This is a genomic window from Antribacter sp. NEAU-D49 (assembly GCF_057158775.1).
On record NZ_JBXTSN010000027.1, the window covers coordinates 1 to 55,551 of the forward strand.

Consider the following 55,551-nt stretch of genomic DNA (forward strand, 5'->3'; position numbering starts at 1 on the left):
TGTGGCGGCTGCGGGCCGGGACGCCGTGGCGGGACGTGCCTGCGAAGTACGGGCCGTGGAAGACGCTGCACGAGCGGCTGCGTCGGTGGACCGCGGACGGGACCTGGGAACGGATCCTGGACCACGTGCAGGTCAAGGACGACGCGGTCGGGAAGGTCGAGTGGACCTTCTCGATCGACTCGACCAACGTCCGGGCCCACCAGCACGCTGCCGGTGCCCGGAAAAAGGGGGCTGCAAGGCCGGCTGGGTCGAAGACCTCGCGGTCGCTGATGAGGCGCTCGGCCGGTCGAGGGGCGGACTGACGTCCAAGATCCACCTGGCGACCGACGCCCGCGGCCTGCCGATGAGCGTGATCCTGACGCCGGGGCAGGCTGGGGACAACCCGCAGCTGTTGCCCCTGCTGGACCAGGTCAGCGTGAAACGCGACGGACCCGGACGGCCCCGCAAGAGGCCCGACCGGGTCCTGGCCGACAAGGCGTACTCCAGCCCCGCGACCCGCCGCGCGCTGCGCCGGCGCGGGATCGCGTTCACCAGCCCCGAGAAGAAGGACCACGCCGCCCACCGGCTCCGCCGCGGCAGAGCCGGCGGGCGACCGCCCGCGTTCGACCCGCAGACCTACAAGGGCCGCAACGTCGTCGAGCGGTGCTTCAACCGCCTCAAGCAGTTCCGCGCCCTGGCCACCCGATACACCAAACGAGCCGCCTACTACCGGTCCGAACTCACGATCGCAGCCATCATCCTCTGGCTCCGCGATTCACAGGACAGGCCCTAGTCGAACAGCGTCGCGGACTCCCACGCGGGCGCGGGCGCCGAGGCCGGGGCAGCGCCCGTGGAGGCCGTCCGCTCGGGGTGCGCGGCGCCGTCGGGCACCGTGGCCGCGCTCGGGGCGGCGATCAGGTCGCCCACGAGCAGGCCGTCCACCTCGCCGCGGCCCGCCGCCCACTCGCGGGCGGCGAGGCCGGCGAGCTGGTCCGCACGCTCGTTGAACGGGTTGCCCACGTGGCCCCGGACCCAGTGGAACCTGACCGGCCCCTCCCGGTCCGCGATGGCGCGGTCGATGGACTGGACCAGCTCGAGGTTCTTCACCGGCTCGCCGGAGGCCGTGCGCCAGCCCTTGCGCTTCCAGCCCGCCACCCACTCGGAGGCGCAGCGGATCGCGTACTGGGAGTCGGACTCCACGAGCAGGGGCTCCGTGCCGGGATGGGCCTCGATGGCGCGCAGGAGAGCCGTGAGCTCGGCGACCTGGTTGGTGCCGCTCGCGGCCCCGCCCGAGTCGAAGCGCCCGCCGTCGTGGTCGATCCACGCCCAACCGATCGCGCCGCCCGGGTTGCGAAGGCACGATCCGTCGGTGCTGACAATGATCACGGCGACCATTGTGCATCCCGCGACCGACTGTTCGGACGCACGAAACCCCCGCCAGGGCTTTCGTTGCGATCATGACGGCATGGCAACGCACCCTCCCAGCCCGGCCGAGCGGTCGGCGGGACAGCACCCCGCACGGCCTCGTACGCCTGCTGACCTGCGCCGTTGGCGGCAGTATCTCGCCGACGAGCGGGCCGAGGCCGCGGCCTACCGGGACCTCGCCAGCCGCCGGACGGGAGAGGAGCGCGACATCCTCCTCGCGCTCGCCGAGGCGGAGAAGCGCCACGAGCAGCACTGGCTCGACCTCCTGGGGGACGACGTCGGCAAGCCGCTCCGCGGCGACTGGCGCTCCCGGTCCCTCGGGCTGCTGGCCCGGCGGCTGGGTGGCGTGTTCGTGCTCGCCCTCGCCCAGCGCGCCGAGGCCCGCTCGGCGTACGAGGCGGAGGCCGACGCGACGGCGACCATGGCCGCTGACGAGCGGATCCACGAGGAGGTGGTCCGTGGGCTGGCCACGCGAGGGCGCAACCGGATGTCGGGCACGTTCCGTGCCGCCGTGTTCGGGGCGAACGACGGGCTGGTGTCCAACCTCGCGCTGGTGCTCGGTATCGGGGCGTCGGGTGCCGCGCACTCGACGGTCCTGCTGACGGGACTCGCCGGGCTCCTCGCGGGGGCGCTCTCCATGGGTGCCGGGGAGTTCGTGTCCGTCCGGTCGCAGCGTGAGCTGCTCGAGGCGTCGTCGCCGTCCCCGCACGCCAACGCGGCCCTGCCGCACCTCGACGTGGACGCGAACGAGCTGGCCCTCGTCTACCGGGCCCGTGGCCTCGCACCCGCCGAGGCGAAGGCGCACGCTGACGAGGTGCTGGCGAGCCTGGGCGGCGGGACACCTCGCGGCCTCGCGGGCGACCCGGGGGCCGACGACGACCACGAGACGCACGGCACCGCGTGGGGGGCTGCCCTGTCGAGCTTCTGCTTCTTCGCGTCCGGTGCGCTGATCCCGGTCCTGCCGTACCTCTTCGGCCTCTCGGGCGGGGTGGCGGTCGCGATCTCCAGCGCGCTGGTCGGGGTCGCGCTCCTCGCGACGGGGGCCGTCGTGGGCCTGCTCTCGGGGACCTCGCCGGTCACGCGGGCGCTCCGTCAGCTCGCCATCGGGCTCGGTGCGGCGGCAGCCACCTACGTGCTCGGCCTGGCGTTCGGCGCGACGGTCGCGTAGCGGGCCGACGTCGTCCCTGCGTACCTCCGTGCGTCGACGCCCGGTCTCATCCGGCGCGCCGCGGCGACCAGGGGTTGCGGCAGGCGTGTTTCACCCGCAGATACCCCGGCTCATCTGTTGCGTGGTGGGCTTGACGAGCGCAGATTGAGTCCTGACAACATTGTGGCCGCCGTCACAGCGCAGGGGGACCCATGGCGAGCAGCACGAACCGCGGGGCGGGGCGTTCGCGCCTCCGTCGCTGGTTCCTGCGTGCGGCCGGTGCCTCGCTCCTGTCGGTCGGCGGGCTGGGTGCGGGGATCGGGCTCGCCGCTGCGGCTCATGCGCTGCCCGGCCTCGACGACGTCATCGGTGGCACCACGGGCGCGGTGACCTCGACGGTCGACGCGGTGACCACCGCTGTGGTCCAGCCGGTGGCGCATGCCGTGAGCGACGTGACCAAGCCTGCGCAGGCCGCTCAGCCCGCTCAGCCCGCGGCTCCGGCGCCCCAGCCGGCCGCTCCGGCTCCTGCGGCCCCCGCGCCGGCCGCGCCTCAGCCGGCCCAGCCCGCGCCCGCGCCCGCGCCCGCGCCCGCGCCTGCGCCGGCGCCGGCGGCGGCGGCGCCGACCGTCCTCGCGCCGGTTGTCGAGGCGGTGCGGCCCGTTGCGCAGACCGTCGAGAAGGCGGCCGCACCCGTCCAGCCGGTCACGGAAGCCGTGGGCCGGGCCGCGCAGGCGGCCGCACCGGTCACCGAGGCTGTCCGTCCGGTGCTCGAGCAGGTCACCGAGCCGCTCGCGCCGGTCGTCGAGGGCGTGGCCACCCCCGTCGCGGAGCTCACCGAGCCGGTGGCCCGAGCGGGGGCCCACATCGTCAACCCGGTGGCCCACGCGGTCCGCCCGGTCACCGACTCCGTGGTCGGAGTGGTGCGCCCGGTGGTGGAGCCCGTCGTCGACCGCGGCCTCGCCCCGGTGCTGGAGCCGGTCCTCCGGCCGGTCGGAAACGTCACGCGCCCGGTCACCACCCCGCTCGCCCCCGTTCTCCGGCCCGCCCTCGGACTGGTGGACGGCACCGGCGCACCAGGGCTGATCGCCCCGGCGGTGCCCGGCACGGGCGGCGGTGCACCCGGTCCCGGCGCAGGTGTGCCGGGTGGCACGCGCCCCGGGTCGGGGACGCCCTCGGTGCCCGGGCTCGGGGTCGTCGACCGCGTCGCGGCGGACGCCGTCGACCTGCTGCTTCCGGGCGCTGCCGGGGCGCAGGCCGCTCCTGCGCCCACTGACGCGTCCACCGGTGCGCCCACTGTCGGTGCGCTGTCGAGCGAGGTCACCATCGGTGGCGCCGCGGTGGCCGCTGGTGTCAGCGCCGCCGTCGAGCGCAGGAATGCCGCCCTGGAGGCCGCCGCCGTGGTGACGGCGGGCCCGGCCGGGGCAGGGCTCCTCGGGGGCGGTGGCCACCCGGGCCTGCCGTCGTCGCCCACCGACTCGGGCGAGGCGCCGGCCACCGGTGCGTCGAGCGGATCCCCGCTCCGTGCCGCCGGAGCCGACGCTGCCGCCGTTCTTGCGGACCTCGCCGAGGCCGCCTCACGCTCCTGGCTGGTCGCCTCGGCCGAGTCACGCGCCGAGCACCCCTGCACGTTCTACGAGGTTCCTGTCTCTCCTGCCTGACCGGGCCGGGCCGTGTCCATGAGACGCGGCACGCGACCGGCGGCGTCGTGTCGTCGGCCAAGCCTTCGTCAGACCAAGGTGGGAGAACATCATGTACACATTCGTTCGACGCGCGCTGCAGACAGCGCTCGTCGCGGGCGGCCTCGTCGTCGCCGGGGCCGCTGCGGCCCACGCCTCCGAAGCGGACCTGCTCGACCAGGTCTCCGGAGGGTTGACCGACACGGTCGAGGCCGTCGTCGCAGAGGAGGGCGTCGTCGATTCGGTCGCCCCTGACAGCTCCGCTCTGGGGCAGGCCGTCGACGCCGTCGCCGGCGAGGACGGCCTCGTCGACCAGGTCGTCGGAGCGGACGCTCCGTCGGCGGGAGTGACGGACACCGTCGTCGAGGCGGTCGAGGACGACGTCACCGAGCCCGGCGGTGTGATCGACGACCTCGACGGCGGGACACCCGTCGACGACACGATCGAGAACGTCGTCGGCGAGAGCGGGGTGGTGGACGACGTGCTGGAGGACGGCACGGCCGTCTCCGGCACCGTCGAGGCGATCACCGCCGAGGACGGCCTCGTGGACGACGTCGTGGGCGCCGACGCGCCGACGGAGGGCGTGTCGGACAGCGTCGGGGAGGCCGTCACCGACGACCTCACGGGCGTTGCCGACGACCTGCTCGCCGGGGACGTCACGGCGGTCGTCGAGGGAGTCGTCGCGGAGGAAGGCCTCGTGGACGACGTGCTCGAGGACGGGAGCGCCGTGGGTGACCTCGTCGACGAGGTCGCCGGCGAGGAAGGCCTGGTCGACGACATCGTCGGGGCCGACGAGCCGCAGGACGGCGTGACGGACGAGGTCGTTGACCACCTGGTCGACGACGTGGTCCAGACCGTCACCGACGTGGTCGAGCTCGACGTCCCAGCCGTCGTGGCCGACGTGATCGCCGAGGACGGGATCCTGGACGACCTGCTCGAGGACCCGATCGGCACGGTGGACCCGGTGGACCCGACCGATCCCACGGACCCGGTTGACCCCGTTGACCCGACGGATCCCACGGACCCGGTGGACCCGGTGGATCCCACGGACCCCGTGGACCCGGACCCGACGGATCCCACGGACCCGACGGGCCCGACCGGCCCGACCGGCCCGGCCGGTCCTGCGGGCCCCGGCGGCCCCGGGGCTGCCGGTGACGGCGGGAACGCCTCGCTCGTCTCGAACCGTCTCGCCCGCGCGAGCGGCGGCGGGCTCGCCGCCGCGACCGCCACCCTCGACAGGCCGGTCGTCACCGGGCTGCCGACGGTGATGGCCGAGACCGGCGCCCATGACTCGGGGCTGCCCGCCCTGGCCCTCGCCCTCCTGGGGCTGGGCCTGGTGGCGCTCCGGCTACGCCACCGGTGGCTGCGCGCGTGACCGCGCAGGTACCGGTCGGCGTCTGACGCAGGCCCCCGGCCATCGGCCACGGGACATCACTGGGGGATGGCCCGCGGAGCGGCCGGAGGCCTGCGTCAGAGGGACCTGATCGTCAGGACATCGCTGGGGGGTGGCCTGGCACGACGGTCCCACCGGGAGAGCTGGCAGAGCCCGTCCTCGCAGGAGGAGAGCGACGCCCCCGCTCCCGGACCGCACCGAGTGTGATCCCGGTCCGTAGGGGCGGACCGGGGTCACACCGCCGCGACGCGCTCCAGGATCTGCGTGACGATCTCGTCGGGGGTGAGCGCCAGGTCGACGACGAACCCGTCCTCGTCCGGCCCGAGCGGCTCCAGGGCCGCCAGCTGGCTCGTCAGCATCTGGGGCTTCATGAAGTGCCCGGTGCGTCCGGTGATGCGCTGCTCGAGGATCTCGCGCGCACCGTCGAGGTGGACGAACACCACGCGCCCCCGTGCCGTCCGGAGGAGGTCGCGGTACGGGCGGCGCAGGGCCGAGCACGTCATCACCGCTGACGCGCCCGCGTCGCTCTGCCCGTCGAGCCAGTCGCGCAGCGCCTCGAGCCACGGCCAGCGGTCGTCGTCGGTGAGTGGCGTGCCCGCTGCCATGAGGGCCACGTTCTTCGGGGGATGGAAGTCGTCCGCCTCGGCGTAGGGACGGCCGGTGCGCTCCGCCAGGAGCAGCGCGACGGTGGTCTTCCCCGAGCCCGCGACGCCCATGACGACGATGTGGACGGTCTCGCCGGTCGTCCCGGTCGCCTCGGTCGTCCCGGTCATGCGGTGCTGCTCTGGTGATCGGTCACAGGGCAAGCGTGTCAGAGTCCGGTCCGCCCGGACGAACCACGGGAGAGGCGGACGTCACAACCGTGGGCGGGCGGACGGCGTCGGGCACGCACGTAGGCTCGGGACTCATGGCCCGACTGCTCGCCGACACCACGCCGCTGCGTGTGTCGCCGGAGTACCGGCGCCTGTGGTGGGGGCTCGGGGTCTCGAACCTGGGCGCGCAGCTCACCGTCGTCGCGGTGGGACTGCAGGTCTACGCGCTCACCGGGTCCACGCTCGCGGTGGGCGTGCTGGGGCTGTGCTCGCTCGTGCCGCTGGTGGCTCTCGGGCTCTACGGCGGCGCGCTCGTGGACGCCTACGACCGGCGGCGGGTCTCGCTCGTCGCGTCCACGGTGCTGTGGCTCGTCACGGGGGCCATCGCCGCGCAGGCGTGGGCCGGGATGAGCTCCGTCAACCTGCTCTACGGGCTTGTGGCGCTGCAGAGCGCGGCGTTCGCGATCAACAACCCGGCGCGGTCGGCGATCATCCCGCGGCTCCTGCCGGCGTCGCTCATGCCCGCGGCGAACGCGCTGCAGACGCTCGCCATGAACGTGGCGCTGACGGGTGGGCCGCTCCTCGGTGCCCTGCTCGTGGCGCAGTGGGGCTACGCCTGGGCGTACACGATCGACGTGGTCCTGTTCGCCGCCGCGCTCTGGGCAGTGTGGCGCCTCCCCGCGATGCCGCCGCTCGCCCCCGAGTCCTCCTCCGCAGAGTCGTCCTCCGCAGAGGTGGTCACCTCGTCCGGCGGGGTGACGACCTCGCCCCGGAAGGTCGTCGGCCTGCGCTCGGTGCTCGTCGGCCTGCGCTACCTGGCGACCCAGCCGAACCTCCGCACCACGTTCCTCGTGGACCTGGCGGCGATGATCCTCGCTTTCCCGCGCGTGCTGTGGCCCGCCGCCGGTGTGATGTATCTCGGCGGCGGGGAGGCCACGACCGGCATCCTGGCCGCGGCCTTCGCGGCGGGCGGGATCCTCGCGACCCTGTTCTCCGGCGGCATGACCCGCGTGCGCCACCAGGGCCGGGTGATCGCGTGGTCGATCACCGCCTGGGGGCTCTCGGTCGCCGCGTTCGGGGCCGTGCTGGTCCTGCTCGGCCGGACGGAGCCCGACGGGATGCTGCTCGGCGGGGTGATCGCCGCGGGCGTGGCGCTCGCGTTCGCGGGCGGTACCGACGCCGTGGCGTCGGTCTTTCGGCAGAGCATCCTGCAGACCGCCACCCCGGACCACCTGCGTGGCCGCCTGCAGGGCGTGTTCATCGTGGTGGTCGCGGGTGGTCCGCGTCTCGGGGAGCTCGTGCTGGGCGCTGAGGCCGCGTGGTTCGGCGAGGGCTGGGCAGCGGTGATCGGCGGCCTGAGCTGCGTCGTCGCCCTGTGGCTCATCGTCCGTGCGACGCCGCGGTTCTGGGCCTACGACTCGCGCCACCCGGAGCCCTGACCCCCACCTGCTGTGGGTATGGCTGTGGCGGCAATCCTTACGAGAATTGCCGCCACAGCCATACCCACAGCGCTCCGGCTCAGGCCTTCGGGGCCGGCGTCCCGTTCGTCGCGGCGGTGCCGCCCGCGAGGTTCGAGATCAGCTGGTGGATGTCCACGCCGGTGAGCTGCTTGATCACGCCCTGCCCCTCGCCCAGCACCGAGGCGACGTTCTTGGTGACCGCGGACGCGCCGTCGGTCGAGATCACCGTCATGCCCTGGATCGAGGCGATCGGCTCGGCGGCTGCGCGCACGATGTCGGGCAGGCGCTCGATGAGCTCCTGCACCAGCGCGGCCTCGCCGTACTTCTTGAGCGCCTCGGCCTTGGCGTCGGTCGCGGCGGCCTCGGCCAGACCTGCGGCCTCGATCGCGATGGCTCGCGCCCGGCCCTCGGCCTCGACACCCGCGGCCAGCGCGACCGCGCGGTCACGCTCGGCCTCGCCGGAGCGCCGCACGGCCTCCGCGGAGGCCTCGGCGTCCTGGAGGGCGGCGCGCTTGTTGGCCTCGGCGATGGTGGTGCGCTTGAACGCCTCAGCCTCGGTCGCGGCGTTGGAGGCGTCACGGCGGGCGTTGGCGTCCTGCACCTGCGCGTAGGCCTGGGCCTCGGCGGGCTTGCGCACCTCGATGTCGAGGCGCTCCTGCTCCACGCGCGCCTTCTCCGCGAGGGCCTCGCGCTCCTGCTGGGCCACGAGCCGGTCCTGCTGGGCGCGGGCGAGCTGGCCTGCGGCCTCGGCCTCGGCGTTCGCCTTGTCGGTCTCGGCCTTGATGATGGCCTTCTTGAGGTCCAGGGCCTTCTGCCGCTCGGCGATCTGCTCGGCCGCCTCGATCACGGCGAACTCGGACGCCCGGCGGGCCTCCGCCTCGGAGACCTCGGCGAGCTGCTTCGCGTTGGCGGCCTCGGCGCGGCCGAGGTTCGCCAGGTAGTCGGAGCCCGGCGTCGAGATGTCGGAGATGTTGAGCAGGTCGACCTGCAGGCCCTGCTCGGAGAGGTCCGTCTTGGTGGACTGCACCACGCGGTCGGAAAGGCCCTTGCGGTCCGAGATGATCTGCTCGATCGTCATGTCGCCCACGATGGAGCGCAGCGAGCCCTCGAGGGACTCCTTGATGATCTCGGTGAGCAGGTGCTGCTGCGACAGGAAGCGCTGGGCAGCGCGACGCACACCCTCCTCGTCGCCGCGGACCTTGAAGTTGATCGACGCCTTGATGGCGATCTTGATGCGGTTCTTGTCGACGCCCTCGACCGTGATGCCGATCTGGCGCTGCTCGAGCGAGATCGCGAAGCCCTGCTGCAGCACGGGCCACACCCAGGCGCGCCCGCCCACGACGACGCGCTGGCCCGAGGTGTCGGCCTCGGTCTTGCCGGCGCCGCGGCCGACGATGATCAGGGCCTCGTTCGGCGGCACCCGACGGATCCGGCTCGCCACGAAGGCGAGGATGATGACGATCGCGAGGATGGCCGCCACGACGGCGATCACACCCACCAGCTCTGCGGGGAACACAGGTCCTCCATCGGTTGCATCGATGCCCGACGACGGAGCTCGCCCCGGGCGGTGCTCTCACCTCTCCCGGGGTTCACCCGGAGAGGTGCCGGGCGCGGTCAGCGCACCGGCTCGACCTTCACGCGGCTCCCGTGGTGCTCGACCACGACGATGCGGACGCCCTGCTCGATGGGCTCCTCGGAGAACGCGAGGCGGTTCTCCAGCTCGGTGGCGGCGTCGAGGCGCACCTCGCCGTGGCTCGGGGCCACGTCCGACGTGACGATCCCGCGCACGCCCACGAGCGAGACGGGCGTGCCGTCGTCGGACGCACCGAGGCGGCGCAGCAGCAGCTGGACGCCGAGGACGACGAGGACGCCCACGACGATCGCGATCGGGTACGAGGCGGCGACCGGCAGGCCGTTGGCCGTCACGACGGCGCCCGTGGCGCCGAAGAGCATCAGTCCGGCCCCCAGGGCGGTGCCGGACAGGGCGCCGTCCCCCAGGTCGAGGAAGTCACCGACAGTGAGAGTCAGCAGCGCGAGAGCGAGGCCGACGATCCCGATGATGACAAAGACGAGCATGCGAGCCCCGATCGTGAAGATCCTGCGAAGGTGAGCCGCAATCTACCAGCCGGCACCCACACGACGTCCCGCCGCTGGTCAGGATCCGGTGGGGAGATCTGCCCGGTCGGCGGCAGGCCTGCCCAGGGTGCGGACGGCCGCCAGGGTCACCACCGTCGCGACCCAGCCCGCGACCATGGCGACGAAGAAGCCCGCGTGCGATCCGGCGTCGTCGACCCGGGTGCCCGCGAGGGACGCGCCCAGCGAGGTGCCGACGCCGATGGCTGTGCCCACCCACGCGAGACCCTCGGTGAGCTGCTGCGGAGCCATGAGGTTCTGCACCAGCTGGTTGCCCGTGATGATCGTGGGCGCGATGGCCATCCCCGCCACGAACATGACGGCCGCGAGCATCCACAGGGAGTCGACGAACCAGAAGAGGGCGACACCCGCGGCGAGCGCGCACATGCCGATCGCGAACCGACGGGGTGCGGGGGAGAGCCAGTGCCGGGCCCCGTACGCGAGACCGGAGATGAGGGAGCCCGCCGCGAACACGGCGAGGACCACGCCCGACATCGCCTTGGAGCCCTGCTCCTCGGCGAACGCGACGGTCGAGACCTCGGTGGCCCCGAAGATGACGCCCGTCGCGGCGAAGGCGACCATCAGGACCGGGACCCCGGGGACGAAGACCGCCGACCGGTGCCGGCCCTCGTGCGTCACGGTCGACACGGGCGGCTCGGTGGCGCGCTGCGCGCAGAACCACAGCCCGCCGACCACCGTCGCGACCGCCGCCACCACGAGCCCGGAGGCGGGGGCCACCGCGGTGGCGAGCGTCGTGGCGAGGATCGGGCCCGCGATGAACACCAGCTCGTCCACCGCCGACTCCAGCGAGTATGCGGTGTGCAGGCGCCGCGGCTGGGGGACGGCGTGCGACCACCGTGTCCGCACCATCGAGCCGTACGAGCCCTGGCTGGCTCCGGCCACCGCCGCGAACAGCCACAGGACCGGCTCGGGTGCGTGCAGCACCGCCGCGGCCACGAGGCCGACGAGGCCCACCGACGTGACCGCCAGCGCCGGGAGCAGCACGCCCCGCTGGCCGCGACGGTCCACGATCCGCGCCAGCTGTGGTGAGACGAAGGCCTGTGCCAGGCCCAGCACGGCCGCGACACGGCCCGCCATGCCGTACGAGCCGTACAGCGTCTGCACCATGAGCACCGTGCCGATGCCGATCATCGACATCGGCAGGCGGGCGATCGCCGCAGCCGTGGAGAACGCGGCCGCACCGGGGGTGCTCAGGACGTCGAGGTAGGGATTCTTGCGCGCTCGTGCGATGTCCTGGGCCACGCGTTCGAGTGTCGCACCAGAGGGTTGCCTCGGACGACGGATAAACGGTGATGCTGACCACCAGACGCCTACGCTGGACCGATGACTGCCGACTACACAGTGGCCGACAACGCCGACGAGTCCCGCTACGAGGCCCGCTCACCCGAGGGCGAGGTGATGGGCGTGCTCGAGTACCGGCGTGACGACCCGGGCACCTGGGTACTGCCCTCGACCAGGACGGACCCTGCGTTCCGGGGCCGTGGGGTCGCCGCCGCGCTCACGCGCCGGGCCCTCGACGACGCCCGGGCGGCCGGCGTCGCGGTGGTGCCGGCCTGCTGGTACGTGGCCGAGTGGATCGAGTCGCACCCCGAGTACGCCGACCTGGTCCGCGACTGACGGCACCGCGTCGCTCCCGGCGCCACCTGCCGGCTCCCGCCGACAGGTGGCGCCACCCAGGCCCGGCGGCGACGATGAGCCCATGAGCGACGAGACGCAGGTGACAGTGGTGGACAACCCCGGCGAGAGCCGGTTCGACGTGCGGCTGGCCGACGGCGCGGTCGTGGGCAGCGCCTACTACGAGCGGGAGCCTGGCGTCGTCATCTTCACGCACACCGAGGTGGACCCGTCCATGGAGGGCAAGGGCGTGGGTTCCCGGCTCGCCGCGGGCGCCCTGGACCTGGCCCGTGAGGCGGGCGACCGCATCGTGCCCCTGTGCCCGTTCATCCGCGCCTACGTGAAGCGCCACCCGGAGTACGAGGACCTGGTGCTGCACCCGCACGCCGGGGCCTGACCGGGCTCAGGCCTCCACGGGCAGGCCCGCGCGCGCCCAGGCGACGATGCCGCCGTCGATGTTCACGGTGTCGAACCCCGCGGTCTCGGCCAGCCACTGGGTGGCGCGCGCCGACCTGGCGCCCGAGTGGCAGATCACGAGCACCTGGAGGTCCGGGTCGAGTTCCCCGTAGCGGGCCGGCAGGTCGCCGAGAGGGATGTGCACCGACCCCGGCACGTGGGCGGAGTCCCACTCGTCCTGCTCCCGCACGTCGAGCAGCAGGGTGCCCGCGGGCACCGGCGCTGCCGGGTCGAGCTCGGTCGGGTCGATCGCCGGGACGCCGGGAAACATGGGCTGGAACATACGTCCAGGGTAGGCGACCGGGCCGCGTCCCTGGCCCCGGGCCGCCGTCGGGCCGCGCTGCCGGGCCCCGTCGGCGACGACCTCCCGGACCTGGCACTATCGGTGCTATGCACCCTCGTGCCGGCAGCCTTGCCCTCGAAGAAGACCTGATCGACGTCGACCGGGTGGTCGGCGCCTACTACGACCTGACCCCCGATCCCGAGGACCCGGCCCAGCAGGTCGTCTTCGGCACCTCCGGGCACCGCGGCTCGTCCCTCGACCACGCCTTCAACGAGGCGCACATCGTCGCGATCACCGCGGCGATCGTCGAGTACCGGCGCTCGCAGGGCACGGACGGCCCCCTGTACATCGGCCGTGACACGCACGCACTGTCGCTCCCGGCGTGGCAGACGGCCCTCGAGGTCCTCGCCGCCGCCGGTGTCACCGTCATGATCGACGCCCGTGACTCGTACACGCCCACCCCCGCGGTGTCGCAGTCGATCCTGCTGCACAACGGTGCGGTCGCCGAGGGCGGCGCCCGGGTGTCGGGCCCCGGCCTGGCTGACGGGATCGTCGTGACGCCGTCGCACAACCCCCCGCGGGACGGCGGCTTCAAGTACAACCCGCCCCACGGCGGACCTGCCGACTCGGACGCGACCGGCTGGATCGCCGACCGCGCCAACGAGCTGCTGCGCGCCGGAGTGGGCACGGTGGGCCGCCTGTCGCTCGACGAGGCGCTCGCGGCGGAGACCACGCACCGGCACGACTTCCTGACCACCTACGTGGACGACCTGCCCAACGTCGTGGACCTCGAGGCGATCCGTGCCTCTGGTGTGCGGATCGGTGCCGACCCCCTGGGCGGGGCGTCGGTCGAGTACTGGGGCGCCATCGGCGAGCGGTACGACCTGGATCTCACCGTGGTGAACCCGCAGGTGGACCCGAGGTGGGCGTTCATGACGCTCGACTGGGACGGCAAGATCCGCATGGACTGCTCATCGCCCTACGCGATGGCGTCGCTGGTGGAGCGCATGTCCGGCGGTTCGGCGCCGTTCGACGTGGCCACGGGGAACGACGCGGACTCCGACCGGCACGGGATCGTCACGTCCGACGGGCTGATGAACCCGAACCACTACCTGGCCGTCGCGATCCAGTACCTGTACGGCGGGGCGCGGCCGTCCTGGCCGGCCGGTGCGGCCATCGGCAAGACGCTCGTGTCGTCTGCGCTGATCGACCGGGTCGCCGCGGGGCTGGGCCGCCGGCTGATCGAGGTGCCGGTGGGCTTCAAGTGGTTCGTGCCCGGCCTGCTGTCCGGGGAGGTGGGCTTCGGGGGCGAGGAGTCGGCCGGAGCCTCGTTCCTGCGCCGCGACGGGCGGGTCTGGTCCACGGACAAGGACGGGCTGCTGCTGGCCCTGCTGGCGTCCGAGATCCTCGCGACCACGGGCACGTCGCCGTCCGAGCACCACCGGGCGCTCGTCGAGAAGCACGGCGAGAGCTGGTACGCCCGCGTGGACGCGGCAGCGTCGCGCGAGGAGAAGGCCAAGCTGGGGAAGCTGTCGCCGGAGGCGGTGACGTCGACGACGCTCGCGGGTCAGGAGATCACCGCGACGCTGACGAAGGCGCCCGGGAACGACGCGAAGATCGGCGGTCTCAAGGTCACGACGGCGGACGCGTGGTTCGCCGCGCGCCCGTCGGGGACCGAGGACGTCTACAAGATCTACGCCGAGTCGTTCGTGTCGGCCGACCACCTGGCTGACGTGCAGGCCGCGGCCAAGGACCTGGTGGGCGAGGCGCTCGGCGGCTGAGCCGCGCCGGTCCGACGTCGGGCGCCGGTCCGGCGCCGGCCCGCCGGGCCGACGACGTACGAGAGCCGGGACCGTGGCCACCACACCTCGGTCCCGGCTCTGTGCCCGGGCGGCGCGGGGGGCGCCTGTCGTGCGCCCGGGGGCACTGGGGTGTCCGCTGCCGCTGAGGACGGCGGGACGGTACTGACGTCAGCGGGCGGTGCCCGCCGTCACGTCGAGCGGCAGTGCGAACGCGGCTGCCGGGTCCATGAAGGCGATCGTGAGGCTGATCGTCACCGCTGCCAGGCCGAGCGCCACCAGGAGGACGATCTCTCGCCGCGAGTGGCGGGGGGAGATCGCGCGGATGCGCTCGGCGAGCAGGCGGTGCTGCGGGTGCGCGGTGGTCGCTGCGGTGCGGTGCGTCACGTCGGTCCTCCGGGTGCTGGGTGGCTCGGGGGTGGTGCGTGGTGCCGGGTCGATCGGGTGGCTGTTGGCCGGCGCCGCGCGCGGGGGATCGATGGTGCAGAATGCCGCCGCGCGGCGCCGTGGGGAAACTCTTCCACACTTTGCGTGACTTGTGAAGCGTTTGCCAACTGGCTCAGATCCTGGCACTTATTTTCACAAGCGCAACCGGAAGGCCCTGGCGACCTGCCCGGGAGGGCCCCGGACGTGCCTGAGAGCCGCACCATCCGGCCCCTAAACGTTTCGTGCGCCTTGCCGCGGGTGAAGGGGCTTCCTAGCGTGATCGCGGACATTCCCCCACGAAGAAGGAGCCAGTCATGCCCCAGGTACGACGACGTGCCCGCTGGGCGGCACTCGCCGCGATTGCGAGCCTGTTCACCGCCGGCGCCGTCGGCGTGAGCGTCACCGCCGCGAGCAGTGCCACCGCCGCCGAGGGCTGCACGGTGAGCTACCGCGTCTCGAGCCAGTGGAGCGGGGGCTTCCAAGGGGACGTGACGGTCACCAACCTCGGTGCGCCCATGTCGTCCTGGCAGCTGCGGTGGACCGCCGCGCCGGGTCAGACGGTGAACCAGGCCTGGAACGCCACGGTCTCCCAGTCGGGCACCACGGTCACGGCATCGAGCCTCTCCTGGAACGGGGCGCTCGGGACCGGCGCCTCCGCGTCCTTCGGCTTCATCGCGTCCTGGAGCGGGACCAACCCGGTGCCCGGGACGTTCACCCTGAACGGCGTGACCTGCACGGGCGGCGTGGTGAACCCGACCCCGACGCCGACCCCGACCCCGACCCCGACGCCGACGCCGACGCCGACCCCCACGCCGTCGCCGACGCCCAGCCCCACCCCGTCGCCCACGCCGCCGGTCACCGCGTCCAGCTTCTACGTGGACACGACGACCCAGGCGTACGCCGCCTGGACCGCCGCCAGCGGCACCAACAAGTCCTTGCTCGCCAAGATCGCGCTGAACCCGGCCTCGTACTGGGTCGGCAACTGGGCCGACGCCTCGCACGCGCGCCAGGAGGTCCTGGACTACACGTCGCGCGCCGTCGCCGCAGGCAAGACCGGCATCCTCACCGTCTACGCGATCCCCGGCCGTGACTGCGGCTCGCACTCGGGCGGTGGCGTGGCCGAGAGCGAGTACGCCCGCTGGATCGACACCGTCGCGTCCGGCATCCAGGGGAACCCGTACATCATCCTCGAGCCGGACGCCCTCGCCATGCTGGGCGACTGCTCCGGCCAGGGCGACCGCGTCGGGTTCCTGAGGTACGCGGCGCAGAAGCTCACCGAGGCCGGCGGGCGCGTCTACATCGACGCCGGCCACGCGTCGTGGCTGACGCCGTCCGAGGCGGCGCGCCGGCTCAACCTGATCGGCTTCAACCACGCGGTCGGGTTCGCGATCAACACGTCGAACTACCAGACGACCGCCGCGTCCAAGACGTGGGGTGAGCAGGTGTCGGCGCTGACCGGCGGGTCCAGCTATGTGATCGACACGTCGCGCAACGGCAACGGCTCGAACGGCGAGTGGTGCAACCCCCGCGGTCGCGCCCTCGGCGAGCGGTCCACCGCCGTGAACGACTCCAGCCACCTGGACGCCCTGCTCTGGGTCAAGCTGCCCGGTGAGTCGGACGGTGCCTGCAACGGCGGCCCGGCGGCCGGCCAGTGGTGGCAGGAGATCGCGCTGGAGCTGGCGCGCAACGCCACCTGGTCGTAGCCGAACCACGGGTGCGCGCCAGACTGCTTCCAGATCGCCCAAGCAGGGGTTGAAGCGCCCGGGAAGCAGTCTGGCGCGCCCCCCGGCGTCCGAGATCAGGACGCGCGCCGCAGCCGGCCGCCCGTGTCGGGCCAGCCCACCACATAGCGGTCCGTGAGGATCAGGGCCTTGCTCGCGAACGCGTTCCGCAGCACGATCCCCGACGGCGACAGCTCGATGATGGTGAGCGGCTCGTCGGACCCGTCGAGCAGCCAGGGCTCGGCCAGCTCGCGCAGGCCGCGCTCCAGGACCAGCTCCTCCGCCTCGTGGAAGCCGAGCGCCCCGCCGACCACGTGCCCGAGGCGGTTACGCGGGACCACCTCGCCGTAGTCGTCGGTGACCGGTTCGAGATAGCCCACCGTCTCGCCGTCCTCGCGCGTGACGGCGAGCCAGCGGTCGGTCGGCACGGCGGGCGGCGTCTCAGCAGGCGTCATGCCGCCACGGTAGCCGGGGCAGCCGGACCTGCCACCCGCATTTCTGCTGGGTACGACGACGCCGCGGCCCCTCCCGGGAGAGGCGGCCGCGGCGTCGTCGCACAGCCGATCAGGCCAGGTGGTCCCGGACGAGCTGCTCGGCCAGGCCCGTGTAGGTGGCGGGGGTGAGGCCGCTCAGGCGCTCGGTGACGTCGGCGGGCAGGCCCAGGCCGGCGACGAACTCGCGCATGCGGCCGGCGTCCACGCGCTGCCCGCGCGTGAGGTCCTTGAGCCGCTCGTACGGGTTCTCCATGCCCGGCACGCCCGCGACGGACGCCGCACGCATCGCGGACTGCACGGGCTCGCCCAGCACCTCCCAGTTCTGGTCGAGGTCCTCGCGCAGCAGCGTCTCGTTCACCGCGAGGGCGCGGAGCCCGCGGGCCACGTTGTCGATGGCGAGGAGCCCGTGCCCGAAGGCCGGGCCGATGTTCCGCTGCGTGGTCGAGTCGGTGAGGTCGCGCTGCAGGCGGCTGGTCACGAGCGTGGCCGAGAGGGTGTCGAGGAGCGCGCACGCGATCTCGAGGTTGGCCTCGGCGTTCTCGAAGCGGATCGGGTTGATCTTGTGCGGCATCGTCGACGAGCCGGTAGCGCCCGCGACCGGGATCTGCGTGAAGAAGCCCAGGGAGATGTACGTCCACACGTCGGTCGCCAGGTTGTGGAGGATCCGGTTGAACCGGGCCATGTCCGCGTAGATCTCCGCCTGCCAGTCGTGCGACTCGATCTGCGTGGTCAGCGGGTTCCACGTGAGGCCAAGACCCTCGACGAACGCCTTCGACACGGCCTGCCAGTCGGCCCCGGGGACGGCGACCACGTGCGCGCCGTACGTGCCGGTGGCGCCGTTGAGCTTGCCCAGGTACTCGCCACCCTCGATCCGGCGCAGCTGGCGCCGCAGGCGGTGCGCCAGGACGGCGAGCTCCTTGCCCAGCGTGGACGGCGTGGCGGGCTGCCCGTGAGTGCGGCTGAGCAGCGGGACCGCCGCGTGCTCACGGGCCAGGTCGGCGAGCTGGTCGGCGAGCGCGGTGGCCGCGGGCAGCCAGACCTCGCGCACCGCGCCCTGGACCATGAGCGCGTACGACAGGTTGTTGATGTCCTCGCTGGTGCAGGCGAAGTGCACGAGCTCGCTGACCGCCGGGAGGTTGCTGCCGCCGAGCGACTCGGGAGCGGCGGCGATGCGGCGCTTGATGAAGTACTCGACGGCCTTGACGTCGTGCACCGTCTCGCGCTCGATCGCGGCCAGCTCGGCGATCTCCTCGGCCCCGAACGTGGCCGGGATGCGGCGCAGGTACTCCTGCTCGTCGGCCGTGAGGGTGCTGGCGCCCGGGACCACGGGCGCCGCGACGCCCGGCGCCCCGTTGCACAGCGTGATCAGCCACTCGACCTCGACGTGGATCCGCGCGCGGTTCAGGGCGGCCTCGCTCAGGTGGTCCACCAGCGGTGCGACGGCGGCGCGGTAGCGGCCGTCCAGCGGCCCGAGGGCGATGGGGGGCGTCACCTCCGCGAGGGAGATCCTGGCGGCGGTGGGGGCGGCGGTGGCGGGGGCGCTGGTCTCGGGCACGTCCTGCATTCTCCCACGGTGGGTCGCGGCACCGCCTGGAAAGACCGGCCTGCGGCCGTTCCGCGGGTGCGACACCGACCACAGGCAGGGATTTCGCCGATCCGTCCACAGCCCGCTCCCGTTGCCCGACGGCGGCGCCCCCCGCCGCTCTAGCGTCACCCGTGCAGGGGCCAGAAGGCCGGGGCGGGCGACGAGAGGTGGTTCGGGATGGGTGCTCCGAGGATCGGCACCGGGACGACGGGACGGGTGCCATGACGGGCGATGAGTGCCTGCCCGCGCTCACCGGCGTGGGCGACCCGTCGGGCGCGCTCGCTGCCGCTCGAGCCATGGCGCTGTCGGCGGACGACGCAGGACGGACAGCAGCGGACGTGGCGTGGGAGTCGCAGGCCGCCTGGCTGTTCCGGGAGGCGATCACCGCGGCGCGGGCGGCACTCTCGCGGGACCTGGACGCGCTGGACGAGGCGCTGCGGCTCGCCGGCGCGTACCTGGTCGCTGTGGACGATGCCCGCCGTGCAGCGATTGCGCGGGTCGCCGGAGGTGTCGGGTGAGCGAAGCGGCAGACACGCTCATCGTGACCGGCGGCACCGGCGCGACCGCGGTGGTGGCCGAGGAGGTGCGGCTGGCCGCAGCACGGGCCGCCGCGGCCGCGGAGCAGCTCCGCGCGGCCGCAGCGCAGTGCTGGCAGGCGCGCGCGGTCCTCGACCAGGACGTGCTGCTCTGGGCCGGCCCGCAGGCGGCCGTGGAGCGGGCGCGGGCATCGGTCATCGAGGTGGTCGACGACGCGGCGCGGCGGCTGCACGGGGCCGCCGAGCTCCACGACCTCCTCGGCTGGAGGCTCCTGCGAGCGGCTGGGCTGTACGAGGAGGCGGAGTCCGTCGCGACCCGGGTCGTCGGCGCCCTCGTCACGGCAGAGGGGTTCGTCCAGGGTGCCTTCTGGAGCGGCGGCTACCGCTGGGCCGGTGGCGTGGTGGCCGGTACGGCACTGGGGGCCGCGGCCCTCGCGGGGCTCGCCACGCTCGACCGTCTGACGCGTGGGACCGTCACCCCGGCGGCCGCCCTCGGGGTTGTCGCGCCGTGGGCCACGCGCGCCGCGGGACCGTGGTCGGACGAGCTCGTGGCGGGCATCGGCGCGGGCGTGGCGTGGTCCCACCCTCGCTCCGCGGGCGGTGACCTGAGCGTCGGCGGCGGCGCTCGCGTGCTCGCCGACGCAGTGCGCCGGGCTCCCTTCGTGGACGTGCCGCCCGGGCTGGTCGTGACCCCGCTCGAGGCAGGCGACTTCGGACGCGGCCGGCCACCGGACTGGGCCGGGTCGGGCGGGTCCGTGGCCGAGTCGCTGCGCCGGGTGGCCGACCTCTACCCCTGGGCCGGAGACGTGCCCCATGCCACCGTCGCCGTCCAGCGCGTGGTCTCCCCCGAGGGCGGCGTCTCGTGGACCGTCCTGATCCCGGGAACGGAGTCGGTCCTGCCCGCGGACCACCCGTGGGACGCGGTGACCGATCTCGACCTCATGGCGAGGCAGGCCGACGGCGCGTCAGCCACCGTCCAGGCCGCCCTCGCCGCGGCAGGGGCAGGACCCGACGAGCCGGTCACGCTCGTGGGCCACAGCCTGGGCGGGATCGCCGCGATGGCTCTCGTCTCGTCGGCGGCCTTCACGGACCGGTACCGGGTGGGCGGAGTGGTGACCGCAGGCTCGCCCGTGGCACCGTTCGCGGCGCCGCCGGGTGTCCCCGTGCTGCACCTCGAGACGCCTCAGGAGCTGGTGTCGAACACCGACGGCCGCAGCAGCGGCGAGAACCCGCACACGGGCGACCGCGTCACCGTCGCCCGGGACCTCGCGGCGTCCGCCGACCCCGGCGACCGGGCGGCCTCGGGGAGCCTGTCCGCGGCGCACGGCGTGCCGACGCACGTGCGCACGCTCGAGCTCGCCGTGGCGTCCGGCGACGCACGGGTCGCGGACGTCGTCGGACGGATCGCGCCCCTGCTCGACGGGAAGGAGGTGACGACGACCTTCTACCGCGCCGAGCGAGCGCCTGCGGGGATCAGTCCTTGAGCTTCTTCGGCAGCACGGCCGTCAGGATCATCTGGATGATCGAGATCACCAGGGCGCCGAGCACGAACCACCAGAAGCCGCCGTTCACATCAAGGCCGATCTGGTTCCCGAAGAACCAGTCGGCGTTCGAGATGAGCGTGGTGATCCACAGCATCAGGGCGTTCACCAGGAGGGTGAAGAGTCCCAGCGTGAGGATGTAGAGAGGGAGGGACAGCAGCTGCACGATCGGCTTGACGATCATGTTCACCAGCCCGTAGACCACGGCGACCACGAGCGTCGAGAGCACCACGCCTCCGGTGGTGCCGTCGCTCACCACATTGAGGTGGTCGGCGAGGAGCCAGGCGGACAGCCCGATCGCTGCGGCTGTGATGACGATACGGACCAGGATCTTCATGAGGGCATCGTGGCATGCTGAGGCCCGTGGAAACACCCTTCTCGTCGGCCGGTCGCGAGACTGTCGCCGCCACCGTGCCGCTCCGTCCCGCAGTCTCGGCCCTGCCGGCTTACGTCCCGGGCGCCCGGGTCGCGCCCGGCGGCCGGGCGTGGAAGCTCTCGTCGAACGAGAACCCGTACGCGCCGCTCCCGTCGGTCGTCGCCGCCATCACGGCCGCCGCCGGGGAGACCAACCGGTACCCCGACATGTACGCGTCCGAGCTCGTCGAGGTGCTCGCGGGCCACGTGGGCGTGACGCCGGAGCAGGTGGTCGTCGGCAACGGCTCGGTCGCCGTGCTCTCCCACGTGCTGCAGGCGGTCGTCAACGAGGGTGACGAGGTGGTCTACCCGTGGCGCTCCTTCGAGGCCTACCCGATCGCGGTGGCCGTGGCCGGTGGCACGAGCGTCACCGTCCCGCTCGAGGCGGGCACGGGTCGGCTCGACCTGCCGGCCATGGCGGCGGCCGTGACTCCGCGCACCCGCGTGGTGCTGGTCTGCACGCCCAACAACCCCACCGGCCCGGCGGTGCGCGCAGACGAGCTGTCGGCGTTCCTCGCCGCCGTGCCGCCGGACGTGCTCGTCGTGGTCGACGAGGCGTACCTGGAGTTCGTGCGGGACCCGGCGGCGCCGTCGGGCACGGAGGTGCTCGCCGCGCACGCCAACGTGGTGCTCCTGCGCACCCTGTCCAAGGCCTACGGCCTCGCCGGGCTGCGCGTCGGGTACGCGGTGGCGGAGCCGCGCCTCGCCGCGGGCATCCGTGCGGTGTCCACCCCGTTCGGCGTCTCCCACGTGGCCCAGGCGGCAGCGCTCGCCTCGCTCGCGCAGCCCGCGCAGGCCGAGCTCATGGAACGGGTCGGCCTGCTGGTGGCGGAGCGCACCCGGGTGCAGGGCGCCCTGCGCGAGCAGGGCTGGGAGCTGCCCGAGTCGCAGGCCAACTTCGTGTGGTTCGGGCTGGGGCAGGCCACCCTGGAGTGTGCCGCGCAGGCCACCGCCGCCGGTGTGCTGGTGCGGCCGTTCGCAGGCGACGGGCTGCGGGTGAGCATCGGCGAGCCGGCTGCCAACGATGCCTTCCTGGCGGTGGCGAAGTCCTGGGTCTAGCGGCGGCCGGAGGACCGGGCGCGGACCCCGAGCGTGACTCCTGCCACGACCACGGCGACCCCTAGCCAGACCGCAGGCCCCGGCACGGGCTCGCCCAGGAGGATTCCGCCCACCGCCGCGACCACCGGGACCACGCCGGTGAACAGGCCGGCGCGTCCCGGGCCGATCCGCCCGACTGCGGTGTACCAGAGCAGGAAGGCGACCACCGTGACGCCGAGGGCGAGGTGGAGCGTGGCGAGCAGGTGCTCGGGGCGCAGCGTCGCGACCGCCGTCGGCCCTTCGGTCACCAGGCTGAGGACCCACAGGCCTGCGGCCGCGATCCACGCGGCGTGCAGCGAGACGCCGTGCGGACCGAGCCTGCCCAGCACCGGCACGGCGAGCAGCGTGAACCCCGCCTCGCAGGCGAGCGTGAGCAGCGCGTAGCCGACCCCCGCCGCGTCCGTGCGCCCGCCGCCGGTCACGAGCACGGCCCCCACGGTCACCACGACCGCGGCGACGACGACCACCGGCGCCGGCCGCGTGCCACCCAGCAGCGGCCCCACGAGGGCGAGGAGCACCGGGACCGTCGCGACGGCGACGCCGATCACGGCGGGTTCGGCGTGCGCCACGCCGCGCACCACTCCGATGTTGAACAGCACGAGCCCGGTCAGTGCGACGCCCGCCACCCACGCCCACTCCCGGCCGCGCGGCACGGGGACCTGCCGTCCGGTGAGCCGGACGACCAGGACGAGCACGAGGGCCGCCACCGTGTACCGCAGGGCCTGGACGGCGAACAGGGGTGCGTCCGCGAGCATCCCCGACACGGCGACCTGGCTGCCCACCAGCGACATCCCGAGCGCTGCGAACAGCGGCCCGCTCCCGGGGCGTGCGCGTCCGGCGGGTTGTTTCCGGTGGTCGGGCAGGGCGGTGATCGTCGTCGGCATGCTTCCCAGCCTGGCCGGGCTTTGGTATATCTGACAGCACCAAACCGGCGTCAATGAAAAGGACCAAGATGCGAGGGTCCGACTTTCTCCAGCTCGACCGCGAGCAGGCGCCGCCCGGGGGTCTTGCCTCCTGGCTCGCCGACGCGCTGCGGGCGGCCGTGGCCGACGGCAGGCTCGCCCCGGGAGAGCGTCTTCCCGCCACCCGGTCGTTCGCGGAGGAGCTCGGCTGCTCGCGGGGCGTGGTGGTCGACGCGTACCAGCGGCTCACCGACGAGGGCCTCCTGGCGGGCCGCCGCGGGGGCGGGACCGTCGTCCGGGCCGGGTGGGCCCTGCCGTCCGTCCCGGTCGACGGCGCTCCCGCGCAGGCACCAACGCCGGCGCGGGCACCGGCGTCTCCGCAGGCACCCGCCCGCGCAGCGGTTGCGCCGAGCGCCAGGATCGATCTCGCTCCTGGCCTCCCCGACCTGTCCGCGTTCCCGCGCTCGGCGTGGGCGCGCGCGGAACGGACCGCTCTGGACGACCTCGCGGCCGGCGACCTCGGCTACGGCGACCCCCGAGGGCTCCCGGCCCTGCGCGAGGCGCTGGTGGGATGGCTCGCCCGGACGCGCGGCCTGCAGGCCCACCCCGACGACATCGTCGTGGTCAACGGCGTCTCGCAGGGCCTGATGCTCCTCGCGCGTCTCCTTCGAGCCCGGGCGGTGACCCGGATCGGCTTCGAGGACCCCGGTTCGCGGGGTGCTCGCGAGCACCTGCGCCGCTGGGACCTGGAGCCCGTCCCGGTCCCGGTGGACGAGAGCGGGCTCGACGTGGGCACGCTGGCCGGGTCAGGGCTCGATGCCGTCCTGGTCACGCCCGCGCACCAGTTCCCCACGGGGGTGGTGCTCGCGCCCGCCCGTCGTCAGGAGCTCGTCGCCTGGGCCCGCGCGGGGGACCGCCTGGTCCTGGAGGACGACTACGACGCCGAGCACCGCTACGACCGGCCCCCGGTCCCCGCCCTGCGCGCCCTCGCCCCCGACCACGTGGTGCACCTCGGCAGCGTCTCGAAGTCGCTCGCCCCGGCGGTGCGGCTCGGCTGGGTGCTGGCGCCCGCAGCCCTGCGGGCCGAGCTGGCCGAGGCGCGGTACTGGACGGACCTGGGGTCGCCTGCGCTGCCCCAGCTCGCGCTGGCGCGCTTCATCACCTCGGGCGGGTTCGAGCGCCACCTGCGCCAGGTCCGACGCCGGCACAGGGCCCGCCGGGACGCCCTCCTCGAGGCGCTCGCGTCTCACCTGCCGGACACGACGGTGCATGGCGTGGCGGCGGGCCTCCACCTGCTGGTGACGCTGCCCGACGGGATCGACGACGTCGCCGTGTCGCGTCGCGCAGAGTCGGAGGCCGGGGTGCGCGTGCAGCCCCTGTCGTCGCACCGCCTGGGTGACGGGCCGCCCGGGCTCGTCATCGGCTATGCGGCGAACACCCCTGATCGGCTCCAGGACGCCGTTCGGGGGATCGCGCAGGCGGTTCGGCGCGAGGTGCGGGGCCCTGCCGCCGCGTCGCGTCGCCGGGATGCGGTTCCCGTGCGAGAGTCGCACGATTGAGGTTTCCTCCAAAGAGGACACCGACACCTTGGGTGACCCGGCGACTGCTTAACCTACGGAGCCGTAGCCTACGCTTGCGTAGGCTACGAGGACGTAGGTTGCGGCGTTCCAGCAGCGGGGGCCGGCGTCCGGATGTTGCAGTGAAGGAGACCGCGTGAAGCACGACACCGACGGGGGCGACGTACCCCTCCTGCAGCTCCTGACCCCTGAGGGCGCGCGTGTGACGTCCCGGGGAACGAAGCACTACCGCGACCTCGCGGCAGGGCTCACCACGGAGCGGCTGCGCGAGATGTACCGCGACATGGTCCTGACGCGCCGCTTCGACGACGAGGCGACGTCCCTGCAGCGGCAGGGGGAGCTCGCGCTCTACGCGCCTGCCCGCGGCCAGGAGGCGGCGCAGGTGGGCAGCGCCCACGCCCTGCGGCCCCAGGACTACGTCTTCCCCTCGTACCGCGAGCACGGCGTGCTGCAGGTGCGCGGCGTGGACCCCGTGGACCGGCTGCGCTTCTACCGCGCCTCCGACCACGGCGGCTGGGACCCGAACGAGCACAACGTCCACCTGTACACCGTGGTCATCGGCTCGCAGGCGCTGCACGCGGCCGGGTACGCCATGGGCGTGCAGCGCGACGGCGCGGTCGGCACCGGGGACGACGCGACGGACACCGCCGTCGTCGCGTACTTCGGCGACGGAGCCACCTCCCAGGGTGACGTCAACGAGGCTCTCGTCTTCGCCGCGGTGAACGACGCGCCGGTGGTGTTCTTCTGCCAGAACAACCAGTGGGCCATCTCGGTGCCGACGTCGAAGCAGTCGAAAGTGCCGATCTACAAGCGGGGCGAGGGCTTCGGGATCCCCAGCCTTCGCGTCGACGGCAACGACGTGCTGGCCGTCTACGCCGCCACCACCGAGGCGCTCGAGCGCGCCCGCAGCGGCGGCGGTCCCACCTTCATCGAGGCGTTCACGTACCGGATGGGTGCGCACACCACCTCGGACGACCCCACCCGTTATCGCACCACCGAGCAGGAGGAGCTGTGGCGCGGTCGTGACCCGATCGCCCGCCTCGAGACCCTGCTGCGCTCCGAGGGCGGCCTCGACGACGCGTTCCTGACGGAGCTCGCCGCCGACGCCGAGGCTCTCGCCGAGCGCGTCCGCACCGAGACGCGCGAGCTCCACCCGGGCTCCGCGACCACCATCTTCGACGACGTCTACGGAACCCCGCACAGCATCGTCGCCGAGGATCGCGCCTGGTTCGAGGCCTTCGAGGCGGGCGAACCGCCCGCGGGTCCTGCCGCCGGCGCGCCGACCCCTGCCGCACACCCCCAGGGAGGGACCCGATGACCACCACCGCCGAGCACCGGGAGACGACGACGATGTCGAGCACCCGGACCCTCACCCTCGCCAAGGCGATCAACGAGGGCCTGCGCCAGGCCCTCACGGACGACCCGAAGGTCCTGCTCATGGGCGAGGACATCGGCCCTCTGGGCGGCGTCTTCCGCGTGACCGACGGCCTGCAGAAGGAGTTCGGCGAGGATCGTGTCGTGGACACGCCGCTCGCCGAGTCCGGCATCCTCGGGACGGCGATCGGCCTCGCGCTGCGCGGCTACCGGCCGGTCTGCGAGATCCAGTTCGACGGCTTCGTGTTCCCGGCCTACAACCAGATCACGACCCAGCTGGCCAAGCTGCGCTACCGCTCCCGCGGCGCCGTGAGCGTGCCCGTCGTGGTCCGCATCCCCTACGGCGGCGGCATCGGCGCCGTGGAGCACCACAGCGAGAGCCCTGAGGCGCTGTTCGCCCACACCCCGGGCCTGCGGATCGTCTCGCCTTCCACACCCCAGGACGCGTACACGATGATCCAGGAGGCCATCGCCTCCCCGGACCCCGTGCTGTTCTTCGAGCCCAAGGGCCGCTACTGGTCCAAGGGTGACGTCGACCTCGACGCTCCGGTCGGGTCGGCGACGCTCAACGCTGCCCAGGTGGTCCGCGCCGGCACCGACGTCACGCTCGTGGCCTACGGGCCCACCGTCGCCACGGCCCTGAAGAGCGCGGACGCGCTCGCGGCCGAGGGCCGCTCGGCCGAGGTGATCGACCTGCGTGCCATCTCGCCGATCGACACGAGCACCATCGCGGCGAGCGTCCGCCGGACGGGCCGCTGCATCGTGATCCACGAGGCGCCCGTGTTCTTCGGCGCCGGCGCGGAGATCGCGGCGCGGGTCACCGAGGAGTGCTTCTACGCGCTCGAGGCGCCCGTGCTGCGGGTGGGCGGGTTCCACACGCCGTACCCGGTGGCCAAGCTCGAGCACGACTACCTGCCGAGCGTCGACCGCGTGCTCGACGCCGTCGACCGCGCCTTCGCGCACTGAGAGGCTGTAGATGTCGAACCAGCGCTTCCTCCTGCCCGACGTGGGGGAGGGCCTGACCGAGGCCGAGATCGTCGAGTGGAAGGTCGCCGTCGGTGACCGGGTCGAGGTCAACCAGACGATCGTCGAGATCGAGACCGCGAAGTCCCTGGTCGAGCTGCCGTCGCCGTGGGCCGGCACGGTCACGGGGATCCTCGTGGGGCAGGGCCTCACCGTCGACGTGGGCACCCCGATCATCGAGATCGCCACGGGGGCGTCGGCAGCAGCCGCAGCTCCCGTGGCCGACGCCGGCGGGTCGGCCACGGCGAACGGCTCGGCTCTCCCCGCCGCGGGTGGGCAGGTCCCGGCGGCCGCCCCGGCCGCCGCGCCTGAGACGTCCGGCTCGGTGCTCGTGGGCTACGGCACGGCCGAAGCGGCGGCCTCGGGCCGTCGTCGCCGGTACGCGGCGGGTTCGGGGGGCCCTGCGCCCGCCCCCGCCCCCGCCCCCGCGGCCGCGGCGGCGGTGCAGGCGCCACCTGCTCCCGCTCCCGCGCCCGCCCCGGCCCCGGCGGCCCCCGCCGCCCCCGCCCGAGCCGCCCACCCGGCCCCCGCCCACCCGGCCCCCGCCCTGGCGAGCGTGCCCGCCCAGGCCGACCGTTCGCCGTCGGGCACCGACACCGCCGCACGCGCCCGCGTCCTGGCCAAGCCCCCCGTGCGCAAGCTGGCGAAGGACCTGGGGGTTGACCTGGCGAGCGTGCCGGCGAGCGGACCGGGCGGGATCGTCACCCGCGAGGACGTCCTCGCCAAGTCGAAGGCCGCCGAGCCCCAGCAGCTGGCGAGCTGGTCGGACGAGCCGTGGCTCGCGTCGGGCACGGTCTCGGCTGACGGACGCCAGACGCGCGTGCCGGTGAAGTCCGTCCGCAAGCGCACGGCCGAGGCGATGGTCCACAGCGCCTTCACCGCGCCGCACGTGACCGTCTTCCACACGGTCGACGTCACGCGGACCATGCGCCTCGTCGAGGACCTCAAGAAGGACCGCGACTTCGCCGACGTGCGCGTCACGCCGCTGCTCATCGCCGCCAAGGCGGTGCTGCTCGCGATCCGGCGCCACCCGCAGATCAACGCGACCTGGGACGAGACGGCGCAGGAGATCGTCTACAAGCACTACATCAACCTGGGGATCGCCGCGGCGACCCCGCGGGGGCTCGTGGTGCCCAACATCAAGGACGCGCACGCCCTCGACCTGCTCGGGCTGGCCCAGGCGATCTCGGGCCTCACGGGCACGGCCCGCGCGGGGCGCACCAGCCCCACCGACATGTCCGACGGCACCTTCACGATCACCAACGTGGGCGTGTTCGGCATCGACTCGGGGACGCCCATCCTCAACCCGGGCGAGGCGGGCATCCTGGCGTTCGGCGCCATCCGGCAGCAGCCCTGGGTGCACAAGGGCAAGATCAAGCCGCGCTGGGTGACGCAGCTGGCGCTGAGCTTCGACCACCGTCTCGTCGACGGCGAGCTCGGGGCGCGGTTCCTGTCCGACGTGGCCCGGGTGCTCCAGGACCCGGCGGTCGGCCTGGTCTGGCGCTGACCCCCCGCTGAGGGAGTGCCTTCGTCGGACGAAGGCACTCCCTCCGTGCTCGTGCTCACCAGGCGCGCTGTGGCGCCTCACCAGTTCCTGGTGCCGCCCCCGCCGGGCTCCTCGCCGCCGTCGGTGCCCCAGGTGTCGCGGTTCTCCTGCTGCTCCTGGTCGGCGGTCTCGGCCGCCTCCTCGTTGGACTCCTGCAGCCGCTGCTGCCGCTCGGCCTCGGCCTGCTCCTCGGCGGTCTGGCCCTCGGCCGGAGACGGCGTGGGCGAGGGCGACGGCTCCTCGTGGTCGGGCTGGCTCCGCTCCGCCTGAGCCGCCTTCTCCTGCAGCCGTTGCTGCGCCCCCGCGTTCTGCTCCTGCTGCTCCTGCGTCTGCTCGGCGGACGCGCAGTCCGGCCAGGTCCGCACGCTCTCCGCGTACGCGTACGACTCCTCGGCCCACTCGAACCACGACTGGACGTCGTCTCGCACCTCGACGGGGTCGAGCTCGTCGCCGTCGCCGTAGGGGTCGATCGCCTCCTCGTCGTAGGGCTGGCCGGCCTCGCGGGCGGCGAGGGCCTCCTCGAGCGCCACGAGCTCGGCCGCGTACTCCTCGGCGGTGCGGGTCTCGTCGTCGCCCATCGCCTCGTACGCGAGCGACAGGTTGGTCTGGATCATGCACCGCACCTCGGGCGGCTCCTCCTCCGCGAGGTCGTACGCCTCGTGCAGCGAGTCGGTGGCGCTGTAGGGGGACGACCAGCCCTCGGCGAGGACGTCGGCGGTGCGGGCGGTGCCGGCGTTGAAGTGTGCCTTCCAGGGTTCGACGAGGTTGAGCGTGCGCTGGCTCTCGTACGCCTCGGCGGCGTCCACGAACCGGTCCGCGTCGAAGTCGTCCCGGGCGGCGGCCGCGACCGGCGCCGTCGCGGCGAGCCGCACGCCCACCACGAGCCCCAGCACCGCGAGCGGGACGGCGAGCGCGAGCATCCACTGCCGCCGCCGGAGGCGCGCCCGCCGCAGCCTCGTGGCCTCCGCGGCCTGTTCGCCCCGGGGGACGAAGTACGGGTTGCTCATCGCCGCACCCCCGCCAGCCGACGGCGCTCCAGCGCCACGGACCCCGCGAACGCGAACGCCTCCCACGCGAGCAGCCCCGCGAGCACCAGCCCGAGCGGCCACACGACGGGCCGGTACGACGTGACGGTGCGCCGGCCGTCGTCGGCCACCTGCTCGGGGTTCAGCCCGGCGACGAGATGCTCCACCGGGGTGGGCGCGGTGCGGTGCTCGTAGGCGACGCTGAGCTGGTCGGCGAGCCCCCGGAGCACGTCCTCGTCGATGCGCGACAGCGCGTCCGGGACGGTGCCGTCGGCTGCCGTCTCGGTGGAGTCCGTGAGGTACTCGGCCTCCTCGGGCGGCACGTCCGGGTCGTACTCCTTCATGCGGCCGCCCTCCTCGGTGCCGTAGCCGAGCACGGCTCCGCCGTCGACCAGCGGCGCCAGGTCGGCGAACGAGCGGGGCTCGCCCTCGGCGGTCTGCTCGCCGTCGGACAGGAAGAACACGAGCCGCAGGCTCGCCGGGTGCTGCTCCGCGGAGCCCTTGAGGGCCGACGACAGCTCGTCCAGCGGCCGGTCCGTCAGCGACCCCTGGGAGTAGAGGGTGATCTCGCGCTGGAAGGTCTGGGCCCAGGCGTTGATGGCGCGTGCGTCGGTGGTGAGCGGCAGCTGACGGGTGGCCTGCGAGTCGAACGCGATCACCGAGTACCGGGCGCCGGGGATCGCGGCGGTGAGCGCGACGACGTCGTTCCGCACGCCGACGAGCCGCTCCTGGTTGCCCTCCGGGCCGTAGTCCTCGGCGGCCATGGAGCCGGTGCGGTCCACGACGAAGAACACGTCGACGGCCGTGACCGTGGTGTCCCGAGAGGTCTCCACGACCGACGGGCCCAGCCCGGCGACGAGCAGGACGAGGCACAGCGCGGTGCGCCGGATCCAGGCCAGGCGGGACGTACCGCGGGCGGCGCTGCGGACCAGGCACCACCCGGACAGCGCGAGCAGCGCGGCCACGAGCACGAGGACGTACCAGGGGGCGATCGGCTGGAAGGTCATTCGCGCACCCTCCAGGCCGCCAGGACGAGGGCGGCCACGCCGCCCACGATCACCAGGTACCACTCGCGCGGCAGGTCGGTCACGATCACCTCGGGCGACGCGTCGAGCTCGACCGCCTGCTGCGCCACGACGTCGTCCACCATGCTCTGGACCAGGGCCGGGTCGTCCGTGCGGAAGTACAGGCCGTCGCCGGCCTCGACCACGCCCTTGTACTCCAGCTCCTCCGGCCCGCCCCAGTACTCGCGGTCGCCGCCGAAGATCCCGTACAGGGTGATGTCACGCGAGCGCACGAGGTCCGCGGCCTGTCCCAGCGTGTAGATGGGCTCGCCGGAGACGTAGTTGTCGGTGGCGAGGACGATCGAGCGGGACCGCTCGGTGTCGGTCTCGTCGAACAGCAGGCCGCACGACGCCAGCCCGTCGCCGATGAGGCTCGCCCCGTCCTGGTTGACCCACGTCCCCGCCGTGAACTGGAGGTACTCGAGGATGTCCTGGGCGTCGCCCTCGTCCTCCGGGTCGAGCGAGTCCACCGACTCCAGCGCCTCGACGCCGCGCCGCAGCTCCTCCTGCACGAGCGTGTAGTCGTCGGTCAGCGGGAACACCGTGCGCGAGGTCGAGTTGAACACGGACAGCGCGATCCGCTCCCCCTGGAAACTGTCCACCATGCGCTGGAAGACCTGGAGCACCGCGCCGTCGTAGTCGGTCATGGAGCCGGACACGTCCAGGCAGAGCACGATGTCGCGCGTGCCGAGGCGCTCCACGACGGTGTCCGTGCGGGCCGGGCGGGCGGCCATCGCCCCGGCGCCCAGCACCGCGGCCAGGAGGCCGGCGGCGAGCAGCGCCCGCCACAGGCGGTAGCGCCGCAGCCACGCGCGGAACGCGGGCACCTTCGCCAGGTAGGCGGAGTTGGCCACCCAGGTGGCCTCCTGCCGCGATGCCCGACGTCGGCCGCTCACCACCCAGCCCGCCGCACCGGCGGCGAGGATCACCACCCCGACGGCCACCCACACCCAGGGCCACAGGATCACCGGGTCGCCCGTCACCATTCCCGGACCACCTCCTGCGCGCGGTCGAACGAGGTGTCCACCTTCATGCGGCGCACGCTCGGGTCGTCGTCCTCCGCGAACTCCGGCCGGTAGTAGCGGGAGATGAGGTCCGTGAGCTTCTTGGCGCCGTCCAGCTCGGCGATCTGGGCGAGCGTGAGCGTCGAGACGTCGCGGTCCAGCCGCTCGGCCGCGAAGGCGCGCATCTCCCGGGCCAGCGCGTGGTGCACGGCGCGGCGGTCGAGCTCGCCCGACTCGTAGCGTGCGCGCAGCTCGGACAGGCTGCGGGCGTACCTCTCGCGGACGCCGGCGTAGGGGTCCACGTGGTGGCGCCCGCCCTGTGCCGGCGGCACCGCGTACCGCTGCGCCTCCTTCTCCGCGGCGGACGCCCGGGTGAACCAGAGGACGGCGGCGACGAGGGCGAGGGACAGCAGGACCAGGCCGATGCCCGCCGCCGTCCACCAGCCCGAGTAGCCCACCGGGGGCAGCAGCTCATCGCCCGGCACGCTTCTGCCTCCCCAGGAGCTCGACGAAACGGTGCACCACGTCGTCCGTGCCGTCCATGACGGTGCTCTCGACCTGGCGGCGGCGCAGCGTGGCCGCGACCTCGGCCCGGCGGCGGGCCACCTCGTCGGCGGCCGCGCGGGCGATCTCGGGGCGGGAGGCGAGGAAGGGCGGGAGGAAGAGGGTGCCGTCCACGTCGGCGACGGACGCGGGTGCCGGCCGGCTGCCGGCGCCGCCCGTGCGGCCCGCCGCGAGGCCGGTCGGGGGCAGGTCCGCGACCTGCAGCACCATGACCTCGTGCCGCACGCGCAGCCGCCGGAGGAGCGGTTCGTGCTCGGGTGCGGGACGCGCCTCGTCCGTGACCACGACCATGAGGGACCGCCGCGTGAACGCGTGCAGCGCGCGGTCCAGGAGGCGGGCGAGGTCGTTGGCGGGGGCCGTCGCCGGGTCGTCCGTGGTCCACATCCGGCTCAGCAGGCGCAGCAGCGTCTCGAGGTCCTGCGTCGAGGCCCGTGGGGGTAGCTGCTCGAGGCGCTCGGCGTCACCCGCCACGAGCGCGACCCGGTCGCCGCGGTCGCGGGCGAGGTACGCGACGAGCGCGCAGCAGAACGCCGCGACCTCGTGCTTGGGCTCGCCGCTCGGCGAGGTGGCCGCCATGCTGCGGCCCGTGTCCACGATCAGCACGAGGTTGAGGTTGGACTCGCTGACGAACCGCCGCACCACGGGGATGCCCGCACGGGCGCTCGACTTCCAGTCGATGTCGCCCACGTCCTCGCCGGGGCTGTACAGGTGCAGGTCGTCGAAGTCCTGGCCGTGCCCCTTGTAGATGGAGCGGTGCCGTCCTTCGAGCAGGCCGGTGGCGCGCCGGGCGACCGGGAGGTCGAGCCGGGCGCGGACCTGGGCGAGGCGGGAGACGTCGGGCACGTGGCCGGTTCCGGTGCGGGGCGGCCGGTCAGGGCGCCGGGACGGCGTCGAACACGGCGTCGACGAGCTGCTCGGGCGGCACGTTGTCGGCCAGGGCGTCGAACGTGCGGACCAGGCGGTGCCGCAGCACCGGGTACCGGACCGCGCGGACGTCGTCGGGCACCACGAAGCTGCGGCCCGACTGCAGCGCCAGCGCCTGGCCCAGCCGCATCAGGGCGATGCCGCCGCGCGGCGAGGCCCCGACCCGGACGTGCCGGCCCAGGCCCTGCACGGGACGCGGGCCCGACAGGCGGGTGGTGTTGATGATGTCGACCACGTAGCGCTTCACCGCGTCGTCCACGTACACGTCGTCGACGATGCGGCGGAGGAAGCGCACCTCGTCGAGGCTGACGGGCTCGGTCGAGACCGGGCGCTCCATCTGGCCGCTCGCGACACGCCGGAGGATCTCCAGCTCCTGGTCCGGAGTGGGGTACGTGATCACCTCCTTCATGAGGAAGCGGTCCATCTGGGCCTCGGGCAGCACGTACGTGCCCTCCTCCTCGATGGGGTTCTGCGTGGCGAGCACCATGAAGGGGTCGGGCAGCTTGTAGTTCACGCCGCCGATCGACGTCTGCTTCTCCTGCATCGCCTCGAGCATCGCGCTCTGCGTCTTCGCGGAGGAGCGGTTGATCTCGTCGAGGAGGACCAGGTTGGCGTGGACCGGGCCCAGCTGGGTGGTGAACTCGCCGGTGGCGTAGTTGAAGATCTGGGTGCCCACGATGTCGTTGGGCATGAGGTCCGGCGTGCACTGGATGCGCCGGAACTCGCCGCTCACCGCGGCGGCGAGGGTCTGGGCGGCGGTGGTCTTGGCGAGACCGGGGACCGACTCGAGGAGCACGTGCCCGCCCGCGAGGAGGCAGCTCACCAGCGCGGTGCGCAGGGCCTCCTGGCCCACGACCTTCTCGTCGAAGACCTGGTGGATCCGCTTGACGATCGCCGCGGCCCGGTCGAGGTCCGACGCGCTGATGTCGTTGTGCTCCGGCACGTGGCAACCCCCTGGTGATCTGCGACCGTGTCGGTGGATCAGTATGCCGGGTCAGGGGTGCCGCCGCCGATGGGGAGCCCTCCCCGGCGGCTGCGCCCTGAGTGCAAGGTGATGGGTGTTGCACGCGTGCAACAGTGGTTCGCGCTGCGCGATGCCGTTTGACGTGCCAGGCTCTGTCGGTGAACGACGCCTTCAGCCTCCACGCCTGGGTGGACGAGTCGATGCAGCGGGAGACCCCCGAGAGGGAGGGCGTCTATCTGCTGGCTGCCGCCGTCGCGGACCCGGTCGCGTGCGAGCCGGTGCGGGAAGTCTTGCGCGAACTGCTGCCACGTGGCGCGGGCCGGCTTCATTGGCGACACGAGTCGGCTCCGCGTCAGAGAAAGATCGCGGCGGCGATCGGGGCTCTGGACCTCGCATACCTCGTCATCATCGGAACGCCGATGAGCGGTGCGAAGCAGGAACGGGCGCGACGCCAGTGTCTGGAGCGTCTCCTCTTCGAGCTGGAGAACCTCGGAGTGAGCCGGGTCCTGCTCGAGGCCAGGACGCCGTCCCTCAACGCCCGGGACGCGAGCTTGATCGAAGCGCTCCGTGGTCGACGAGCCATCTCGCGCGGTCTTCGCGCCGACTTCGGGACGCCCGCGTGCGAGCCGATGCTGTGGGTGCCTGATGCTGTCGCAGGCGCAGTCTCGCACTCGCTGACCAGCTCCGGGCCGTCCGTGCGGGACGAGTTCGGGCCGGCCATCGAAGAGATCAGGATCAACCTGCGGTAGAAACGCGAATGCCGGGATCCTGACGTCCATCAGGGTTCCCGGCTTCACTTCCCAACCCCCAGCAGGGGCGGGCTACTCTCACTATACGTCGAACCCCAGGGTCGCGCTCGACCCTCAGTCCTTGCGGTCCGCCATCTTCGCCAGCATCGCGTTGTACGCCTCGAGCTCCGCGTCGCCGTCGCGGTCGGCGGCACGGTCGAGCCGCTTGGCGTCGCGGGTGTCGGACCGGGTCCACTGGATGGCGACGCCGATCGCGAGCAGGAGCGTGGGCAGCTCGCCGATCCCCCAGGCCACAGCCCCGCCGCGCTGCTGGTCCTCGATGGCGCTCGGTCCCCAGGGGCGTCCCAGCAGCCCGAACCACTCCGGCACCAGGAGGGCCGTACCGCTGGTGAGCGCCACCCCGAAGAAGGCGTGGAACGCCATCGTGGCGAACAGCAGGACGAGCCGCATCGGGTAGCCCGGCCGGGACGGACCCGGGTCCACCCCGACCAGCGCGTTGGCGAACAGGTACCCGGCGAGCGTGAAGTGGGCCAGCATCGCGAGGTGCCCCGCGTACGTGGTGAGGGAGTACTCGAACGCGGGCGTGTAGTAGAAGACGATCATCGAGCCGGCGAAGTTCACGGCCGCGACGATCGGGTGGGCGAAGAACCGTCCCCACCGCGAGTGCACCAGCGCGAGCACCCACTCGCGCGGCCCGCGGGAGCCGTCCTTGCGAGCCGGCACGGCCCGGGCGAGCAGCGTGACGGGCGCCGCCAGCACCAGGAGCATCGGCACCACCATCGCGAGGATCATGTGCTGCACCATGTGGGCGCTGAACAGGACGTGCCCGTAGAGGGCGGCGCCGCCGTTGGTCACCCAGAACAGCACGACCATCCCGGCGCACCAGCTCACGGTCCGGGCCAGCGGCCACCGGTCGCCGCGCCGGGCCAGCCGCACTACCCACGCGAGGTACACGACCAGTCCCGCCGCGCACCCGAAGGCGGCCAGCAGGTCCCACTGGAACTCGGTGAGCCAGCGGACGGGAGTCGGCTCGGGCGGGAGCGGGTGCCCGGTCACCTGCTCCGCCGGGGTGAGGGGGCCGGAGGGCACCTCGGGCACGGGCGGCGCCGTCGACCCGAGGGCCACGGCCACGCCGGACACGGCGCCCATGACCGCGAGCTCCACGGCGGCGAGCCTCCAGAAGAGCCCCACCACGGTGTACGAACCCCGGGGTGGCGTCGTCCCGCGGCCACCCGGCGCCGCCGCGCCTCGGGCGTCGTCGGCGTCGGGCAGCCGGCGCACCACTGAGGTGCGGTGCAGCCAGCCGAGCCCGCCGAGGACGGCGAGGAGGAGCGCCTTGGCGAGCAGGAGGATGCCGTAGTCGGTGGTGAGCGCGTCGACGTCGCCGAGGCGGATCCACCCGCTGACCAGCCCGGACACGCCCACCGCCGCGAAGCACCAGCCCGCGATCCCCGAGTAGCGCCGGATCACGGCGGGGGTCGCAGCGTTGCGTACGCCGAGGAGGGCGATCACCGCGAGCCCACCGACCCAGAGCGCCGCTCCCGCGAGGTGCAGGAACATCGCGGAGATGGCGAGGTCATGGCTCGCCGCGCCGGCGGCGTGACCGGTGCTCGACTGCATCGCGACGGCGACGAGGGCCAGTGCGGCGGTCCAGGCGGCGCCCGCCGGCCCACGGACGGCGAGGGCCGCGGCGGAGGTCAGCGCGGCGACGATCACGATGCCCAGGTAGGTGCGGCCCAGGGTGATGGTGGTGACGAACTCGCCGAAGCCCGGACCGAACGCGGGCGAGGTCAGCGGCAGATAGGTGGACCACGAGAAGCGCAGCACCAGCTGGGCCACGGCCGCCACCGCCCACACGCCGGACGCCGCGCCCGCGATGCCCAGGGTGCGCTGGACGGCGGGCCCGGCCGGCACGGCGAACGCGGCGAGCACGAGGGCGCCGAGCGTGACGGCGAGCGACAGCTCGGTGAGCACCGTCGCCACCGGCAGACCCCAGCGCACCGCGGCGCCGGGGTCGGAGAAGTAGGAGAGGGCGGAGAACGCGCCGGAGAAGGACCCGGCGGCCAGGACCGCGCCGATCGCGACCAGCACCGCCGCCGGTGCGGCACCGACGAGCCACCAGGGCCGGGCCGTGCCCGTCGCGCCCCGGACGGGGGCAGTCTTGCGGCCCTCCCCGGAGGGCTCTGGCGGCTGTCGCACGGCTGTCGAGGTCACCCGACCAGCCTAGGGGCCCCACCGCTGTGGATACGCACAGGGTCGCCCTCCAGCGCGTGAGGCCGACCATCTGCGTACCCACAGCGGGAGGGGCGCGTGATAGTACGGACCCGTGAGCGAACCCGCGCAGACCCCCTTCCACGACCTCGACCGGTACGTCGCCATCCCGCGCCTCGCCGGCCTCGCCCTCAGCCCGGACGGGCAGCGCCTCGTCGCGACCGTCCAGACCCTCGACCCCGAACGCACCGGCTACCGGACAGCGCTCTGGGAGGTGGACCCGGAGGGCGCAGCGCCCGCCCGCCGCCTGACCCGTTCCGCGAAGGGCGAGTCGTCGGCCGTGTTCACGAGCCGTGGCGACGTCCTCTTCACGTCCGCCCGCCCCGATCCCGACGCGGGCAAGGACGCCGGCGAGCCCAAGACCGCGCTGTGGCTGCTGCCTGCGGGGGGCGGCGAGGCGCGCGTGGTCGCCACGGCGCCCGGCGGCGTCTGGGGCCCGCTCGCGGCCCGCGACGCCGACGTCGTGAGCGTCGCGTCCAGCCTCCTGCCCAGCGCCCGGGACCTGGCGCACGAGAAGGAGCTGCGCAAGGCCCGCAAGGACCTCAAGGTGAGCGCGATCCTCCATGACTCGTACCCGGTCCGGTACTGGGACCACGACCTCGGGCCCGGCCAGGAGCGCCGGTTCGTGGCCGACCTTGCCCTGCTCGGCGAACAGCCCGCCGCCCCGCTGCCGAAGCCGGAGGGCGACGACGACGCGGAGGACGAGACCCCGTCGTCGGGCACGCTCGAGCTGCGCGACCTGACCGGCGCCGGACGGCACCTGCGCGAGCACGGCGCGGACCTCTCCGCCGACGGTGCCATGCTCGTCACGACCTGGGCCGTGGCCGAGGGCGTGGCTACCCGCGAGACGCTCGTCGCGATCGACACGGCGACGGGGGAGCGGCGCACCCTGGTCGACGACCCCGACGCGGACGCCGGCGGCGCGGCGATCTCGCCCGACGGCGCCTGGGTCGCCTACCGGACCGAGACCATCACGACGCCGCAGGACGCGCCGGTGGTCCGCCTGGGCCTCGTGCCGGCGGCGGGCGGCGACCCGGTGATCCTCGCGGACGACTGGGACCGCTGGCCCACCTCCGTGGCCTGGCTCCCGGACGGCTCGGGCCTCGTCGTGACCGCCGACGACGACGGGCGCGGCCCGGTCTTCCTCCTCACCTTCTCCGGCGGCCCGGAAGGCGGCGAGGTCGTCGTCGAGAGGGTGACGGCCGACGACGCCCTGTTCACCGACGTGCGCGTCGCGCCCGACGGCTCGGCGCTGTATGCGCTCCGAACCTCCTACGCCGCGCCCGCCGAGCCGGTGCGGATCGACCTGGCCGGGTTCGTCGCGTCGGGCCCCGCGGGCGAGCGCCAGCCGGTGCCGGCGACGGCGCTGCTGTCGCCCGTGGCGCCGCTCGAGCTGCCGGGCGTGCTCCGCGAGGTGGAGACCGTGGCGTCCGACGGCGCCCGTGTCCGCGCGTGGCTCGCGCTGCCGTCCGAGGCGTCCGCCGACGCCCCCGCGCCGCTCCTGCTGTGGATCCACGGCGGCCCGCTGGGCTCGTGGAACGCCTGGTCGTGGCGCTGGAACCCCTGGCTGATGGTGGCCCAGGGGTACGCCGTGCTGCTGCCCGACCCGGCGCTGTCGACCGGCTACGGGCAGGCGTTCGTGCAGCGGGGCTGGGGTGCCTGGGGCGCGGCCCCGTACACGGACCTCATGGCGATCACCGACGCCGGGGAGGCGCTGCCCGAGATCGACGAGTCGCGGACCGCGGCGATGGGCGGCTCCTTCGGCGGGTACATGGCGAACTGGGTGGCGGGCCACACGGACCGGTTCAAGGCGGTCGTCACGCACGCGTCGCTGTGGGCGCTGGACCAGTTCGGGCCCACCACCGACGCCTCCTACTACTGGGCGCGCGAGATGACCGACGAGATGGCGCTCGAGAACAGCCCGCACCGGTTCGTGGGCCAGATCCGCACGCCGATGCTCGTGGTGCACGGCGACAAGGACTACCGGGTGCCCGTGGGTGAGGGCCTGCGGCTCTGGTACGAGCTGCTGTCCGCCTCGGGCCTGCCGGCCGCTGACGACGGCTCCACCGTGCACAGGTTCCTGTACTTCCCGGACGAGAACCACTGGGTGCTCACCCCGCAGCACGCCAAGGTCTGGTACCAGGTGGTGCTGGCCTTCCTGGCCGAGCACGTGCGGGGCGAGAAGCCCGAGCTGCCGACGACGCTCGGCTGACCCGTCAGGACGCCGGCGCCGCCCCGCGGCCCCCGGTGGCGTCGAGCCACCGCTGGACCAGGGCGGCGTCGGCGCGTCGGCGGGTGAACTCGCTCGGGTAGGTGTGCGCCACGGAGCGGTGGGCGAGCAGCGCGACATGGTCGTGCTCGATCGCCCACATGAGGGCGGCCTGCACGTCTGCCCGGCTCAGCCGCGTGCTCCGCGTCTCTTCCATCGTCCCGATCACTGGTCTCGCTCGCGTTCCTGACGGTGAGCCGCCCCCGCGGGAGGCTCTGTGGTGAGGAGAGGGAAGACCGGGTGATTTGTGACACCGGCCGTACTCTCGGCATGCGCTAGCCCGACATTTGGGGTAGCCGACGGACGCTATCGCGACTGGGTGCCAGCGGGATATCCCCTTTTTGGATGACTTTCCTCCACGAAGCGGCGTGTCGCCGCCCGCGCGCCTGCTGACTCGTGTCGGTGAGGTCGGCAAGGATCGACGTATGGAACACGACGAGGCCAGGAAGATGAAGGAGCAGCTCGCCGGCTTCGCCCGGGAGCTCGCGGAGCGGCACGGCGTCGTCCGTCCGCACCTCGCGCCTTCAGAGGGGGCTTCCGCGGCGGAGGTGGTGCGAGCGCCTACCCTCGCCATCGGCCTGGCGGCGCAGCCGGGGGGTGGGTACGGCATCGCCGTGCGCTATCGCCTGGGGGTGCCGCGGGCGCGGAGCATCGTCCGGCAGATCGAGGCGGAGGCCGGGCCGGACGTGGACGTGCGCCGCACGGGCCGGATCCGGCCCATCAGCGACCTCGGCCCGCGCCCGCCGGCTCCCGCCTCCCAGTCGGCCGGGGAGACGGGGAGGGTGCGCCCGCTGCGGCCCGGCATCTCGATCGGGCACGTCGACGTGACGGCCGGGACCCTCGGCGCGTTCGTCACGCGCCGGGCTGACCGCACCCGCCCCGGCCGTCCGGGGACCACCACGACCAACCTGTACGCGCTCTCGAACTATCACGTCCTCGCAGGTTCCCCGGATGCGGTGCCGGGGGACGTGGTGCTGCAGCCCGGGCCCGCGGACGGCGGCAACGCCCCGCAGGATCGCGTCGGCACGCTGGCCGAGGTCGTCACCCTCGACCCCGAGGCTGCGTCGTACACGGATGCGGCCCTGGCCCGTCTGGACGACGCGGCGGTGGACTACGCCTACCCGGTGGGGCGCGTGACCAAGACGGCGCGCGCCCTGGGCGGCGAGGTCGTGGCCAAGGTGGGGCGCACGACGGCGCTCACGCGCGGCCGGGTCACCGCCATCGAGCTCGACGACGTGATCGTGGGCTACGACGACCTGGGTGCGCTGAGCTTCGACGACCAGATCGAGATCGAGGGTCTGGACGGCGGCCCCTTCTCCCGCGGCGGCGACTCCGGGGCGCTCGTCTACCGCGAGGACGGCGTGGCGCTCGGCCTGCTGTTCGCGGGCTCGGAGACCGGGGGAGGCAGCGGGCGCGGGCTCACGTACGCCAACCCGATCGACGTGGTGCTGGACGTGCTCGGCATCGACCTCGCGGGCGAGCTGACGGACGAGGACGCCGACACCACCGGGGCGTGAGCGCGCCGCTCGTGAACCGCGTATCGAGCGACCGGAGTGTCGAGGGGTGGGCGTGTCGCCGGGACGGGCGGCACGCCGCGCCCGTGCCACGCCGCCCTTTTTGTCCGATCACCGCGCTGACCTGCGAAGTCGCTGGGAGTGTGGGATCGCTTCCATCATGGGGCGATCTCCCGCGTGTGGGGGCTGGACAAGGGGCGCACAATGGATGACCAGGAGGTGATCGGGATGGCAACACTCGACGAGGCGCGGTCCGCCAAGTCCGCGCTGCGCGAGGCCGTCGCGGGAGTCCGAGGGGTGGTCGGTATCGGGGTCGCACCCGAGTTCACCACCCCGCTGGGCCGTGGACGGATGCTCGAGTACCCCGAACCAGGAGTGGCGATCGCCGAGGTGATCGACGCCGCCGGCTCGCCCGAGCGGCACACGTCGCCGGTCGAGGTCCTGGCCGCCGAGATGGGGATGGACAGCGTCGCGGGCGACAGCGACGGCTGGGTCCTCCAGGTCAACGTGACCGACTCGTCGGTGGTCGACGCCGTACCGGAGGAGATCGACGACGTGGCGGTACGGGTCCGCGTCGTGGGCAGGGTCCGCGCGGGCTGAGGCGGGCGGCCTCTGCGCACCCCGCGCGGACGCGTCATCTATAGGTGACGATGGGGCGTGCTATCAGCCCCTCAGGACTCCCTCGACGATGCTGGCTCTGAGCGACGCTCGACCGCGATCCTCTACATCGACGGGTTCAACCTCTATCGCCGGTGCCTTGAGCAGCATCCAGCCCTGAAGTGGCTCGATCTGCGCCTCTTCGCCGAGAATGTGCTGCCGGAGTTTCGTGTCGTCAAGGTCTTCTACTTCACGGCGCGGGTCAAGCCGGGCGCTTCGCCCGACGGGCAGGCGAATCTCAGGCAGGACGTCTATCTCCGTGCGCTGAGGACTCTCGCCCCGATGGTTGAGGTCGTTCTGGGGACGTTCCGCATCGATCGCAGGCCCATGGCCAAGCATCCTGTGGAGGTGGACCCGCAGACTGGCGAGTTCGTCCGCGTCTGGGTCCGCAAGGTGGAGGAGAAGGGGTCGGACGTCAACCTTGCCGTGCGGATGATCGCCGACGCCCACGCGAACCGGGCCGACTACTACGTGCTTCTGTCCAACGATTCCGACCAGGAGGGAACACTTCGCGTCCTCAAGCAGGAATTGGGCGTCAGCACGGGAATCGTGTTTCCGATGGAGACGGCGAGGTACTCCAAGGCGCTCATGAAGACGGGCCCGGATCACGTCGGCTATGTCACCCAGCACGTGCTTGCCGCGTCGCAGCTTCCGGAACGAATGGCCGACGTTCACGGGAAGATTCACCGACCGCCGACATGGACCGGAAATTCCGAAGGCCCCAGTCTCCTGGGGCCTTCTAACCGGTAGCCGAAGCATCCGGGGGTGTACTTCAAGGGTCCCCTATGGTGCGGTCCCGGTCAACCCGACAGGCCACTCGGTAGACGAGGGAGAATGACGGTGTGAGCAGCACCGTCCAGAACCTCCCCCGTGTCCGCGCGTCCGAGCTCGTCGGGCGCGGCTGGCTGAACACGGGTGGCCGCGCCGTCACCCTTGCTGACCTGCGCGGAAAGGTCGTCGTCCTCGACTTCTGGACGTTCTGCTGCATCAACTGCCTGCACGTCCTCGACGAGCTGCGTGAGCTCGAGGAGCAGCACCGCGACGTGCTCGTCGTCGTCGGCGTCCACTCGCCCAAGTTCGAGCACGAGGCCGACCCGGTAGCGCTCGCGGCGGCGGTCGAGCGGTACGAGGTGCACCACCCCGTCCTCGACGACCCCGAGCTCGTCACCTGGGGCGCCTACACCGCGCGGGCGTGGCCCACGCTCGTGGTGATCGACCCCGAGGGCTACGTCGTCGCGCAGATGGCGGGTGAAGGCCACGGCTCGGCGATCGCTGCGCTGGTCACGGAGCTCGTCGCCCAGCACGACGCCAAGGGCACCCTGCACCGGGGCGACGGGCCGTACGTGGCCCCCGCGCCGACGTCGGGCACGCTGCGCTTTCCCGCGAAGGCGATCGCGCTGCCCAACGGCAACCTGCTCGTCGCCGACGCCGGACACCACTCGCTGGTCGAGCTCGCGCCCGACGGCGAGACCCTCGTGCGCCGCATCGGCTCGGGCGAGCGCGGCCTGGTCGACGGCGGCCCGGACGAGGCCCGGTTCGCGGAGCCGAACGGGCTGTGCCTGCTGCCCGATGCCGTCCGGGAGACGGTCGGGTACGACGTGGTGGTCGCCGACACCGTGAACCATGCTTTGCGCGGCGTCCGGCTGGACGACGGTGCCGTGGTCACCCTCGCGGGGACGGGACAGCAGTTCATGGTGGGCGGCCAGGAGAACGTGCTGCGGTCGGGGCACCTCGACGACGAGGCGGTCGTCCCGGCCGCCCGAATGGTGCCCGACACCGAAGGGCCGTTCGAACCGTTCGACCCCCAGGCCGACTACCCGGCGCGCATCGTGCGGCTCTCGTCGCCGTGGGACGTCGAGTGGTCGGCCGACCTCGACGCCGTGGTCGTCGCGATGGCGGGCAACCACACGCTGTGGGCGTTCGACCCGGCGGGCCGCGAAGGACACGGCAGTGTGCGGCTCCTCGCGGGGACCATGAACGAGGGTCTCGAGGACGGGCCGGGCGCCACCGCCTGGTTCGCGCAGCCCTCCGGCCTGGCCCGCGCCGCGGACGGCACGATCTGGCTTGCCGACTCCGAGACCTCGGCACTGCGCCGCATCGAGGCGCTCGCGGGCGGGGTCGCGTCCGGCGCTGAGAAGGTGCGCCTCCGGACCGCCGTCGGCAAGGGGCTGTTCGACTTCGGGCACCGGGACGGCGCCGCCGACGAGGCGTTGCTCCAGCACCCGCTCGGCGTGGCGGTCCTGCCGGACGGCTCGGTCGTCGTCGCCGACACGTACAACGGCGCGGTGCGGCGGTTCGCCCCGGCGGCCGACGCCCCGGGGGCCGGCGCCCCCGGGGCCGAGAGCCCCGCCGCGGCGAGCCCCGACGACCCGAGCATCGGCGCCGCACCGGTCGGCGACCACGCCGGCGCCCGCATCCCCGGCGAGGTCACGACCCTCGCGACGGGCCTCGCGGAGCCGAGCGACGTCGTCGTCCTCGTGGACGGCGCGCCCTGGACGCCCGGCGTCGTGCTCCCCGAGGGCGACGCCCGGGTCGAGCTCCTGGTCGTCGAGTCCGCGGCGCACCGGCTCACCCGGGTTGCGCTCCCGGCGAGCCTCGCGGGCGAGGTGCTCGACTCGGGCGCCCGCCGCACCCAGCGGCCCGTCACGGAGATCCCGTCCGGGGCACTGCGGCTCGACGTCCCCTTCGTCCCCGCCCCCGGCCAGAAGCTCGACGACCGCTGGGGCCCCTCCACCCAGCTCCAGGTCGCGGCCACCCCGCCGGAGCTGCTGCTCGGCGGCTCGGGCAGCGGCACCGACCTGTTCCGGGACCTGGTGATCAACCCCGAGGTCGCGGAGGGTGTGCTGCACGTGACGGCGAAGGCGGCGTCGTGCGACGTCGTGCCGCTGGGGCCTGACGGCGAGCCGGACCCCGACGTGTTCCCCGCCTGCCACCTGGCCCAGCAGGACTGGGGCGTCCCGGTCCGCGTGGTCGCGGCCGGCGCGGCCGGGATGCTCACTCTCCCGCTCCGCGGCTGACCCCGAGCCCTCCGCCGAGACAGTGCCTTCGTCGGACGAGGTGACTGTCTCGGCGCGGAGGCTTCGCCGAGGGAGTGAGTTCGTCGGACAGCGGCACTGTCTCGGGGGGAAGGGTGTGACGTACGCCTCGAAAGGGTTCGAACCGGCATCCGACGCAGGTAGACTGCGCTGTGCCCACCGGCAGCGATCGGTCGGGCACCACTGAGCGATCAGGCCGCGGCGGGATGCCGCAGGGACGAAAGGGGGTGTGGCGCGCGATGACTCGCAGCGAGCCCCCGAGTAGTACCGGCCAGCGCTGACGGCCACCTGAGCACTCTCCGCACCGACGCGACGTCTCGCGCCGGGTGGTCGTCGGCACCCTGCCGGTCCTCTCGCGACCGCAGGGCCAGGCCGAGCCCCCGTGCCCGACGTCCACGCGTTCACCTGCGGAGTCATCATGGCCACCTTCCTTCCCGCGCGCCCTCCGCGCCAGTTCCTCGGCGCGCTGCGCCGCCGTCCTGACGCGCCCGTCACCCCCTTCGCGGTGCCCGACGACGCCTCGCTCGCCCCGGGCGCGTCCCGTCGCAGCACCGTGGTCGCCGCCGCGATCTACGACGACGGCTGCCGCACCGCCTCCTACACCCGCCTTGCCGAGGCGTTCCGTGCCCTGCGTGAGCGCCCGGGTGGCATGGCCTGGATCGGGCTGGAGCGCCCCGACGAGACCGAGCTGATGTCGCTGGCCCGGGAGTTCGACCTGCACCCCCTGGCCGTCGAGGACGCGATCCAGGCCCACCAGCGGCCCAAGATCGAGCGGTACGGCGACACGCTGTTCGTCGTGCTGCGTGCCGCGACCTACCTGGACGTGGAGGAGAGCGTCGAGTTCGGCGAGCTCCACCTCTTCGTGGGCCCCGACTTCGTCGTGACCGTGCGACACGGCGCCTCCCCGGACCTGGCGGCGGTCCGTCGTCGGCTCGAGGAGGACCGGGAGATGCTGGCGCGCGGTACCGAGGCCGTGCTCTACGCGGTCCTCGACGCGGTCGTGGACGGCTACGCGCCGGTGGTCGCGGGCCTGGAGAACGACGTCGACGAGATCGAGTCGGAGGTGTTCGGCGGCGACCCCGAGGTGTCGCGGCGCATCTACGAGCTGTCCCGCGAGGTCGTGGACTTCCAGCGTGCGGTGCGGCCGCTGCAGGGCGTGCTGGCGTCGCTGACCAAGGGGTCGGCCCGCTACGACGTGGACCCGGAGCTGCAGGCGAGCCTGCGCGACGTGACGGACCACCTCACCGAGGTGGCCGACCGGGTCGAGTCCTTCCGCGCCGCCCTCCGGGACATCCTCACCGTGAACGCCACGCTCGTGGCGCAGCGGCAGAACGAGGAGATGAAGCACCTGTCCGAGGTGAGCATCCAGCAGGGCGAGGAGGTCAAGAAGATCTCCGGCTGGGCCGCCATCCTCTTCGCGCCCACGCTGGTGGGCACGGTGTACGGGATGAACTTCGACCAGATGCCGGAGCTGGACTGGGCCTACGGGTACCCGGCAGCGCTCGTGGCGATGGCCGGCGTGAGCGTGGGGCTGTTCCGCGTCTTCCGCTGGAAGCGCTGGATCTGAGCCGCTCCGGCCCCGTCGAGCGGGGCCGGGCCGGCGCCGCGCCTACCAGGCGTCGTGGACCCGGTGCGGGACTCCCGGAGGTGTGGAGTACTCGCCCGGGTCGGTGGACAGGTACGTGCGGGCGAACTGCAGGGCAGCCGTGATGTCGTCGAGCCGCTCGCCGGCGGTGCGGGCGCGGCGGGTCGAGATCTCGAGGCAGACGTCGCCGGTGAAACCGCGGCGGACCAGGTCCTGCAGCACCTTGTCGCACTCCATCCGGCCGCGACCGGGCACCAGGTGCTCGTCCCGGGCCGTCCCGGTGCCGTCGGCGAGGTGCAGGTGCTTCAGCCGGTCGCCGAACGACTCGACGAGCGCCAGGCCGTCCTGCTGCGCCACGCTGGCGTGCGAGAGGTCGAGCGTCACGGAGTCGTAGCTGTGCTCCGCGGGGTCCCAGCCGGGCAGGTAGGCCTGCATCTCCCGCCGGGCCCCCCGCCACGGGTACATGTTCTCGACGGCGATGGTGACGCCGGTGTCCTCGCCGAGCGCCCGCACCTGCTCCTGGAACAGCCGCGCGTACTTGTACTGCCAGCGGAACGGCGGGTGGACGACGACGGTGGTGGCGCCCAGCTCCTGGGCCATCTCGACGGTGCGCTGCAGCTTGGGCGCCGGCGAGCGGCCCCACACGCGCTGGCTCACCAGGAGCGTGGGGGCGTGGATCGACCGTATGGGCATGCCCGTGTCGGCCGAGAGGTGCGCGAGGGTGAGCGGGTTCTGGGTGGTCTCCTCGGACCACACCATCACCTCGACGCCGTCGTACCCCACCTCGGCGGCGGTCTCGAAGGCGAACGCCGTACGGCGTGGGTACACCGACGCCGTCGAGAGGGTCACCTGGATCCCGGAGGTTGCTGAACCGGCCACTTCGCTCCCGTTCGTGTCGAGCATGCGGGCCACCTTAGGCGGCGAACGTGACTTTCTCGTGGCCTACGGGTTCACGATCTGCACACGTACGGCTTCCCGGGCGGCCCGGGCGGTGGGCTGGTCGAGCGCCAGCCGCGCCAGGTCCGCGCACTCCTCCCGGGTGACGGCCGCGAGGACCGCGGCCACCTCCGCCAGGGCGCGCGGGGTCATGGACAACGACGTTACTCCCAGCCCGACGAGCACGGGCGCGAGCCACGGATCGGCAGCGGCCTCGCCGCACACGCCCACCGGACGACCATGCACCGCACCGCCGGAGCACGCCACCCGGACAAGCTCCAGCACGGCCGGCTGCCAGGGGGTCGACAGCGCGGCCACCCCGGCGAGGTCACGGTCGGCGGCCATCGTGTACTGCGTGAGGTCGTTGGTCCCGAGGCTCGCGAAGTCCGCCACCTCCATGATCCACCGGGACTGGAGCGCGGCCGCCGGCGTCTCGATCATCACGCCGGCATGGTCCAGCCCGTGGGACGCGCACGCCGCCACGAAGTCCCGCGTCTCGTCCACGGTGGCGATCATGGGTGCCATCACCCAGACCTCGGCGGACTCCGCCGCCGAGGCGGCGGCGATCGCGGCCAGCTGGCGGTCCAGAACCCCCGGGTGGTCCACGGCGGTGCGGAGCCCGCGCACCCCGAGCGCCGGGTTGTCCTCGTGCCCGGGCGCGAGGAAGCGGAGCGGCTTGTCGGCCCCGGCGTCGAGGGTGCGGACCACCACCCGACGCCGCGGGAACCGGGCGAGGACCGCGCGGTACTCCCGCACCTGCTCGTCCACCGTGGGTTCCTCGCCGCGACCCAGGAAACAGAACTCCGTGCGGAACAGCCCGACGCCCAGCGCGCCGGCCTGGGCCGCGGTGACCGCCCCGGCGGGGTCGGCAACGTTTGCCAGCAGCTCGATCTCCACGCCGTCCTTGGTGACCCCGTGCCCGCTGAAGACGAGCGGGGAGGCCGCGCTCCGGCGTCGGGCATCCTCGACCGCGGACTCCGACGGCGACCGCGAGACCGTCCCGAGCGTGCCGTCCACCAGGACGGTCTCGCCCTCCTTCAGGTCCGCGGCGTCGGGGAGGGCCACCACGGCCGGGATGCCGAGCGTGCGCGCGAGGATAGCCGTGTGCGACGTGGGGCCGCCGCGCGTCGTGACCAGGGCCAGGACGGTGCCGGGGTCGAGCATGGCGGTGTCGGCGGGAGCGAGGTCGGCCCCGACGAGCACGAACGGGTGGCCGGGCGAGGGCACGCCCGGGGGAGTGGCCCCGGTGAGAGCGGCGACGATGCGGTCGCGCACGTCGCGCACGTCGCGGGCCCGCTCCGCCATGGGGCCACCGAGCGACTCGAGCTGGTTCGCCACGGCGCCCGCCGCGTCCCAGACGGCGCGCTCGGGGGTGAGCCGGTCCTCGCGGACGCGGCGCACGGCGTCGGCGGCGAGGGTGGGGTCGGCGGCCATGGCGGCTGTCACGGACAGCACGTCCGACGCCGTCCCGGTCGCGCGCGTGGCCCGGTCGGCGAGGTCCTTCTCCACGCGGGACGCAGCCTCCGTGACCGCCGCCGCGGCGGCGTCCTCGGTGCCCTGCGGGAGCCGGGTGGTGGGCGGTTCCGGCACGCGTGGCGGCATGCGGACGACGGGCCCCACGGCGCGGCCCGGACTTGCTGCGACGCCGATGAGCGTGTCGTTCTCGGTGGACATGCGGCCGCTCCCGTCAGTCTCGTCGTCGAGGCGCGCGAGCGAACGTAACACGGCCGGTCACGGGCCCGCGAGGGGTCGAGGCGGTGCAGTCGCGGACTGATCCGGGCCGCAGCGCCCCAGGTCTGGGACGATGACCCCATGGCTGAGGCGCTGACCGTCCTCTCTCCCGTCGCGGGACGCGTCGTCGCGATGCGCGACGTGCCCGATCCTGTCTTCGCCGAGAGTCTCGTGGGGCCCGGTCTCGCCGTGGACCCCGACCGGGCGCTGGGGCTGGACGTGGTCGCCCCGTGCGACGGCGTCGTGGTCAAGCTGCACGCCCACGCGTTCGTCGTGGCCGCCGACGCGGGGGCCACGCCGGGAGCGGGGGCGGCGGCGGCCGGGTCCGGGGCTGCGGCGGCGGCCACCGCAGGCCGGGGCGTCCTGGTCCACCTCGGCATCGACACGGTCCAGCTCCGCGGTGCGGGCTTCACCCTCCACGTCGCCGAGGGCGACCGGGTCCGGGCCGGGCAGGTCCTGGTGACGTGGTCGCCGGCCGCGGTGTCCGACGGCGGCCGCTCGCCCCTGGTCCCGGTCGTCGCCCTGGACCTGGGGCCGGCGGGCCTCACGGAGCTGACCCGGCCGGGGGCTGTCGTGGCCGCCGGCGACCCGCTGTTCCGCCTGCCGTGAGCGGGGGGCGCCGCGGACTGCGGCGCGCCCGGCCCGGCGGTGACCCGCCATCGTTTGCCCTGGCGCGAGGATCGGATCACGATGAGCGGTATGCCCCATCATGGCGCCGGACACGGCGACCCCAGCCCGAACGGCTCCGGGGACGGTCCCGGCGACGAGACAGCAGACCTTGGTGACGACCCGCCGAGTCCCGGCGGCGCGTGGACGATGTCCGCGATCGTGCTCGGCACGGTGCTCCTGGTGGTGACGGCGTGGCTCGTGTCGCGGCCCGTGGCCGTGGGGTTCGGCTGGTTCGCCTACGCGCCGCTGTCCGACACGACGCTCAGCACCCCCGCGGTCCCGGCGCCCTGGGCGCACTATCGCTGGGCCGTGCTGACCGGCGTGGCGGGGGCGCTGTCCGTGGGGCTCGGGATGGGCTTCCGGCTGGCACGCCCGGCGACGACCCGTCCTGCCCCGGCCCGCCCGTCCGCGTGATCGGCAGTTCGGTGCGTGTTCGGCAGTTCGAACCGCCGAACACGCACCGAACTGCCGATCACGCGCGGCGGCCCGGGGGTCAGGCCGGGACGAGCACCGGGACGGCGTCGGACCGGGCGCCGACGGCGCGCAGGACGAACGCCTCCGCGGCACGGATGGCCCGCTCGCGGGCGACCGGCTCGTCGGGGATGAGGCGCCCGGACAGGCAGGCGTTGACGAGGTGGACGGTCGGCTCGATGTCCTGCGGAGGGAACACCCCGGACTCGATCCCCGACATGAGGATGCGGCGCAGGATCGTCTCCACGATCTCGGCGTGCTCCCGCAGCCGCTGCTGCGTGGCCCGCGACAGCACGGACCGCAGGTCGGGACCGGGGGCGAGGTGGAACACCCGCGCGAGCTGCGCCTGCTGCCGGATGTAGGTGCGGAGCTGCTCCACCGGGTCCTGGACCCCGTCGAGGGAGCGCTCCAGCGTGTGCGCGTACTGCTCGGTCTCGTGCGTGATGAAGCCGAGGAGCAGCGCTTCCTTGTCGTGGAAGTGGTTGTACACGGCGGTGCGGCCCACGCCCGCGGCGGCGGCGATGTCGGCGAGCGTGATGGTGTCGAACCCGCGCTCGGTCATGAGGGTGGAGAGCGCGTTGAACAGCTTGTGCCGGGTCATCTGGCGGTGTTCGTGAAGGCTCTTGCCGATGATCTTGGGCATGCTGACATCATATGGCTCGTCCGTCAGGAACGAGGCCCGGTGGACCGTGAGATGGGACGCTCTCGCCCGCATGGCGGGCACGCTCCTACGCTCGGAGCATGACACAGCCCGACGGGATCGTGCCCGACGACAAGGACTGGACCTGGGTGCTGGAGCGGCCCTGCCCGGAGTGCGGGTTCGACCCTGCGGCCGTCGACGCCTCGGGTCTGGGCGACGCGGTGCGCGCGACGCTCCCGCGCTGGACCGAGGCGCTCGCGCGGCCGGACGCCGCCGTCCGGCCCGCACCGGGCACCTGGTCGGTGCTCGAGTACGGGGCGCACGTGCGGGACGTGTTCCGGGTGTTCGACGTCCGTCTCGCGTCGATGGTCGAGACGGACGACCCCCAGTTCGCCAACTGGGACCAGGACGCCACGGCCCTCGAGGACGACTACGCCCACCAGGACCCGGCTGTCGTCGCGGGTGAGCTCGTGACGGCCGGCGAGGCGATCGCCGCGCGGTTCGACGCGGTGGCTGCGGCGGGCGACCAGTGGGAGCGCCCGGGACGACGCTCGAACGGCTCCGTCTTCACCGTGCGGACCCTCGGCATCTACTTCCTGCACGACCTGCTGCATCACCTTTGTGATGTGAAGGCTTAGATTTCGCTCTCGGGGCTTTCATCGGGATATTTAGGCCGTTCGCGATACACGGACGTTTCATCCCTGTAACGCGCCGGCATTCTCTGGGTTTCTCGGCGGGCGTAGGGTGCCGCGCATGACGTTTCTGGCCGGTGCGATTCCCGCGGAGCACGCGTCCGGGCACATCCTGGTCCTGCCGGCGGCCGACGACGGCCGTCCTGCCTCCGTGAGCGAGCTCGCCTCCGCGTGGTTCTCCGACGTGGCGTGGCTCCGTGAGCCGTCCCGCGCAGCCACCGGACGACCGATCGCCGGTTCCCGGTTCCGCGGCATCCAGCAGGCGAGCGCGATCACGCCCGGCGTGCTCCGCGTGGGTGACGAGCACGTCGCCACGGGCCCGTACGAGCTGACGGCGGCGCACCTGCAGGAGCTCCGGCTGGGCGCCGTGAAGGGCGAGGCCTACTCGCTCGCCCGGGGCGACGGGCTGCGCGACGTGCGCGGTCCGGCGCCCGCGTCGCACGACGACCGGGACGGTATCGCCCGGACCTTCCCCCACGCCCTGCCGCAGGGCGAGGAGCTCCGCCTGATCCAGTGGGCCGTGGCGGCGGCCCGGAAGTCGGGCGGCGCGGTGCTGGCCGACGGCCGGTCCCTCCTGGCGCCCGACCCCGCCGGGTCCGTGAACCTTGGCCTCTACAGCCCGCACGCGCTCACACCCGGGGACGTGCTGCCCATGCTGCGCGCCCTGATCGCCACGGCCGACGTGGCGGCGGACCAGCCGACGGCCGACGGGTCGCCGCGGTTCACGCTGGTGGGCAGCAGCTCGTACGACGGCTCGCTCGTGGTGGAGGTCGAGCGCGTGGACCGCGTCCCGCGCGCGCTCGGCGCCCTCGACTGGCGCATGTACGGGCCGTTCGCCTACCGGATGAGCTGGGTTCCCGCCGACCCGTACGAGCTGGAGCTCGAGCAGCCGTCCGGCCTGCACCTCATCGCCCGGGCGCGGATGCGGGCCTCCGTCGCGCGGCTGGCGGCGTCGTTGCAGAGCAGGATCGCCGGCGTCGTCGTGGACGAGGGCGGGTTCATCGCCACACCGGCCGAGGTGGAGGAGCGGAACGACCCCTCCGGCGCGGGTGGCGCGCGGGCCTGGGTGTAGCTCCGGGTGGTACCGCCCGGCTCGCCGGAACACGCCCGAGTCGGCGGATCGTGGAACGCGCCCTGCGTGTCGTCCACAGATTTGATCCACAGCCCTGTGGAACGAGCGGTGTCCTCCCCGGTGCCGCTGTGGACAACCGCGTTTGGTGGCAGAGGTGGACATTTTGCTACCTCTGACCGCTTGCCGGGGTGAAGACACGCGGATAGAAACATGGCTAACGGTCTGAAGGTGGTAGGCCGGTCGGAGCACCTGCAGCAGCCCTGACCAGCCCGCCACCCACGACAGTTCTGGTCAACCGGAGAACGACAGGACGTCCCGTACCGCGGTGCGGGCTGCGGGTGACGACGCAGGTGCCTGAACGGGGCCGGAAGACCACCCGCGTCCGACACGTCCGTGGAGAACAGGCCTGGCGATCCGGGCCTGACGGGCGTCCACCGGGGCCGTGACGTCGACACGGCACTCCTGATCCCCGGATTTCGACGACCAGGGGTACGCGGTTTGCCAGGGCCCCCCGGCCTGCCCCGGGGGGCCCTGGCCCGTCTCGGAGGCCGCGACCTCTTACGCTCAGAACCATGAGCAACCTGGAGACGCGGCCGGCCGAGCAGATCTGCACAGCGGGCGAGCTCCGCGAGGGCGTGGAGCTCCTCACCCCTCGGGACGTCCCGCTGGGCGGCCCCCGTGCGATGTCCGTCCGCCGCACCATCCCGCAGCGGGCGCGCTCGCTGGTCGGGGCGTGGTGCTTCAGCGACCACTACGGGCCCGACGACGTGTCGTCGTCGGCGGGGATGCAGGTGCCACCGCACCCGCACACGGGGCTCCAGACGGTGAGCTGGCTCTTCGAGGGCGAGATCCTGCACCGTGACTCGGTGGGCTCGCTGCAGACGGTCCGGCCCGGCGAGCTCAACCTCATGACCGCCGGGCGGGGGATCTCCCACTCCGAGGAGTCGCCCGCGGAGGGGCGCCCGCCGCTGCTCCACGGCGTCCAGCTGTGGACGGCCCTGCCGGGGTCGGCGCTCGACGTCGACCCCTTCTTCGAGCACCACGGCGACCTTCCCGTCGCGTCCGTCGACGGCGCCGAGGTGACCGTGTTCCTGGGTGCGCTGCGGCTCGCGGGGCACGAGCTCGTCTCTCCCGCCACCACGTTCACGCCGCTGGTGGGGGCGCAGGTCGAGCTGGCGCCGGGCGCCGAGCTCCACCTCGACGTGGACCCCGCGTTCGAGCACGCCCTCCTGGTCGACTCCGGGGACGTGACCTTCGAGGGCGAGCCGGTGCCCGTCGCCGGGCTCGGTTACGTCTCGCCGGGACGCTCCCGGCTGGTCGTGCGCGCGGGGGCGTCGGCCCCCGTCCGCGCAGTCCTGATCGGCGGCACGCCGTTCGAGGAGGACGTCATCATGTGGTGGAACTTCATGGGCCGCACCCACGAGGACGTGGCCCGTGCCCGGTCGGACTGGATGGCCCAGGTGGCCGACGCCGGCGGCGACGCCACCGCGTACACCCTCGGGGCGGCCGGCCGCCGGTTCGGCCAGGTGGAGGGCTACCCCAGCGGGCCCCTGCGCGCGCCCGCCCTGCCGGACGTGCGGCTCAAGCCGAGGACCCGCCCCCAGCCCTGACCCCTGCGCCGAGACAGTGCCTTCGTCGGACGAGGTCACTGTCTCGGCGGGAGGCGTGGCGACCTACGTGCTTCCCCGCACCACCAGGCTCGGCGCCAGCACCTCGTGGCGGTCGTCGGCGCGCCCGCCGATCCGCTCGGCGAGCAGCGCGACGGCCCGCTCGCCCATGAGCTCCCGGGGCTGGTGCACGCTCGTGAGGCGGGGCCGCGCGCGCAGGGCGAGGGCGGAGTCGTCGTAGCCCACCACGGCGAGGTCGCCGGGCACGGACAGTCCGTTGTCCCAGGCGTGGTCGAGCACGTCGAACGCCTCGACGTCGTTCCGGGCGAACACGGCGTCGTGGCCGTCGGCGAGGGCCGCGCCGATCCCGGCGGGGTCGGTCACGCGGGCGTGACGCTCCAGGCCGTGGGCGCGCATGGCCGCGTGGTAGCCGTCGCGGCGGGCGAGTCCCGCAGGCCGACGCGACGAGGACACGTGCAGGATCCGCTCCCGTCCCCGGGCCACGAGGTGGTCGACGACGAGCCGCGCGCCGAGCTCGTCGTCGTTGTTCACCGAGTCGATCCCCGAGACCGGTTCGAGGGTGCGGCCCACCATCACCACGGGGGCGCGCCGGGCGGCGGCCTGGAGCGTCGCCGCGTCGATCCACGAGGAGACCACCACGAGACCGTCGACGTGCAGGTCGAGCAGCGCCTCGACCCGCTCGGCGAGCCGGCCGCGCTCCCGTGACCCGTGGGCGAGGAGCACCGAGAGCCCGGCGGCCTCGGCGGCGTTCTCGACCGAGGTGACGATCTCCGTGTGGTACGGGTTGGAGAGGCTCGAGATGACCACGCCGACCAGCATCGTGCGCCGCTCGCGCAGCGCCCGGGCCAGGGCGTTCGACCGGTAGCCGAGCTCGTCCGCCGTCTGCAGGATCCGCTCCCGGGTGGCCGCGCCCACCCCGGGCGCGCCGCGCAGCGCGAGGGACACGAGCGACTTGGAGACCCCGGCGCGCGCGGCGACGTCGAGGATGGTCGGCCGGTGGGCGGCACGCGCCGGTCCCGGCCCGTCCGTCTCCTGCGCGCTCCGTGCCACGGGTCCCCCTCCATGCGTCCGACCCTCGGAAGTGTACGTTTCGCGACCCTGCGGAGCGCCCGGTCTGGAAGGTTCCACTGGAACGTTCCAGAAGTTCCGTGGCCGTTCACCTGCGGTCCATCTGCCCGACGCCGGGCCGCCCCGCCCCGTCCCTACGTTCACCACCGTGACCAGCAGCGCGCGCCTCTTCGCCCCCCTGTCCTCCGCGACCGGCCTCGACGTCGTGCCCGACGCGCTGCTGCTCGACTTCGGCGGCGTCGTCTTCCAGACGCGCAAGCGCCCGGAGGCCTGGGTCGAGGTGGCCGTCCACATCTCCGAGGTGCTGGCCCGCGCGGGCCACCGGATCTCGGCCGACGACCTGGAGCCGCTGCTCCGCGGCGGCAACAAGGCGCTCAAGGACTGGAAGAACGCGTCCAGCCGCCGGCTGGAGCCGCGCGAGCTCACGCACCGCGAGATCTGGCGCGACTTCTACGGCTCGCCCCTGCCCGCAGCGGCCCGGGAGGTCCTGGTCGGCAGCGCGGGCGCGCTCCAGGCATACCTGACGGCGACCGTGGCCGAGCACGTGGTGCGCCCCGGCGTGCGCGAGCTCCTCGCGCTCGCGG

53 protein-coding genes (1 of these 53 only partly in view) are annotated in these 55,551 nt (G+C 73.5%); 30 read left to right on the forward strand and 23 right to left on the reverse strand.

Annotated elements, in window-relative coordinates; translation table 11 throughout:
- Both AC060K_RS18045 and AC060K_RS18050 read left to right on the forward strand, forming a co-directional pair.
- Positions 1 to 302 (forward strand): transposase (locus tag AC060K_RS18045; protein WP_483764950.1); only part of this gene is annotated, 302 nt, incomplete at its 5' end.
- A gap of 14 nt (positions 303 to 316) precedes the next feature.
- Positions 317 to 772 carry an IS5 family transposase gene (locus AC060K_RS18050; protein WP_483766798.1) on the forward strand — a complete coding sequence of 152 codons (456 nt, stop codon included), beginning with the start codon at positions 317 to 319 and terminating at the stop codon, positions 770 to 772.
- On the opposite strand, the gene AC060K_RS18055 is transcribed toward AC060K_RS18050, so the two are convergent.
- On the reverse strand, positions 769 to 1,374 hold the full coding sequence (locus tag AC060K_RS18055; RefSeq protein ID WP_483766731.1) for a ribonuclease H family protein: 606 nt from the start codon (positions 1,372 to 1,374) through the stop codon (positions 769 to 771). The genes AC060K_RS18050 and AC060K_RS18055 overlap by 4 nt on opposite strands.
- Before the next feature lie 70 nt (positions 1,375 to 1,444).
- On the opposite strand from AC060K_RS18055, the gene AC060K_RS18060 reads away from it, so the two are divergent.
- The 3 genes from AC060K_RS18060 (at position 1,445) to AC060K_RS18070 (ending at position 5,602) form a co-directional block, all read left to right on the forward strand.
- Positions 1,445 to 2,572, forward strand: a complete 1,128-nt coding sequence (locus AC060K_RS18060) for a VIT1/CCC1 transporter family protein (RefSeq protein WP_483766732.1) — start codon at positions 1,445 to 1,447, stop codon at positions 2,570 to 2,572.
- A 191-nt stretch (positions 2,573 to 2,763) separates the two neighbouring features.
- Positions 2,764 to 4,209, forward strand: coding sequence for a hypothetical protein (locus AC060K_RS18065; RefSeq protein WP_483766733.1), 1,446 nt, complete (start codon positions 2,764 to 2,766; stop codon positions 4,207 to 4,209).
- 91 nt (positions 4,210 to 4,300) lie between these two features.
- Positions 4,301 to 5,602, forward strand: a complete 1,302-nt coding sequence (locus AC060K_RS18070; protein ID WP_483766734.1) for a hypothetical protein — start codon at positions 4,301 to 4,303, stop codon at positions 5,600 to 5,602.
- Positions 5,603 to 5,853: 251 nt separating this feature from the next.
- Here the strand turns inward: AC060K_RS18070 and AC060K_RS18075 are convergent, their stop codons facing one another.
- Positions 5,854 to 6,393 carry a gluconokinase gene (locus AC060K_RS18075; RefSeq protein ID WP_483766735.1) on the reverse strand — a complete coding sequence of 180 codons (540 nt, stop codon included), beginning with the start codon at positions 6,391 to 6,393 and terminating at the stop codon, positions 5,854 to 5,856.
- Positions 6,394 to 6,527: 134 nt separating this feature from the next.
- Between AC060K_RS18075 and AC060K_RS18080 the strand changes: the two genes are divergently transcribed.
- A complete protein-coding gene (locus tag AC060K_RS18080) occupies positions 6,528 to 7,871 on the forward strand; it encodes an MFS transporter (protein WP_483766736.1) in 1,344 nt (447 codons plus the stop codon).
- A gap of 79 nt (positions 7,872 to 7,950) precedes the next feature.
- Here the strand turns inward: AC060K_RS18080 and AC060K_RS18085 are convergent, their stop codons facing one another.
- The 3 genes from AC060K_RS18085 to AC060K_RS18095 all read right to left on the reverse strand — a co-directional run bounded on the left by AC060K_RS18085 (position 7,951) and on the right by AC060K_RS18095 (position 11,288).
- Positions 7,951 to 9,408: a flotillin family protein gene (locus tag AC060K_RS18085; RefSeq protein WP_483766737.1), complete on the reverse strand. Its 1,458-nt coding sequence runs from the start codon at positions 9,406 to 9,408 to the stop codon at positions 7,951 to 7,953.
- Positions 9,409 to 9,506: 98 nt separating this feature from the next.
- A complete protein-coding gene (locus AC060K_RS18090; protein WP_483766738.1) occupies positions 9,507 to 9,968 on the reverse strand; it encodes an NfeD family protein in 462 nt (153 codons plus the stop codon).
- A 78-nt stretch (positions 9,969 to 10,046) separates the two neighbouring features.
- Complete coding sequence (locus tag AC060K_RS18095) at positions 10,047 to 11,288, reverse strand: MFS transporter (RefSeq protein WP_483766739.1); 1,242 nt, start codon at positions 11,286 to 11,288, stop codon at positions 10,047 to 10,049.
- Positions 11,289 to 11,369: 81 nt separating this feature from the next.
- Here AC060K_RS18095 and AC060K_RS18100 point away from each other — a divergent pair, with 81 nt between their 5' ends.
- Entirely contained in the window at positions 11,370 to 11,663 is a 294-nt protein-coding gene (locus AC060K_RS18100) for a GNAT family N-acetyltransferase (RefSeq protein ID WP_483766740.1), read from the forward strand.
- An 82-nt stretch (positions 11,664 to 11,745) separates the two neighbouring features.
- Positions 11,746 to 12,057 (forward strand): GNAT family N-acetyltransferase, encoded by a 312-nt coding sequence (locus AC060K_RS18105; RefSeq protein WP_483766741.1) that lies wholly within the window; start codon positions 11,746 to 11,748, stop codon positions 12,055 to 12,057.
- Between the two features lie 6 nt (positions 12,058 to 12,063).
- Here the strand turns inward: AC060K_RS18105 and AC060K_RS18110 are convergent, their stop codons facing one another.
- On the reverse strand, positions 12,064 to 12,399 hold the full coding sequence (locus tag AC060K_RS18110) for a rhodanese-like domain-containing protein (protein WP_483766742.1): 336 nt from the start codon (positions 12,397 to 12,399) through the stop codon (positions 12,064 to 12,066).
- Between the two features lie 107 nt (positions 12,400 to 12,506).
- On the opposite strand from AC060K_RS18110, the gene pgm reads away from it, so the two are divergent.
- Positions 12,507 to 14,180: a phosphoglucomutase (alpha-D-glucose-1,6-bisphosphate-dependent) gene (gene pgm, locus AC060K_RS18115; RefSeq protein WP_483766743.1), complete on the forward strand. Its 1,674-nt coding sequence runs from the start codon at positions 12,507 to 12,509 to the stop codon at positions 14,178 to 14,180.
- A gap of 189 nt (positions 14,181 to 14,369) precedes the next feature.
- On the opposite strand, the gene AC060K_RS18120 is transcribed toward pgm, so the two are convergent.
- Complete coding sequence (locus AC060K_RS18120; protein WP_483766744.1) at positions 14,370 to 14,585, reverse strand: hypothetical protein; 216 nt, start codon at positions 14,583 to 14,585, stop codon at positions 14,370 to 14,372.
- Between the two features lie 353 nt (positions 14,586 to 14,938).
- On the opposite strand from AC060K_RS18120, the gene AC060K_RS18125 reads away from it, so the two are divergent.
- Positions 14,939 to 16,327, forward strand: coding sequence for a glycoside hydrolase family 6 protein (locus AC060K_RS18125; protein WP_483766745.1), 1,389 nt, complete (start codon positions 14,939 to 14,941; stop codon positions 16,325 to 16,327).
- A 95-nt stretch (positions 16,328 to 16,422) separates the two neighbouring features.
- Here the strand turns inward: AC060K_RS18125 and AC060K_RS18130 are convergent, their stop codons facing one another.
- Both AC060K_RS18130 and purB read right to left on the reverse strand, forming a co-directional pair.
- Positions 16,423 to 16,800, reverse strand: coding sequence for a hypothetical protein (locus AC060K_RS18130; protein ID WP_483766746.1), 378 nt, complete (start codon positions 16,798 to 16,800; stop codon positions 16,423 to 16,425).
- Between the two features lie 109 nt (positions 16,801 to 16,909).
- Positions 16,910 to 18,403, reverse strand: coding sequence for an adenylosuccinate lyase (gene purB, locus AC060K_RS18135; RefSeq protein ID WP_483766747.1), 1,494 nt, complete (start codon positions 18,401 to 18,403; stop codon positions 16,910 to 16,912).
- 242 nt (positions 18,404 to 18,645) lie between these two features.
- On the opposite strand from purB, the gene AC060K_RS18140 reads away from it, so the two are divergent.
- Complete coding sequence (locus AC060K_RS18140) at positions 18,646 to 18,942, forward strand: hypothetical protein (protein ID WP_483766748.1); 297 nt, start codon at positions 18,646 to 18,648, stop codon at positions 18,940 to 18,942.
- Positions 18,939 to 20,444, forward strand: coding sequence for a hypothetical protein (locus AC060K_RS18145; RefSeq protein ID WP_483766749.1), 1,506 nt, complete (start codon positions 18,939 to 18,941; stop codon positions 20,442 to 20,444). Before AC060K_RS18140 ends, AC060K_RS18145 begins: the two co-directional genes overlap by 4 nt.
- Here AC060K_RS18145 and AC060K_RS18150 read toward each other — a convergent pair.
- The gene (locus tag AC060K_RS18150; protein ID WP_483766750.1) at positions 20,434 to 20,838 is read right to left on the reverse strand and encodes a phage holin family protein; all 405 of its coding nucleotides are present in this window, start codon (positions 20,836 to 20,838) and stop codon (positions 20,434 to 20,436) included. The two genes, AC060K_RS18145 and AC060K_RS18150, sit on opposite strands and share 11 nt — an antisense overlap.
- Positions 20,839 to 20,852: 14 nt before the next feature.
- On the opposite strand from AC060K_RS18150, the gene hisC reads away from it, so the two are divergent.
- Positions 20,853 to 21,974, forward strand: coding sequence for a histidinol-phosphate transaminase (gene hisC, locus AC060K_RS18155; protein WP_483766751.1), 1,122 nt, complete (start codon positions 20,853 to 20,855; stop codon positions 21,972 to 21,974).
- Here hisC and AC060K_RS18160 read toward each other — a convergent pair.
- Positions 21,971 to 22,897 carry a DMT family transporter gene (locus AC060K_RS18160; protein WP_483766752.1) on the reverse strand — a complete coding sequence of 309 codons (927 nt, stop codon included), beginning with the start codon at positions 22,895 to 22,897 and terminating at the stop codon, positions 21,971 to 21,973. The genes hisC and AC060K_RS18160 overlap by 4 nt on opposite strands.
- A 68-nt stretch (positions 22,898 to 22,965) precedes the next feature.
- On the opposite strand from AC060K_RS18160, the gene pdxR reads away from it, so the two are divergent.
- From pdxR to AC060K_RS18180, 4 genes are all read left to right on the forward strand, one after another.
- Entirely contained in the window at positions 22,966 to 24,474 is a 1,509-nt protein-coding gene (gene pdxR / locus AC060K_RS18165) for a MocR-like pyridoxine biosynthesis transcription factor PdxR (protein ID WP_483766753.1), read from the forward strand.
- Between the two features lie 154 nt (positions 24,475 to 24,628).
- Positions 24,629 to 25,810 (forward strand): pyruvate dehydrogenase (acetyl-transferring) E1 component subunit alpha, encoded by a 1,182-nt coding sequence (pdhA, locus tag AC060K_RS18170; protein ID WP_483766754.1) that lies wholly within the window; start codon positions 24,629 to 24,631, stop codon positions 25,808 to 25,810.
- Complete coding sequence (locus AC060K_RS18175) at positions 25,807 to 26,832, forward strand: alpha-ketoacid dehydrogenase subunit beta (protein WP_483766755.1); 1,026 nt, start codon at positions 25,807 to 25,809, stop codon at positions 26,830 to 26,832. The genes pdhA and AC060K_RS18175 overlap by 4 nt, the downstream gene beginning before the upstream one ends.
- Positions 26,833 to 26,842: 10 nt before the next feature.
- The gene (locus AC060K_RS18180) at positions 26,843 to 28,396 is read left to right on the forward strand and encodes a dihydrolipoamide acetyltransferase family protein (RefSeq protein ID WP_483766756.1); all 1,554 of its coding nucleotides are present in this window, start codon (positions 26,843 to 26,845) and stop codon (positions 28,394 to 28,396) included.
- Positions 28,397 to 28,473: 77 nt separating this feature from the next.
- Here the strand turns inward: AC060K_RS18180 and AC060K_RS18185 are convergent, their stop codons facing one another.
- The 6 genes from AC060K_RS18185 to AC060K_RS18210 are packed head-to-tail and all read right to left on the reverse strand — an operon-like array spanning position 28,474 to position 33,959.
- Positions 28,474 to 29,442 (reverse strand): hypothetical protein, encoded by a 969-nt coding sequence (locus tag AC060K_RS18185; RefSeq protein ID WP_483766757.1) that lies wholly within the window; start codon positions 29,440 to 29,442, stop codon positions 28,474 to 28,476.
- Positions 29,439 to 30,467: a vWA domain-containing protein gene (locus AC060K_RS18190; RefSeq protein ID WP_483766758.1), complete on the reverse strand. Its 1,029-nt coding sequence runs from the start codon at positions 30,465 to 30,467 to the stop codon at positions 29,439 to 29,441. The genes AC060K_RS18185 and AC060K_RS18190 overlap by 4 nt, the downstream gene beginning before the upstream one ends.
- Positions 30,464 to 31,510 carry a VWA domain-containing protein gene (locus AC060K_RS18195; protein WP_483766759.1) on the reverse strand — a complete coding sequence of 349 codons (1,047 nt, stop codon included), beginning with the start codon at positions 31,508 to 31,510 and terminating at the stop codon, positions 30,464 to 30,466. The genes AC060K_RS18190 and AC060K_RS18195 overlap by 4 nt, the downstream gene beginning before the upstream one ends.
- Positions 31,504 to 32,013, reverse strand: a complete 510-nt coding sequence (locus tag AC060K_RS18200) for a hypothetical protein (protein ID WP_483766760.1) — start codon at positions 32,011 to 32,013, stop codon at positions 31,504 to 31,506. Before AC060K_RS18200 ends, AC060K_RS18195 begins: the two co-directional genes overlap by 7 nt.
- Positions 32,000 to 32,935: a DUF58 domain-containing protein gene (locus AC060K_RS18205; protein WP_483766761.1), complete on the reverse strand. Its 936-nt coding sequence runs from the start codon at positions 32,933 to 32,935 to the stop codon at positions 32,000 to 32,002. Before AC060K_RS18205 ends, AC060K_RS18200 begins: the two co-directional genes overlap by 14 nt.
- 28 nt (positions 32,936 to 32,963) lie before the next feature.
- Positions 32,964 to 33,959 carry an AAA family ATPase gene (locus AC060K_RS18210; protein WP_483766762.1) on the reverse strand — a complete coding sequence of 332 codons (996 nt, stop codon included), beginning with the start codon at positions 33,957 to 33,959 and terminating at the stop codon, positions 32,964 to 32,966.
- 179 nt (positions 33,960 to 34,138) lie between these two features.
- On the opposite strand from AC060K_RS18210, the gene AC060K_RS18215 reads away from it, so the two are divergent.
- Entirely contained in the window at positions 34,139 to 34,729 is a 591-nt protein-coding gene (locus AC060K_RS18215) for a hypothetical protein (RefSeq protein ID WP_483766763.1), read from the forward strand.
- A 114-nt stretch (positions 34,730 to 34,843) separates the two neighbouring features.
- Here the strand turns inward: AC060K_RS18215 and AC060K_RS18220 are convergent, their stop codons facing one another.
- Positions 34,844 to 36,943, reverse strand: coding sequence for a bifunctional copper resistance protein CopD/cytochrome c oxidase assembly protein (locus AC060K_RS18220; RefSeq protein ID WP_483766764.1), 2,100 nt, complete (start codon positions 36,941 to 36,943; stop codon positions 34,844 to 34,846).
- 112 nt (positions 36,944 to 37,055) lie between these two features.
- Between AC060K_RS18220 and AC060K_RS18225 the strand changes: the two genes are divergently transcribed.
- Positions 37,056 to 39,212: a S9 family peptidase gene (locus AC060K_RS18225; protein WP_483766765.1), complete on the forward strand. Its 2,157-nt coding sequence runs from the start codon at positions 37,056 to 37,058 to the stop codon at positions 39,210 to 39,212.
- 4 nt (positions 39,213 to 39,216) lie between these two features.
- Here AC060K_RS18225 and AC060K_RS18230 read toward each other — a convergent pair whose 3' ends face one another.
- Positions 39,217 to 39,426, reverse strand: coding sequence for a hypothetical protein (locus AC060K_RS18230; protein WP_125775485.1), 210 nt, complete (start codon positions 39,424 to 39,426; stop codon positions 39,217 to 39,219).
- A 268-nt stretch (positions 39,427 to 39,694) separates the two neighbouring features.
- On the opposite strand from AC060K_RS18230, the gene AC060K_RS18235 reads away from it, so the two are divergent.
- The 5 genes from AC060K_RS18235 to AC060K_RS18255 all read left to right on the forward strand — a co-directional run bounded on the left by AC060K_RS18235 (position 39,695) and on the right by AC060K_RS18255 (position 46,042).
- Complete coding sequence (locus AC060K_RS18235; protein WP_483766766.1) at positions 39,695 to 40,786, forward strand: chymotrypsin family serine protease; 1,092 nt, start codon at positions 39,695 to 39,697, stop codon at positions 40,784 to 40,786.
- Positions 40,787 to 40,987: 201 nt separating this feature from the next.
- Complete coding sequence (locus AC060K_RS18240) at positions 40,988 to 41,383, forward strand: hypothetical protein (protein ID WP_483766767.1); 396 nt, start codon at positions 40,988 to 40,990, stop codon at positions 41,381 to 41,383.
- 57 nt (positions 41,384 to 41,440) lie between these two features.
- A complete protein-coding gene (locus AC060K_RS18245; RefSeq protein ID WP_483766768.1) occupies positions 41,441 to 42,190 on the forward strand; it encodes an NYN domain-containing protein in 750 nt (249 codons plus the stop codon).
- A gap of 92 nt (positions 42,191 to 42,282) precedes the next feature.
- The gene (locus AC060K_RS18250) at positions 42,283 to 44,457 is read left to right on the forward strand and encodes an NHL domain-containing thioredoxin family protein (protein ID WP_483766769.1); all 2,175 of its coding nucleotides are present in this window, start codon (positions 42,283 to 42,285) and stop codon (positions 44,455 to 44,457) included.
- Positions 44,458 to 44,893: 436 nt separating this feature from the next.
- Positions 44,894 to 46,042, forward strand: coding sequence for a magnesium and cobalt transport protein CorA (locus AC060K_RS18255; protein WP_483766770.1), 1,149 nt, complete (start codon positions 44,894 to 44,896; stop codon positions 46,040 to 46,042).
- A 42-nt stretch (positions 46,043 to 46,084) separates the two neighbouring features.
- On the opposite strand, the gene AC060K_RS18260 is transcribed toward AC060K_RS18255, so the two are convergent.
- Together AC060K_RS18260 and ptsP are read right to left on the reverse strand one after the other, a co-directional pair.
- Entirely contained in the window at positions 46,085 to 46,963 is an 879-nt protein-coding gene (locus AC060K_RS18260) for a sugar phosphate isomerase/epimerase family protein (RefSeq protein ID WP_483766771.1), read from the reverse strand.
- 39 nt (positions 46,964 to 47,002) lie between these two features.
- Positions 47,003 to 48,670: a phosphoenolpyruvate--protein phosphotransferase gene (ptsP, locus tag AC060K_RS18265; protein WP_483766772.1), complete on the reverse strand. Its 1,668-nt coding sequence runs from the start codon at positions 48,668 to 48,670 to the stop codon at positions 47,003 to 47,005.
- Positions 48,671 to 48,808: 138 nt separating this feature from the next.
- Here ptsP and AC060K_RS18270 point away from each other — a divergent pair, with 138 nt between their 5' ends.
- The gene (locus tag AC060K_RS18270; RefSeq protein WP_483766773.1) at positions 48,809 to 49,336 is read left to right on the forward strand and encodes a PTS sugar transporter subunit IIA; all 528 of its coding nucleotides are present in this window, start codon (positions 48,809 to 48,811) and stop codon (positions 49,334 to 49,336) included.
- A gap of 81 nt (positions 49,337 to 49,417) precedes the next feature.
- Positions 49,418 to 49,810 carry a hypothetical protein gene (locus tag AC060K_RS18275; protein ID WP_483766774.1) on the forward strand — a complete coding sequence of 131 codons (393 nt, stop codon included), beginning with the start codon at positions 49,418 to 49,420 and terminating at the stop codon, positions 49,808 to 49,810.
- A gap of 79 nt (positions 49,811 to 49,889) precedes the next feature.
- On the opposite strand, the gene AC060K_RS18280 is transcribed toward AC060K_RS18275, so the two are convergent.
- Positions 49,890 to 50,510, reverse strand: a complete 621-nt coding sequence (locus AC060K_RS18280) for a TetR/AcrR family transcriptional regulator (RefSeq protein ID WP_483766775.1) — start codon at positions 50,508 to 50,510, stop codon at positions 49,890 to 49,892.
- A gap of 98 nt (positions 50,511 to 50,608) precedes the next feature.
- Between AC060K_RS18280 and AC060K_RS18285 the strand changes: the two genes are divergently transcribed.
- From AC060K_RS18285 to AC060K_RS18295, 3 genes are all read left to right on the forward strand, one after another.
- Positions 50,609 to 51,145: a DinB family protein gene (locus AC060K_RS18285; protein WP_483766776.1), complete on the forward strand. Its 537-nt coding sequence runs from the start codon at positions 50,609 to 50,611 to the stop codon at positions 51,143 to 51,145.
- A 115-nt stretch (positions 51,146 to 51,260) separates the two neighbouring features.
- Positions 51,261 to 52,271, forward strand: a complete 1,011-nt coding sequence (locus AC060K_RS18290; RefSeq protein WP_483766777.1) for a hypothetical protein — start codon at positions 51,261 to 51,263, stop codon at positions 52,269 to 52,271.
- A 572-nt stretch (positions 52,272 to 52,843) separates the two neighbouring features.
- Positions 52,844 to 53,881 carry a pirin family protein gene (locus AC060K_RS18295; protein WP_483766778.1) on the forward strand — a complete coding sequence of 346 codons (1,038 nt, stop codon included), beginning with the start codon at positions 52,844 to 52,846 and terminating at the stop codon, positions 53,879 to 53,881.
- A gap of 63 nt (positions 53,882 to 53,944) precedes the next feature.
- On the opposite strand, the gene AC060K_RS18300 is transcribed toward AC060K_RS18295, so the two are convergent.
- Positions 53,945 to 54,949, reverse strand: coding sequence for a LacI family DNA-binding transcriptional regulator (locus tag AC060K_RS18300; protein WP_483766779.1), 1,005 nt, complete (start codon positions 54,947 to 54,949; stop codon positions 53,945 to 53,947).
- A 166-nt stretch (positions 54,950 to 55,115) separates the two neighbouring features.
- Between AC060K_RS18300 and AC060K_RS18305 the strand changes: the two genes are divergently transcribed.
- Positions 55,116 to 55,551, forward strand: partial view of an HAD family hydrolase gene (locus AC060K_RS18305; protein ID WP_483766780.1) — the start only. The gene runs 1,274 nt beyond the window's last position; 436 of the gene's 1,710 nt are visible here — the first part of the coding sequence; it begins with the start codon at positions 55,116 to 55,118; its stop codon lies off the right edge, out of view.

What these genes read in the sequence shown, in the direction of transcription:
- AC060K_RS18055 (WP_483766731.1), bottom strand. Translation starts at nt 1,374, where the DNA reads ATGGTCGCCGTGATCATTGTCAGCACCGACGGATCGTGCCTTCGCAAC.
- AC060K_RS18060 (WP_483766732.1), top strand. Translation starts at nt 1,445, where the DNA reads ATGGCAACGCACCCTCCCAGCCCGGCCGAGCGGTCGGCGGGACAGCAC.
- AC060K_RS18065 (WP_483766733.1), top strand. Translation starts at nt 2,764, where the DNA reads ATGGCGAGCAGCACGAACCGCGGGGCGGGGCGTTCGCGCCTCCGTCGC.
- AC060K_RS18070 (WP_483766734.1), top strand. Translation starts at nt 4,301, where the DNA reads ATGTACACATTCGTTCGACGCGCGCTGCAGACAGCGCTCGTCGCGGGC.
- AC060K_RS18075 (WP_483766735.1), bottom strand. Translation starts at nt 6,393, where the DNA reads ATGACCGGGACGACCGAGGCGACCGGGACGACCGGCGAGACCGTCCAC.
- AC060K_RS18080 (WP_483766736.1), top strand. Translation starts at nt 6,528, where the DNA reads ATGGCCCGACTGCTCGCCGACACCACGCCGCTGCGTGTGTCGCCGGAG.
- AC060K_RS18090 (WP_483766738.1), bottom strand. Translation starts at nt 9,968, where the DNA reads ATGCTCGTCTTTGTCATCATCGGGATCGTCGGCCTCGCTCTCGCGCTG.
- AC060K_RS18100 (WP_483766740.1), top strand. Translation starts at nt 11,370, where the DNA reads ATGACTGCCGACTACACAGTGGCCGACAACGCCGACGAGTCCCGCTAC.
- AC060K_RS18105 (WP_483766741.1), top strand. Translation starts at nt 11,746, where the DNA reads ATGAGCGACGAGACGCAGGTGACAGTGGTGGACAACCCCGGCGAGAGC.
- AC060K_RS18110 (WP_483766742.1), bottom strand. Translation starts at nt 12,399, where the DNA reads ATGTTCCAGCCCATGTTTCCCGGCGTCCCGGCGATCGACCCGACCGAG.
- pgm (WP_483766743.1), top strand. Translation starts at nt 12,507, where the DNA reads ATGCACCCTCGTGCCGGCAGCCTTGCCCTCGAAGAAGACCTGATCGAC.
- AC060K_RS18125 (WP_483766745.1), top strand. Translation starts at nt 14,939, where the DNA reads ATGCCCCAGGTACGACGACGTGCCCGCTGGGCGGCACTCGCCGCGATT.
- AC060K_RS18130 (WP_483766746.1), bottom strand. Translation starts at nt 16,800, where the DNA reads ATGACGCCTGCTGAGACGCCGCCCGCCGTGCCGACCGACCGCTGGCTC.
- purB (WP_483766747.1), bottom strand. Translation starts at nt 18,403, where the DNA reads ATGCAGGACGTGCCCGAGACCAGCGCCCCCGCCACCGCCGCCCCCACC.
- AC060K_RS18140 (WP_483766748.1), top strand. Translation starts at nt 18,646, where the DNA reads ATGACGGGCGATGAGTGCCTGCCCGCGCTCACCGGCGTGGGCGACCCG.
- AC060K_RS18150 (WP_483766750.1), bottom strand. Translation starts at nt 20,838, where the DNA reads ATGAAGATCCTGGTCCGTATCGTCATCACAGCCGCAGCGATCGGGCTG.
- hisC (WP_483766751.1), top strand. Translation starts at nt 20,853, where the DNA reads ATGCTGAGGCCCGTGGAAACACCCTTCTCGTCGGCCGGTCGCGAGACT.
- AC060K_RS18160 (WP_483766752.1), bottom strand. Translation starts at nt 22,897, where the DNA reads ATGCCGACGACGATCACCGCCCTGCCCGACCACCGGAAACAACCCGCC.
- pdxR (WP_483766753.1), top strand. Translation starts at nt 22,966, where the DNA reads ATGCGAGGGTCCGACTTTCTCCAGCTCGACCGCGAGCAGGCGCCGCCC.
- AC060K_RS18175 (WP_483766755.1), top strand. Translation starts at nt 25,807, where the DNA reads ATGACCACCACCGCCGAGCACCGGGAGACGACGACGATGTCGAGCACC.
- AC060K_RS18180 (WP_483766756.1), top strand. Translation starts at nt 26,843, where the DNA reads ATGTCGAACCAGCGCTTCCTCCTGCCCGACGTGGGGGAGGGCCTGACC.
- AC060K_RS18185 (WP_483766757.1), bottom strand. Translation starts at nt 29,442, where the DNA reads ATGAGCAACCCGTACTTCGTCCCCCGGGGCGAACAGGCCGCGGAGGCC.
- AC060K_RS18190 (WP_483766758.1), bottom strand. Translation starts at nt 30,467, where the DNA reads ATGACCTTCCAGCCGATCGCCCCCTGGTACGTCCTCGTGCTCGTGGCC.
- AC060K_RS18195 (WP_483766759.1), bottom strand. Translation starts at nt 31,510, where the DNA reads ATGGTGACGGGCGACCCGGTGATCCTGTGGCCCTGGGTGTGGGTGGCC.
- AC060K_RS18230 (WP_125775485.1), bottom strand. Translation starts at nt 39,426, where the DNA reads ATGGAAGAGACGCGGAGCACGCGGCTGAGCCGGGCAGACGTGCAGGCC.
- AC060K_RS18235 (WP_483766766.1), top strand. Translation starts at nt 39,695, where the DNA reads ATGGAACACGACGAGGCCAGGAAGATGAAGGAGCAGCTCGCCGGCTTC.
- AC060K_RS18240 (WP_483766767.1), top strand. Translation starts at nt 40,988, where the DNA reads ATGGATGACCAGGAGGTGATCGGGATGGCAACACTCGACGAGGCGCGG.
- AC060K_RS18255 (WP_483766770.1), top strand. Translation starts at nt 44,894, where the DNA reads ATGGCCACCTTCCTTCCCGCGCGCCCTCCGCGCCAGTTCCTCGGCGCG.
- AC060K_RS18260 (WP_483766771.1), bottom strand. Translation starts at nt 46,963, where the DNA reads ATGCTCGACACGAACGGGAGCGAAGTGGCCGGTTCAGCAACCTCCGGG.
- ptsP (WP_483766772.1), bottom strand. Translation starts at nt 48,670, where the DNA reads ATGTCCACCGAGAACGACACGCTCATCGGCGTCGCAGCAAGTCCGGGC.
- AC060K_RS18270 (WP_483766773.1), top strand. Translation starts at nt 48,809, where the DNA reads ATGGCTGAGGCGCTGACCGTCCTCTCTCCCGTCGCGGGACGCGTCGTC.
- AC060K_RS18275 (WP_483766774.1), top strand. Translation starts at nt 49,418, where the DNA reads ATGAGCGGTATGCCCCATCATGGCGCCGGACACGGCGACCCCAGCCCG.
- AC060K_RS18280 (WP_483766775.1), bottom strand. Translation starts at nt 50,510, where the DNA reads ATGCCCAAGATCATCGGCAAGAGCCTTCACGAACACCGCCAGATGACC.
- AC060K_RS18285 (WP_483766776.1), top strand. Translation starts at nt 50,609, where the DNA reads ATGACACAGCCCGACGGGATCGTGCCCGACGACAAGGACTGGACCTGG.
- AC060K_RS18290 (WP_483766777.1), top strand. Translation starts at nt 51,261, where the DNA reads ATGACGTTTCTGGCCGGTGCGATTCCCGCGGAGCACGCGTCCGGGCAC.
- AC060K_RS18295 (WP_483766778.1), top strand. Translation starts at nt 52,844, where the DNA reads ATGAGCAACCTGGAGACGCGGCCGGCCGAGCAGATCTGCACAGCGGGC.